The sequence below is a fragment of the Citrobacter sp. wls711 genome (assembly GCF_005281055.1).
In the GTDB taxonomy this organism is placed as follows: domain Bacteria; phylum Pseudomonadota; class Gammaproteobacteria; order Enterobacterales; family Enterobacteriaceae; genus Citrobacter; species Citrobacter gillenii.
In genome coordinates this window covers 57,672-115,342 of sequence record NZ_SZXC01000060.1, presented here as the reverse complement: position 1 = coordinate 115,342, position 57,671 = coordinate 57,672, and the positions used below count along the sequence as shown (strand labels likewise).

Sequence of the window (57,671 nt, the reverse complement as noted above, 5' to 3'; positions counted from 1 at the left end):
TCGGTTAAACATTTACCCTTTTATGAAATTTTTTTGCAGATAAGCAGAACTTTTCTTCAAGGTGTCAGTCATAACTATTGCCACTGCTTTTCTTTGATGTCCCCAATTTGTGGAGCCCATCAACCCCGCCGTTTTGGTTCAAGGTTGATGGGTTTTTTGTTGCCTGAAATTTGCCGCCCTTCCTGGCCCTTCAACCATTTGCATCATGCCGGTTATGGCAACTAGTCACGCCAGCGCGATGACCGCGACGGCGGAATGTCATAGGGGAGCAACCGTCAGCTGATATACAGCATCCCTCACGCCGTATGCCGCTGCGTTATCTTGTGCACTGCCTCCCGCGAACAGAGCGCAATGCCAAAGACAATAACCAGCGCACTCACCAGATGGTACGAATGTAGTGTCACATGCAAAAAGATGACGCTGAATAATCCCCCACTCAGCGGAATCAGATGTGAATAAATTTCCCCACGCGTAGCCCCAATGGAGCCAATTCCTTTATTCCAGAGTAAATACGACAGCCAGGAAGGGAAAATAATAAGGTATACGACGCCGGTCATAACGTCAGAATTCACATAACTGCCCCAATCTGGCATACCATTAAGCATCATTTCCAGGATCAGTACAGGAAGGAGCAGCGTTGCGCCTAGCAGTGCGCTAACGGCGACAAATGCATTGCCCTTTACCTCACGGGGTTTTGTTCGCAGAAAAGCACAGTAGACGGCCCAACTCAGCGCTGACCCCATGGTCCAGAGATCACCCTGATTCAGATGATTAAACCTATCCGGATGCATCAGATCGCCCTGCAACACCAGCCAGATAACGCCAATGGTACTGAGAACAACGCCTGCAATATTGCGAGAAGAGATCTGTTCTTTGAAAAAGAATTTATTGATGAGCAGCACAATCGCTGGCGTCGTTGACATATAAATCGCGGCATTCAGCGATGTCGTATATTGCAGACCAATGTACAATGTCAGTGGAAAAAGTACCTGGCCACATAACGCGAGAAAAGCGATAGTGCCAAACGACGCTTTCATCGCTGGCCACTGATCTCTGACCTGTCGAAAATAAAGCGCTATCAATAACAGTGCGGTTAATATCCAGCGCGCGGCTGATAAAACAATGGGATTAACCTCGGCAACCAATAGGTGGCCAACCACATAATTCCCGCCCCAAAAGCAGGCTGCCAGACTGAGTAAAATATAGGGCATATATACGCCTTCTTGTCACGTTTGCGGTATCGCAACAAGGCTACGGCGGCACGGGAATGAATGCTAATATAACGTTTTCATCCATGTGCATAGATTAAAACTATGAAATTTACGCTAAGGCAACTTGAGTTTTACATCACGATCGCTGAAACATTACAAATTTCCAAAGCAGCGGCGCGTTGTCATATTTCTCAGTCATCAATGACCATAGCCATGCGTAACCTGGAAGAAGCATTAGACGTGCAGCTACTGTTACGATATCCCAAAGGGGTGAAACTGACCGCCGAAGGAGAGCGTTTTCTGGCGCATGCCTGTAACATTATCAACAATAGCCGCGCCGCCGTTGATGATCTGCATGAGAGAACGGATATCCTCACCGGTACGGTGCGTATTGGGATCGCCGAAACACTCTCTGCGTATCTAATCCCCGAGATACTCGGTGACATTGAACGACGTTTCCCTCTGCTGGAGATCGTTTTCCATGAAGCCACCGCGCCAGAATTAGTGCGGGCGCTGCGGCAGAAGAACGTCGATTTTTGTCTGCTGCTGACCTCAAATATCAGTCACGATCCCGACCTGGAAATCGAAACCTTTATTCGCTCGCAGCGGCGTCTGTGGACCTCAATTGGGCACCCGCTACAAAGCCAGTCATCAATCCGCCTTAAAGATGTTGAGAAGCTACCATTTTTACTGCTGGAAACCGACAAATACCCTGACGTCATCACTGATTACTGGCAACAGCGTGGCTACAGACCCAACATCTGTTTTCGCAGTAATTCTTTTGAGGCAATACGTAGTCTGGTCGCCAAAGGAAGAGGTATTACCATTTTGTCCGATCTGGTTTATCGCCCGTGGTCGTTGGATGGACTGCGCGTCATGCGCAGAACCCTTGATGATTTTATTACGTATATGGACGTCGGGATCGTGAAAACAGCCGCCCAACCGCTAACCATTGAAGCCGGGAGAGTTATCGATTTTTTACGTCAGGCGACGATGCGCCTCGACAGACCATTTTGAGCGCCTCACTGCGGCAACACGCCGGCTATGCGCTCAATCATCACCAGGATATCGTCTCGCTGCAGCGGTTTTTTATCGGTCACAAAATGCAGCGTCATTCCTTCAATAAAGGCATCCAGCGCACGGGCCGTAGCGGGGTCAAACCACTGCTCTAAAGTTTGTTGACTGCGTTGCATCCAGTTTTGCATCACCGTTTTCAACGCCGGTTTACGGCTGGCGAACGCGTACAACTGGTACATAATCTCCATGTTATCCGGCGTGGTGACCTGCGAACTGTAAATCATCTCGGTAATGGCATGACAGGCCTGTGGCGCATCCATCACGTCCATAAAAAATGCCTGATATTGCAGCGACATAGTTTCGGTAAAATGACCGAATGCCTCCATCAGAAGCTCATCGATTCCCGAAAAATAATAGGTCATTGAACCCAGCGGCACCTGCGCAATCGTTGCAATCTTACGATGCGTAACTGCATGAATACCATAAGTTATTACCGCTTCCAGAGTAGCCTGAACTATTTTTTCCCGCCGTTGTGGATCGTTCGCGCGTCGCACCGCATTTCCTCTTCTTGCATTTGTGTACAAATGTACACAACCTTGCTAATGTTGTCTCCTTTCCTCATTTCTTTGGCTCAAATTCATGACTGGCATCTCATCACGCAAAGCCTTAAGACGCCGAACCTGGGCGCTATTTATGTTTTTCTTTTTACCAGGATTATTAATGGCCTCCTGGGCAACGCGTACCCCAGCCATCAGAGATATCCTCTCCGTTTCTACCGCTGAAATGGGGGCAGTATTATTTGGACTCTCTATTGGTTCGATGAGTGGCATTCTTTGTTCGGCCTGGCTGGTGAAACGATTTGGCACGCGGAAAGTGATCCGCACCACCATGTCATGTGCGGTTGTTGGGATGGCGATCCTTAGCGTGGCGCTATGGCTGCATTCTGCCTGGCTATTTGCGTTTGGGCTGGGGGTTTTTGGTGCCAGCTTTGGTGCCGCAGAGGTTGCCATTAACGTCGAAGGTGCAGCGGTTGAGCGTGAGATGAACAAAACCGTGCTGCCGATGATGCATGGTTTTTATAGCCTCGGCACCCTGGCAGGTGCAGGCGTCGGGATGGTGCTCACCGCCTTTAGCGTTCCCGCCAATGCGCATATTCTGCTGGCGGCACTGGTGGCTATTGCGCCAATATTTATCGCCATCAAAGCGATTCCTGACGGCACCGGTAAAAATGCCGCTGACGGTTCTCACTCCGCCGAAAAAGGGCTGCCCTTTTACCGCGATATCCAGCTGCTGCTCATCGGCGTCGTGGTACTGGCGATGGCATTTGCCGAAGGTTCCGCCAATGACTGGCTTCCGCTCCTGATGGTAGACGGACACGGATTTAGCCCGACCTCAGGCTCCCTGATTTATGCCGGGTTTACGCTGGGCATGACCGTCGGACGGTTTACCGGCGGCTGGTTTATCGATCGCTACAGCCGCGTTGCGGTCGTACGTGCCAGTGCGTTAATGGGCGCGCTGGGTATTAGCCTGATTATCTTTGTCGACAGTTCGTGGGTCGCAGGTGTGTCCGTTATCCTGTGGGGACTCGGCGCGTCACTGGGCTTCCCGTTGACCATTTCAGCCGCCAGCGATACCGGCCCCGATGCACCAACCCGCGTGAGCGTTGTAGCAACCACCGGTTATCTGGCCTTCCTGGTCGGGCCGCCGCTGCTGGGCTATCTGGGTGAACACTATGGCCTGCGCAGCGCCATGCTGGTGGTGCTGGCGCTGGTGCTGGTTGCGGCCATCGTCGCGAAGGCTGTCGCCAAACCAGACGTTAAAAATACCCCTGTGACGGAGAACAGCTAATGGCTATTAAGTTAATTGCAGTCGACATGGACGGCACCTTTTTAAGTGACCAAAAAACCTACAACCGTGAACGGTTTATGGCGCAGTACCGTCAGATGCAAGCTCAGGGGATCCGCTTTGTGGTCGCCAGCGGTAACCAGTACTACCAACTGATCTCTTTTTTCCCCGAGCTGGCCGATGAAATCTCTTTTGTGGCGGAAAACGGCGGCTGGGTCGTTAGCGAAGGGGAAGATGTGTTTAACGGCGAACTGGCTAAAGACGATTTTCAGACCATCGTGGATCATCTGCTAACGCGCACCGACATTGACATTATTGCCTGCGGAAAAAACAGCGCCTACACCCTGAAGCACTACAGCGACGAGCTAAAATCCGTCGCCGCCATGTACTACCACCGTCTCGAATTTGTTGATAATTTCAGCAACATCAACGATGTATTTTTCAAATTTGGGCTAAATATCTCTGAAAAACAGATCCCGCAGGTTCAGTCTGCACTGCATGACGCGATTGGCGATATTATGGTTCCAGTGCATACCGGCTACGGCAGCATCGATTTAATTATCCCTGGCGTACATAAAGCAAACGGTCTGCGTCTGCTGCAACAGCGCTGGAATATTGGCGATGAGGAAGTGGTGGCGTTTGGTGATGGCGGTAATGATATTGAGATGCTGTGTCAGGCGGGGTTCAGTTTTGCGATGGCTAATGCCAACGATACGGTGGCCCGTGCGGCAAAATATCGTGCGGGGTCGAATAACGAAGAAGGCGTACTGGATATTATCGACCGGGTGCTAAAAAACGACGCACCGTTTACGCAATAACACCTCAGCACAGACGGCAACAAAAGAAGGACATGATCTCTTCATAATCCGCGTCACATTAACCCGCTGGATAATTATCTCCAGTAACTATTTTCAGGTGATCTGATGATGAAGAAAAGTGTACTAATAGCGGCAATATTGCTGGGGTTTGCGGGAACTGCACTGGCGCAAAGCGTCACCGTTGATGTACCAAGCGGTTATAAAGTTGTCGTGGTTCCTTCTTCCGTGAGCGTGCCCCAGGCGGTCAGCGTGACCACCGCGCCACAAACGGTTTATGTTGCTCCGGCTCCTGCGCCGGCGCCCGTTTATCGTGCACATCCTTATGCACGGCATGTCGCCAGCGTCGGCGAAGGGATGGTTATTGAGCATCAGATTGACGATCACCACTAAGTTCGCGTAAAGCCCGGGCAGCCGTCAACGCCTCATCGATTTTCAGCCGGACCAGGGTGTCGCTTCAGCGCTCTGGCTTTCAGCTATATCCGTTTTGCTGTTCAGAGATATTCAAGTAAAAGCGCAGGTAGTCAGGTGTGGGCTGGTCCGGCTGAAAATTGCCGACGTGTTTCCGTAAGGCCGGGAGAGCCAGCATGGATGCTGGCTCAGGGCGCGTTTTGCAGGGACGCTACCTCGCGCCCGGCCCGATAGCCTGGAGGAATAGAGAGAGCATATTCATTACCTCCCCAACACATGTTGATGCTTTCTGAAACCGAGACGTTAACTAAGCGGCATTACGGATAGCCGGGCTTTATCCTTCCCGTGAATCCCCTACCCGCTTATCTTTCAGGAAAATAAACATCAGCGCCAGCCACAGTATCCCGCTGGCCAGATTAAACAGGCTAAACAGGCCGTTACCGCCGAGTAAATAAGCATGTTTGCTCAGCTCAATACCCACGGTAAAAATCAGCATCTGCAGCATGCCCATCGCGGCGGAAACCGTCCCTTTACTCATGTCGCTGGCAAACAGCGTCAGGCGTACCAGCCCGGCATTCGCCACGCCAATCCCAAACGCATAAACACTCAACCCTGCCGTCATCCACAAATAGGCATGGGAAGAAACCACCGTGGCCGCCGCGGCAATAATCAGCCCCACGGCGATTGGCCAACCGCCCATAATAATCAGCGACCGTACCGTGCGTCGTGCGGTCAGGCGCGCCAGCACGAGGTTACCGGCGATCAGCGCACCAAAAATCGGCACCTGTAGCAGACCATATTCATAGCTGCTCAGCTGTTCACCGCTAATAATGATAATCGGGGATTGAGCGATCCACGCCAGCAACGGCAGACTGACAAAGCCCAACGCCAGGGCACCGGCGACAAAACGCACGTTCTTCAGCACCAGCTTGTAGTCTTTGCCCAGCTCTTTAATCGACAGCGTTTCACCCAGTCGGGTCGCGGTTTCAGGCATCGCGCGCTGCAGGCCAACAAAGGCGATGGCGGCCAGTACCGCAAACAGCACAAACATCCCTTCCCACGGCAGCACGTGCACCCAGGCAGCGCCGACCAGCGGGCCCAGCAACGGGGCAATCAGCGCCACGTTCGCCATCAGGGCGGTAATTTTAATGCATACCGCCTCTTCAAAGGATTCCTGAATCGCGGCATAGCCCACCGCGCCAATAAAGCACAGGCTAATGCCCTGCAAAAAGCGCAGGAAAGTGAATTGTTCAATGTTCTGCGCAAACAGCGTCGCAAGGCAGGTAACAATGAACCACACCACACCGGTTAACATCACCGGCCGACGACCAATACGATCCGATAGCGGTCCTAATAGCCACTGCAAAAACATGCCGCCTGCCAGGTACGCAGTCATGGAGGTGGGAACCCAGTCTAATCCGGCCTGATATTGCTCCACCACCGCCAACATACCGGGCTGGATCATATCGTTGCCGATATACGTAGAGAATTCGTAAAGCACCAGACAGAGAGGGAAAAGTAATGCCTGACGCCCCAGTCGGGCGCCTGAAGATAAACGGTTGTGCATGCAGTCTCTTAACCAATGAAAAAACGCGCAAAGTGTAATAAATGCGCCGGACTGGTGATAGTGAATTATGTGATTTGGCCGCAAAATGCGCACATTTTTACACTCAGTTTCACAATGCTCTTTTGCTTTAAGGTTAATTTAAGTTGAACCCGTTATCATGCTCTATAGACGTCATTAATTATCTTAAAAATAGTCATTTAGCTGACAAATAAGACAACACCGCTTTTTATCCCGCTAAAGCGAACTTATGCTCTGCCTGATGGGACTCTTTTAACTACTGTCGTGAATCTGGATGTTATGCTGGAAAATCTGAACAACTCGCTATTTTACCTGATCAACGCCACGCCGGACTCTGCGCAATGGGCGATCGCGTTTGCCATCTTTATTGCTAAAGATCTGATCAGCATCGTGCCGTTGTTAGCTGTAATCCTGTGGCTTTGGGGCCCGCGCGACCACGTGACGACTCAGCGCAAACTGGTGATCAAAATGGCGCTGGCATTAATTGTCAGCCTGGTCATTTCATGGCTGACAGGACATCTGTTCCCACACGATCGCCCGTTTGTTAACCACATCGGCTACAACTTCCTGCACCATGCACCTGATGACTCTTTCCCAAGCGATCACGGCACCGTTATTTTCACCTTTGCACTGGCCTTTATATTCTGGCATCGCCTGTGGTCTGGCGCCCTGTTTATGGCGATTGCCGTGGCGATCGCCTGGTCACGGGTGTTCCTCGGCGTACACTGGCCGCTGGATATGCTGGGTGGGTTCCTGGCAGCGTTAATCGGCTGCCTGAGCGCCCAGATGATCTGGCAACGGTTCGGCACCTCGCTGTATTCCGCGTTGCAAGCCTGCTATCGCACCTGCTTCGCCCTGCCGATCCGTAAAGGCTGGGTGCGTGACTAATCCACGGTAAAAAGAGTAGTATTAAGCGCGCGATATGAAACGCTTATTCTACTCACCAGGGGAACTATGGAAACACGACGCGACGAGCGTATTGGTCAATTGCTGCAGGCGCTGAAACGCAGCGATAAATTACACCTTAAAGAAGCCGCGACGCTACTTGGCGTATCTGAGATGACCATCCGTCGCGACCTGAATAATAACGATGCCCCGGTCGTGTTGCTGGGGGGATATATTGTTCTGGAACCCCGTAGCGCCAGCCATTACTTAATCAGCGACCAAAAGTCCCGGCTGGTGGATGAGAAACGCCGCGCGGCCCAACAAGCTGCGAGCCTCGTTCAAGCGCATCAGACGATCTTTTTTGACTGCGGCACCACCACGCCGTGGATCATTGAAGCTATTGATAACGATCTGCCTTTCACCGCGATTTGCTACTCGCTGAATACCTTTCTGGTACTCCAGGAAAAACAGCTGTGTCGCGTCATCCTGTGTGGCGGTGAATTCCACGCCAGCAACGCTATTTTCAAACCACTCGATTTCCAGGAAACGCTGAATAACCTGTGCCCGGATATCGCGTTTTATTCTGCGGCTGGCGTACACATTGACAAAGGTGCAACCTGTTTTAACCTGGAAGAACTACCGGTGAAGCATTGGGCGATGTCGATGGCGCAGTATCATGTACTGGTGGTGGATCACAGCAAGTTTGGTAAGGTGCGTCCCGCGCGGATGGGTAACCTGAAACGCTTTGATAGCATCATTAGCGATACCCGTCCTGACGATGAGTTTGTTGATTACGCAAAAGCGCAGCACATTAAACTGGTGTACTGAAATGACATTGCCGAACGCACAAACGCCGTCCGGCAATAACGGTGATTAAGAGAACCAGCCACCAAACCACTGGTGGAATTTCATCATCACAAAGTCCCACATTCGGCTAAAGAAACCGCCCTCTTCAACGGCCTCCATCACCATCAGCGGACGCTGTTCAATGGATTTCCCGTTCAGCTGGAAGTCGATCGTCCCGACAACCTGGCCTTTCTTCAGTGGCGCGGTTAATTGCGGTTCGGTCAGCGTAAAGCTGGCTTTCAGATTTTTAAGCTGACCGCGCGGAATAGTCACCGAACCGGCTTCGCCTGCGCCCAGGTTAACTTCACTCTTATCGCCGAACCAGACACGCTGGGTCACAAAGGTGGCATCCGGTTTAATCGGCGTGACCGTTTCAAAGAAGCGGAAGCCCCACGTCAGCAGCTTCTCTGACTCATTGAATCGAATACGGTCGGTTTTCGCTCCCAGCACTACCGAGATCAGGCGCATATCGCCCTGGGTGGCGGAAGCCACCAGGTTATAACCCGCGCCCGTCGTGGTGCCCGTTTTCATCCCGTCCACGTTCAGGTTGGTGCTCCACAGCAGGCGGTTGCGGTTCGGTTGGCGAATTTTATTAAAGGTAAACTCTTTTTCTTTATGAATGGCGTACTCTTCCGGCACATCGTGGATGAGTGCTTTACCGAGCAAGGCCATGTCGCGCGCAGTACTGAACTGCCCCGGCGCATCCAGACCATGCACCGTCTGGAAGGTGGTATTCGTCAGCCCCAGCTTTTGCGCATAGCCGTTCATCAAACCAATAAAGGATTCCTGGCTGCCAGCCACGTAATCTGCCAGCGCGATACATGCATCATTACCCGACTGAATAATAATGCCTTTGTTCAGATCGGAGACCGCTACCTGATCGCCGGGTTTCAGGAACATCACTGAAGACCCACGCAGAGCCGGGTTGCCCGTCGCCCAGGCATCTTTTCCTACGGTAACCATGTCGTTCAGGTTAATTTTCCCGGCCTTCAGCGCCTGGCCAACCACATAGCTGGTCATGATCTTGGTCAGACTGGCTGGATCCAATTTCTCATCAGCATTGCCCTCCGCCAGCACCTTGCCGCTGGCGTAATCCATTAAGATCCACGCGCGCGCATCCACGCTCGGCGGCGCGGTGGGTTGCTCCACCGCCTGTGCGGTCGGTGCCAAAAGGAATAACAGCGTTGAACCTGCGGCGAAACTGCGAAGGGAAGAGAAGTATTGCGTCATAAATGCCACCCGAGTATCCATTCCAAAAAACCACGTCATAACACACCATGTTTACACAAACTGCATCGGCCAAACCCGCGCAGAAGCGGCCTGATGGATGACGTGTAAAATAAGTGCGGTGAGTAATAACGCACTAACGAGCTTAAAGAAACCGTAAGTTGGTAAAGTTTTTAAAGTTTATGCAATAACACTGCGCTGTGCCGCTTTCATCACGATTTTTTTACGTGTTGTTGCGTAAATATTAGGTTTACCCCACCATGTAACGGGTTTAATACCGAATGCAGCCATCAAGCTGCTCAATGATTACGCGGGGTTACTATGATTACACTGTGGGGTCGCAATAACTCGACCAACGTGAAAAAAGTGTTGTGGACGCTCGAAGAACTGGAACTGCCGTATAACCAAATACTGGCGGGCGGGCAGCACGGTATCAACCGAGATGCTGACTACCTGGCGATGAATCCAAACGGTCTGGTCCCCCTGCTACGCGATGATGAAACCGACGTTTTACTGTGGGAATCCAATACCATCGTCCGCTATCTGGCCGCCCAATACGGGCAAAAACGGCTGTGGATCGATGCCCCGGCAAAACGTGCAGAAGGCGAAAAATGGATGGACTGGGCTAACCAGACGCTAAGCCCTGCTCATCGGGTCATCTTATTTGGTCTGGTCAGAACACCGGCAGAACAACGCGACCAGGCGGCCATTGACGCAGGCGCGAAGGTTTGCGACAACCTGTTTGCCATGCTCGACAACGCGCTGGCCGACCAACCGTGGTTCTCCGGGGACGAGTTTGGTACCGGCGATATCGCCATCGCCCCGTTTATCTACAACCTGTTTAACGTTGGCCTGAGCTGGACCGAACGTCCTCACCTTGAGCGTTGGTACCAGCAGCTTACCGAACGTCCAGCGTTCCAAAAAGCGGTGATGATCCCGGTCAGCTGATGCTGTAGTGCTGCGGCTACCGGGGGCTCACCTTCAGTAGTTGCCCGTCGGACTCGTCGGTTAACACATACAAATAACCGTCTGGTCCGACACGCACATCGCGGATCCGCTGTCCCCTTTCGCGTAAAATACGTCCGTCCTCAGTAACCTGATTCCCGTTAACGCTTAAAACGATCACATCCTGATCTTTTAACGCGCCAATAAACACCTTCTGCCGCCACTGCGCAAAGGTATCGCTATTGTAAAAAGCCATCCCGCTGACCGCCGGCGACTTTTCCCAGTAGAAAACAGGCTGTTCCGTACCCTCAACAATTCCACCTTTAGCCTCAGGTATTTTTAAACCGCTGTAGTTCATCCCCCAGGTCGCTAACGGCCAGCCGTAGTTTTTGCCTTTCTCGGGGATATTAATTTCGTCGCCACCGCGCGGGCCATGTTCGTTGAGCCACAGCGTGTCACTCCAGGGATTCATCGCCATCCCCTGTGGATTACGGATGCCATAGGACCAAATCTCAGGTCGAGCACCGGCCTGGTTCACAAATGGATTATCCGGCGGAATGCTGCCCTCATCGGTCAGTCGCACCACCTTACCCTGCAGCTTGTCCAGATCCTGAGCGGTAGCGCGCTGGTTATTTTCACCCAGACCAATAAACAGGTGGCCTTTACCGTCAAACACCATGCGGCCACCAAAATGGTTGCCGGTTGAAAGTTTTGGCATCTGGCGAAAAACCGTCTGGAACGCCTGCAGATGTTTGAGATCGTCGCTCAGTCGTCCATAACCGACTGCCGTACCGGCCTTACCCTCATGGTCGGCTTCAGCAAAGCTGAGCCAAACCCGCCGGGAACGTTCAAAATCCGGGGCGAGCACCACATCGAGTAACCCCCCCTGACCGTGCGCCCAAACCTTTGGTACCCCGGTTAGCGGATCGGAAAGCCCTTCCCCCGCCTGCCATAGTCGCAACTGTCCACCCCGCAGCGTGAGTAATATGCCGCGGTTGTCAGGTAAAAAGGCCAAGGACCAGGGGTGATCAAGTTTGGTTTGCAGCACCTCAACCTTCAGCGCAGACGGTTCGGCACTGGCGTGAGGGGCAAACAGTAACAGTGGGGCCGCACAGAGAAAGAGTCGCCGCATAACACCTCCTTAATGGCTCTGCATAAAGCGTAGCCAGCAAGGGGCAATATCCCGCAACTTTTACACAATCTTAACGAAAAGGGGGAGCGCCCTCCCCCGGATTCAGACATGTTCCAGCGTTGAGTACATTTGCAAACACTGGATACTCAGCGTCAGCGTTGTCAGGCAGTTTTCCAGTTTCTCTGCGTTAACGGCGATAAAGGTCGGACAATCGTGATGTCCGCTCATCAGACAAACAGCCGCGGCGGCTAACGCGCCTTCAGCACGGCGCAGGGCATTCCACTCTTCCTGGTCAAGATGCATACCGTGGAGCTGTGATTGGTCATCATGCAGTTCGCGATTCAGTGCAAAAAAATTATCACGCAGACGATCGCTCTCACTCACTGACATATAGCCTTTCGCTTTCCTCAACAACAGATAAGCGGCGAGATCGATACGGGCGTTTATCAACTTGTTGAGAAGATCGGTTCTCAGTCTGTCAACGACCATACTTTGTTCCTCCTCTTTCCAACCATGGTGCAACTTAATAGTATGGTCGTTTTTTGAACAAATTGATGCTCCACGTCAATAAACCCTAATTGATTAACATTATTTACAATGTTACAACGCACAGAGAAACCGTCTGTTTCTGACGTAGCGATAATTTTTTGCTATACCTGATGGGGTTACTGTCGCGACACGGATGATGAGGGGTCTATGTCAAAAGCAAATGATGCCGAGAAGATACGCACTCTATCAAAGATAGACCTGAATCTGCTCACCATTTTCTGTTTAATTTATAGCGTAGGGAGCATTACCCGCGTCGCCGATATGCTGAATATTTCTCCCTCGGCTGTCAGTCAGTCGTTAAAAAAACTGCGCGAACTGATGGGAGATAATCTTTTTGTCCGCAGCGGCAATGCGTTATTACCAACCGTCTATTCCGACGAGCTTTACGACAATGCAATCCCGATTATTGATAAACTGTCGCTGCTAATGCCACATACTTCCCCGGCATCCAGAAAAAGGCTCACGCTGTATACGGAATCGTTTATTTCACCGATCGTTATTCCCGACGTCACGGAAAAAATAATCAGCAATAACGCGGATATCAGTCTCCTGCATCTTACCGCTGATTTAAATGAGCAGAGTATTATCGAACTGCTCACGATGCGGCAGGCTGATGTTGTTTTTTCTACCTTTTCCGTGGAATCAGGCAGTATTTCCTGTCAAAAAATATGTGATATGCGGCTGGTACTGGCAGCGTCACAAAATAATACGTTGTATGGTCATTCGATCAGTGAGGAAATGTTCAGAAGTGCCAATCTGGTAGGCTACAACACTAAAAACGAGAAAATAATTTATCACCGCAGCATCGTGGATAAAAAATTCAGAACCGGGGATCGCTGCCTGCTAACCTCTTCTTTTACCGCGATACTCACGATTGTCGCGAATACCCAATGTTTAGGGGTGATCCCGGAAAAAGTCTTCGCCACGCATGCGCCACTTTATGGCCTGAAAAAAATCAATACACCGTTCCCGTTACCGCAATTCAGTATTTTTGCTTCATCGCGCAAAGAAACCAATACCCATAAGCTTCTGGCGCCAATTCTCGCCGATTTACAAGCATCCTCCCTGTTCTGAAAACCAGGGAGAATACCCGTTGTGATTAAGGATTAAACATGGATCCTGGTAATACGCCAGATATTATCGGCATATTCCTGTACCGTTCTGTCCGACGAGAAGTACCCCATATTGGCAATATTATGCAGCGTTTTCGTCGTCCACTCACGGGGAGTACGATACAACTCATCCACAGAGTCCTGGCAATCAACATAGCGGCGATAATCCGCTAACACCTGATAATGGTCACCAAAGTTGATCAATGAATCGAGGATGTTGCGATACCGCCCTGGCTCCTGTGGACTAAACAGGCCGGTGCCAATTTGCGTCAGTACCTGATGCAGTTCGGCATCATTCTCAAAAATCGTTCTTGGGTTATAGCCGTCACGTCGTAAGGCGTCGACTTCCTGCGCCGTATTACCAAAGATAAAGATGTTATCTTCGCCGACATATTCCTGCATTTCAATATTCGCCCCGTCCAGCGTGCCAATGGTCAACGCACCATTTAAGCCAAACTTCATATTGCTGGTACCGGAAGCCTCGGTCCCTGCCAGTGAAATTTGCTCGGAAAGGTCAGCCGCCGGAATAATTAGCTGCGCCAGGCTGACGCTGTAATCCGGGATAAACACCACCTTCAGCTTGCCGCCGATTTGTGGATCGTTATTCACCCGCTGTGCCACGTCATTTATTAAGCGAATAATCTGTTTCGCCATGTGGTACGACGAAGCAGCCTTACCGGCAAAGATATTCACACGAGGAACCCAGTTTTCATCCGGTGCAGCTTTAATACGGTTGTAGCGTGTAATCACATGGAGCACGTTCAATAATTGACGCTTGTACTCGTGAATACGCTTCACCTGTACATCAAACAGGGCCGCAGGATCCACCACCACCCCGTACTGGGTGGCAATATGGTGCGCCAGCCGCTGTTTATTTTTGTGCTTCGCGCGATGCACCGCGTCGTTCACGCTTGGATAATCAATATACTGTTTCAGATCAGCAAGCTGCATCAGGTTAGTGCGCCAGTTCTGACCGATATTCTCATCCAGTACGTTTGCCAGCGGCGGGTTCGCCAATGCCAGCCAGCGACGGGCCGTCACGCCATTCGTGACATTAGTAAACCGCATCGGGAAGATACGCGCAAAATCAGCAAACAGTGATTCCGTCATCAATTTTGAATGTAATGCCGACACGCCGTTCACTTTATGACTGACCACGACGGCCAGCCAGGCCATCCGCACCACCCGGCCATGCGATTCATCAATTAACGAGACCCGTTTAAGCAGCTCACTGTCATCATGATATTTATCCGCCACGGATTTCAGGAAGCGATCGTTAATTTCAAAAATAATTTGCAAATGGCGCGGCAGGATCCGGCTCAGCATCTCTACCGGCCATGTTTCCAGCGCTTCACTCATCAAAGTGTGGTTGGTATAGGAGAAAATCTGACAAGTCACGTCAAACGCATCATCCCATGCAAATTGATGATTGTCGATTAACAGACGCATCAATTCCGGGATCGCCAGAACCGGGTGGGTATCATTAAGGTGAATCGCGATTTTATCAGCCAGGTTATGATAGGTCTTGTGCAGTTGATAATGCCGGCTCAATATGTCCTGAATGGTCGCTGAGGCCAAAAAATAAGCCTGGCGTAGGCGCAGCTCGCGCCCGGCGTCGGTGGAGTCATCCGGGTACAGCACCCGCGAGATCTTTTCAAAATGGTATTTGTTTTCCACTTCAACGGTAAAATCATCATTCAGATTTACTTTGCCTGAATTGACTTCACTATTAACCTGCACATTCCACAAGCGCAATGTATTGGTGCTGTCGGTGTTATAACCTGGGACAATCTGGTCATGCGCTACGGCCAGAATATCCTCGGTCTCAATCCAGCGGACTTTGCTGCCTTCCTGCTGAACACGACCGCCAAAGCGCACTTTATAGTGGGTATTATGACGCTTAAATTCCCACGGATTTCCGTATTCCAGCCAGTAGTCCAGCGTCTCCTTCTGCACCCCATTAACGATATTTTGTTTGAACATACCGTAGTTGTAACGGATACCGTAACCGCATCCCGGTAAACCCAACGTGGCCAGCGAGTCAAGGAAACAGGCCGCCAGACGTCCGAGACCACCATTGCCAAGTCCTGGATCGTTTTCTTCGTCAATCAGCTCTTCCAGATCCAGTCCCATGGCTTCGAGCGCGCTGTTCACTTCATCATAAATCCCCAGAGACAGCAGCGCGTTCGACAATGTACGCCCAATCAGAAACTCCATCGACAGGTAATAAACCTGACGGGCATCCTGAGAGAATTGCGCCCGGTTTGAACGATGCCAGCGCTCGACCATGCGATCGCGCACGGCATATAGCGTAGCATTTAACCATTCACGTTTAGTGGCAATGGCCGGATCTTTACCAATGGTAAATAAGAGTTTATTGGCAATATCATCCCTGAGTTTATCAACATCAATTTCGGCGGCTGTAGGAAGTGGGGAAATATACATATCGGCGTGACCTCGCAGAATCGGACAGGGGCAGAAAAATAAAATAAAGCACAAATAAATTTATGAGCGTTGATTCTTTTGCGGGCTCACTTCATGACGAGTAATAGAATGAAGTTCATTCATTAATAAGCGCCAGCTTAAACCGGTGGCGAGCGAAATATAATATAAGCTCACACCATTAGCATACAGGGTTCTCGCCATTTTAAGTTTTGACTGCAAAGCAATGTCTTTCAAATTTAACCTCATGGATAACGCTCGACGAATTAAATTTATAAGACTTCGTCTCTATAGCCAAGAAGTGACACTTAAAGCCGGAATTAGACTCGCTAAACACCTTTCACTTATCGATTCCTCATTTACCGGTATTGCCCCTTTATTGCCCTGACTTCCGATCATCAGAGATAGATGTCACGCGATGGCATCTGTATAATCCCCCGATTACGAGCAATGTACAGTATAAGAAAATGGCAAAAATTGGTTTTATTTCACTAGGTTGTCCGAAAAACCTCGTTGATTCTGAGCGCATCCTGACTGAACTTCGTACCGAAGGTTATGACGTGGTGCCGAATTACGACGACGCGGATATGGTTATCGTTAACACCTGCGGCTTTATCGACAGCGCGGTACAAGAATCACTGGAAGTGATTGGCGAAGCGCTGAACGAGAACGGCAAGGTGATTGTCACCGGCTGTCTGGGCGCGAAAGTCGATCAGATCCGTGAAGTTCACCCGAAGGTGCTGGAAATCACCGGACCGCACAGTTACGAGCAGGTTCTGGAACACGTTCACCATTACGTGCCAAAACCAAAGCATAACCCGTTCCAGAGCCTGGTTCCTGAGCAGGGCGTCAAGCTGACGCCGCGTCATTACGCCTATTTGAAGATCTCTGAAGGGTGCAATCACCGCTGCACGTTCTGCATCATTCCGTCCATGCGCGGCGATCTGGTCAGCCGTCCCATCGGTGAGGTACTCAGCGAAGCCAGGCGCCTGGTTGATGCGGGCGTCAAAGAGATTCTGGTTATCTCCCAGGATACCTCCGCTTACGGCGTGGATGTGAAGCACCGCACCGGCTTCCATAACGGTGAGCCGGTGAAAACCAGCATGGTTGATCTGTGCGAGCAGCTGTCGAAACTGGGTATCTGGACTCGTCTGCACTACGTCTATCCGTACCCGCACGTCGATGATGTCATCCCGCTGATGGCGGAAGGCAAAATCCTGCCGTATCTGGACATCCCGCTGCAGCATGCCAGCCCGCGTATTCTCAAGCTGATGAAGCGCCCAGGTTCGGTAGACCGCCAGTTAGCGCGTATTAAGCAGTGGCGTGAAATCTGCCCTGAACTGACCCTGCGTTCAACGTTCATCGTCGGCTTCCCGGGTGAAACCGAAGAAGACTTCCAGATGCTGCTCGACTTCCTGAAAGAAGCACGCCTGGATCGCGTCGGCTGCTTTAAATACAGCCCGGTAGATGGTGCGGGAGCCAATGAGTTGCCGGATCAAATCCCGGAAGAGGTGAAAGAAGAACGCTGGAACCGCTTTATGCAATTGCAGCAGCAGATCTCTGCTGAACGCTTGCAGGAGAAGGTCGGCCGCGAAATTCTGGTCATCGTCGATGAAGTTGACGAAGAAGGCGCGATTGGTCGCAGCATGGCAGACGCTCCGGAAATCGACGGTGCGGTGTACATGAATGGCGAAACCAACGTGAAGCCTGGCGATATTATCCGCGTCAAAGTTGAAAACGCAGACGAATACGATCTGTGGGGCAGCCGCGTTTAACTCATCGTCACCCAACTGTAGGCCGGACAAGGCATTTACGCCGTCATCCGGCCTACAGTTTATCCTTTAATCTTCGGATCCAGCGCGTCGCGCAGGCCATCACCCAATAAGTTAAATGCCAGCACCGTCAGGAATATTGCCACCGCCGGGAATATCGCCACGTGTGGGGCAATCACCATATCCGCCCGCGCTTCGTTGAGCATCGCGCCCCACTCCGGCGTCGGTGGCTGAGCACCCAATCCCAGGAACGACAAACTCGCGGCGGAGATGATCGACGTCCCGATGCGCATGGTAAAAAAGACCACGATCGACGAGACCGTTCCCGGCAAAATATGGTTGAAGATAATAGTCGTATCGCTGGCACCAATACTGCGCGCCGACTCAATAAACGTCTGCTGTTTGAGCACCAACGTATTTCCACGCACCAGTCGCGCAAAGGCCGGAATGGAGAAAATAGCGACAGCAATAATTACGTTAGCAATGCCGCTGCCGAGTACCGCCACCACCGCTATCGCCAGCAGAATACCCGGAAAAGCGAATAGCACATCGCAGATACGCATAATCAGCCGATCCCACCAGCCTTCGTAATAGCCTGCCAGCAGGCCCAGCACCGTACCTATAGCTGCGCCAATAAATACGGCAAAAACCCCTGCCGCCAGCGAAATTTGCGCGCCAACCAGCACGCGGCTAAAAATATCCCGTCCCAGCGAATCGACGCCAAACCAGTGCAACATCGACGGCCCGTCATTGAGGCGGTCATAATCGAAGTAATTCTCAGCATCAAACGGCGTCAGCCAGCGAGCAAATATCGCCACCAGAATCAAGGCCAGCACGAATAATCCTGCGATCATCGCCACACGCTGGCGACGAAAACGTCGCCAAAACTCGTGCCACGGCGTGCGGATCTGTTCAGGTTTAACGAGCGGCATTGCATTTAAAATCGCCTGTCGGCGCCAGTTAAAAAATCGCATCCTTACTTGTACCTGATAGCCGGATTAATGGCGGCATAGAGCACATCCACCACTAAGTTAATAAGAATAAACTCCAGAGAAAATAACAGCACCTCGGCCTGAATCACCGGGTAGTCTCGCATTTCAACCGAGTCCACCAACAATCGTCCGAGCCCTGGCCAGTTAAAGACTTTCTCAACCACAATGGAGCCACCAAGCAAAAAGCCAAACTGCAGCCCCATCATCGTGACGACCGGGATCATCGCGTTACGCAAACCGTGTTTTAACACCACCCAGGTTTCACTCACCCCTTTTGCCCGCGCGGTGCGCATGTAATCTTCGCTGAGCACATCGACAAACGAGGCACGGGTAAAACGCGCCAATACCGCTGCCACCGCCGCGCCCAGCGTGATAGAGGGCAGGATATAATGCTGCCAGGAATCCGCGCCCACGGTGGGTAACCAGCCGAGCTCCACGGAAAAAATCTGCATTAACAGCATGCCGAGGGCAAACGCCGGGAAGGAGATCCCAGTGACCGCAAGGGTCATACTCAACCTGTCCGGCCAGCGATTTCGCCATACGGCGGCGATGATCCCTGCCGTCATGCCAAACAAGACCGCCCACGTCATGCTGGCAATCGTCAACCAGAATGAGGGCATAAAGCGGCTGGCAATCTCTTCAGCAACCGGACGACGCGACACCATCGAGGTGCCAAAGTCACCTTGCAACACGTTCGTCATGTAATGCCAGAACTGAATATGCAGCGGCTGGTCCAGACCCAACTGCTGGCGCACCAGCTCAATCACCTCAGCGTCGGCCTCCGGTCCGGCAATCAACCGGGCCGGATCGCCAGGCAACAAATGAACAAATAAAAACACCAGCACCGCGACGATAAGTAGCGTTGGAATCAACCCCAGCAGGCGCTTGAAAACATAATTAAGCATCAGACTCCCTTCGGCGGCCCCCGCTGTTCAGGGGCCGAATGAATAGCTTATTGCAAATCCGCATCATCAAAACTAAATCCGGTGTCCGGCATAATCCAGAATCCGGTCAACTTGGTACTGTGCGCAGAGATTAGTTTCTCCACCACCAGCGGGATCCACGGCGACTCTTTCCAGATGATATCCTGTGCATCTTTGTACAATCGCGCTTTTTCGCTCGGATCGTTCGTTTGCAGCGCCGCGGCTAAATCGCTGTCCACCTGCTTGTTACTGTAAAACGCCGTATTAAACAACGTTGGCGGCCAGTTTTGCGAAGCAAATAGCGGTGATAATGCCCAGTCAGCTTCGCCCGTCGACGCCGACCAGCCGGTGTAGAACATCCGTACCCCGCTCTCTTTCTGCGCCTTACCTTCAACTTCTGCCGCCCGCTGTCCGGCATCCATCGCCGTCACCTGCGCCTTCACGCCGACCTGCGCTAACTGCTGCTGGGTAAATTGCAGCACTTTCTGCGCGGTGCTGTGATTATGCGATGACCACAGCGTGGTGGTAAAGCCGTTGGGATAACCCGCCTCTTTCAGCAACTCACGGGCTTTCGCCGGATCGTAAGGCCACGGCGTATAGCTTTGCGCGTAGGCTATCGCGGGCGGCAGCACGCCGGTCGCCGGTGTGGCGTAACCGGCAAATGCCACTTTTACCAACGCCTGGCGGTTAATGGCATAGTTCAGCGCCTCACGCACCTTCGGATTATCAAACGGTTTTTGCGTCACGTTCATGCTGATATAACGCTGCATGATCGACGGACTGGCAACCAGTTCCAGGTTTTTGTTCTTCGCCAGTAATGCGGCCTGCTCGTAAGGGATCGGGAAGGCAAATTGTGCCTCGCCGGTCTGCAACATCGCCGCACGGGTGTTATTGTCGGTCACCGGACGCCAGGTAATCGTATCAAGCTTCGGCAGGCCCTGCTGCCAGTAACCAGCGAACTTTTTCACCTTCACAAAATCGGTCTGATTCCAGGTTTCAAGCTGATAAGGCCCGGTACCCACCGGATGGAAGCCGATATCTTTACCGTATTTCTTCAGCGCCGCCGGCGATATCATTGCCGTTGCCGGGTGCGCCAGGATATTAATAAACGCCGAAAACGGCTGTTTCAGCGTGATCTTCACCGTCGTCGCATCAACGGCCTCGGTGTTAGCGATATTTTTATACAGGTTATAGCGTTTAAGATGATTTTCCGGATTGCTGGCTCGCTCAAGGTTAGCTTTCACCGCCTCGGCATTGAAATCGGTGCCATCCTGAAACTTCACCCCCTGCCGCAGTTTGACGGTATAGGTTAAGCCGTCATCGGAAACGGTATAGCTTTCTGCCAGCACATTTTTCAGCTTCATCTCTTTATCAAGACCGAACAGCCCTTGATAAAACGACTTCGCCACCGCCTGCGACAGCGTGTCATTCGCGTCATAGGGGTCGAGCGTAGTAAAATTAGATCCTACCGCCACCACCACGTCTTTAGCCGACCAGGCAGGGGACGCAGCCAGTGCAGAGGCAACCCCCAGCGCAACCAGCCATTTACGAGCAACAATTTGTCTCATGTTATTCTCCTGAACCCTGCCTGTTATAGACGCGAAAGCGCATTTTCCACCTGCGGACGCGCAACATAATGCCCTGGCCCCACTAACTGGAGTGACACCGGGGAAATCTCTTCTCCGCGTTTGCGGATATTGCTGGGGATATCATCCGACAGCAGCACCCGCTGCGGCCGCTGATGAGAGGGATCGGCAACCGGAACCGCCGCCATTAATTTGCGGGTATACGGATGCTGCGGATTTTCAAACACCGCCCGACGGGGACCAATCTCGACAATCTGCCCCAGGTACATCACCGCCACACGGTGGCTGATACGTTCGACCACCGCCATATCGTGAGAAATAAACAGGTAGGCGATGCCCATTTCCCGCTGGAGATCGAGCAACAAATTAATAATCTGCCCACGAATCGAGACATCCAGCGCCGAAACTGATTCATCGGCAATGATCACTTTTGGATTGAGCGCCAGCGCCCGGGCAATACAGATACGCTGACGTTGGCCACCGGAAAACTCGTGCGGATAGCGCCAGGCGTGTTCGGGGAGTAGCCCCACCCGCTCCAGCAGCCAGGCGACCCGTTTTGCCGCGGCGTCCCCTTGCAGTAGCCCATGCACCCGCAGCGGCTCGAGAATGGAATAACCTACCGTCTGACGCGGGTCGAGCGACGCATAGGGATCCTGGAAAATAAACTGAATATCCCGACGGAGCGGCTGAAGCTTGCTGCTGGCCAGCGTGTCTATCCGCTGACCGTTAAAGGTGATCTCCCCGTGCTGAGACTCCACGAGTCGCAACAACGCCCGTCCGGTAGTAGATTTACCACAGCCGGACTCCCCGACCAGCGAGAGCGTTTCGCCTGGCCACAGATCAAAACTGACGTTTTCCACCGCGTGCACCTCGCGGGTCACGCGATTGAGAATGCCGCTGCGCAGCGGGAAACGCGTCACCAGATTACGCACCTGCAGGATCGGCTCGCCCGCCACCACCGTGTCCTGTTCAGTCTGCGGTTCACGGTGGTCAGGGTCCTGCAGCGAAATCAACGGGAAACGGCGCGGCAGTTCATATCCGCTCATGGCCCCGAGCTGCGGCACGGCAGCCAGCAGCGCTTTGGTATAGGGATGTTGCGGGGCGTGAAAAATCTGTTCCACGCTGCCCGTTTCTACAGCTTCACCCTGATACATCACCAGGACGCGGTCGGCAATATCGGCAACCACGCCCATATCGTGGGTGATAAAAATCACCCCCATGGCCATGTCCTGCTGTAATACTTTAATCAGCTGCAGGATCTGCGCCTGAATGGTGACATCCAGCGCGGTGGTCGGCTCATCGGCAATCAATACCGCCGGACGGCACGACAGCGCCATCGCAATCATGACCCGCTGGCGCATACCGCCAGAAAGCTGATGCGGAAAGCGCGATAAAATGGCCCTCGACTCCGGTATCCGCACCTGGTCGAGCATCCGTTTGGCCTCTTCCATCGCCGCCTCACGGCTAGCCCCCTGATGCAAACGAATCGACTCGGCTATCTGCTCGCCGACGGTGAACACCGGATTGAGCGACGTCATCGGCTCCTGGAAGATCATCGCGATATCCGCCCCGCGCACATGACGCATCTGCGACGCGCTCTGTTCGCCCAGTTCAATCACCTGCCGGTTGCGTCGCCGAAGCAACATCTCATCGCAGCTCACCTCTCCGCCCGCCTGTTCAATCAGGCGCATCAGTGACAGCGCGGTGACCGACTTTCCTGAACCGGACTCGCCAACAATCGCCAACGTTTCCCCACGCTTGAGGCGAAATGACAAATTGCGTACCGCACTGACCCGCTTCTGCTCCTGCGCAAACGCAATGTTCAGATTGCTAACCGCCAGTACATCGTTGGCGTCAAGCTCATCACTGTGTGGCAACGGTATCTCCTTTCTCCCGGTAAATACCGGTGGTTGGCGTATCGCCAGCGTATCCCCAGGCACGGTACATGCCTTCACTGTTAAACGGTAAGGCCACGTTACCTTCATGATCGACGGCAATAAGCCCGCCGCTACCGCCGAGCGCCGGTAATTTTTCCATGACTACGCGTTCGCAGGCCTCTGACAAGCTCAGCCCGCCATAATCCATCAGCGCGGCAATGTCATATGCTGCCAGCGCGCGTATAAACACTTCCCCGGTTCCGGTACACGAGACCGCCACGCTGGCATTATTGGCATAACAACCGGCACCCACTAACGGGCTATCCCCGACGCGCCCCGGCAGTTTGTTGGTCATGCCACCGGTCGAGGTCGCCGCCGCCAGATTACCGTACTTATCCAGCGCCACCGCGCCAACGGTGCCCATTTTGCTGCCCTCATCCAGCGGCGTACCGCCGTGATCGAGCACCGTTTCCCCCGCTGTACGTGCGGCCAGTAGCTGAGCATACCGCTCTGGCGTCGAGAAAATATCCGCACTCACGCGATCCATGCCCTGCGCATGGGCAAAATTCTCTGCCCCTTCGCCTATCATCATAACGTGCGGGCTTTTTTCCAGCACCAGACGGGCCGCGAGGATCGGGTTACGCAGGTGGCTGACGCCAGCAACGGCGCCCGCCTGCAGCGTATTTCCGTCCATCACACAGGCATCCAGCTCATGGGTTTCATCACGGGTAAATACGGCGCCGATTCCGGCATTAAACAGAGGACACTCTTCCAGTAAGCGTACGGCTTCAGTCACCACATCCAGCGCGGTTTGGCCCGCCTCCAGCATTCGTTGCCCTACTTCAACGATATCTGACAATGCCTGTATATAACGCAATTCCTGCTCCTGACTCAGCTGCGCGCGGGTGATTGCGCCAGCGCCGCCGTGAATTGCAATGACTGCTTTGCCCATTTTTATCGTCCATTTAGGTGGCAGGAAACGTGGTTATAAATAGCAGAATTTCGGTGAGTTATTGATTCGATTTTCGAATATAGAAAGATGCAGACGTCATGTAAAGATAAAGGCCTGCACCTAAGACTGAGGTGGCATACTGTCTGCGTCTGTTTTCTGACATAATGACCGGATTCGATTTTGCCTCGCAGGAGTCTTCTCATGGAATTTACCGCCGGACTGATGCCGCTCGAAACGGCACTCTCACAAATGCTGTCGTCGATTACCCCACTCACCGCCGTTGAAACACTGCCACTGGTGGAATGCTTTGGTCGCGTGCTGGCAACCGACGTCGTCTCACCGATTGATGTGCCGGGATTCGATAACTCGGCAATGGACGGCTACGCGGTGCGTTTAGCGGATTTGCAATCCGGTCTGCCGCTTGCTGTCGCAGGTAAAGCCTTTGCCGGTCAGCCTTTTCATGGGGAATGGCCTGCGGGAACCTGCATCCGCATTATGACCGGCGCACCGGTGCCCGCCGGCTGCGAAGCCGTGGTGATGCAGGAACAAACAGAACACACTGATGACGGTATTCGTTTTACCGCAGAAGTTCGCGCCGGACAAAATATTCGTCTGTGCGGTGAAGATATTGCTCACGGCGCGGTGGTGTTTGCCGCAGGAACGCGTCTGACAACCGCTGAGCTCCCGGTGCTGGCCTCGCTCGGCGTTGCCGATGTGCAGGTTGTGCGTAAAGTACGCGTGGCGCTGTTTTCCACCGGTGATGAGCTACAGCTGCCAGGCCAACCGCTGAGTGACGGTCAGATTTATGACACCAACCGACTGGCTGTTCACCTGATGTTGCAACAACTGGGCTGTGAGGTCATCAACTTAGGTATTATCCGCGACGATCCTCACGCCCTGCGCGCGGCGTTTATCGAAGCCGACAGTCAGGCCGATGTGGTGATAAGCTCCGGCGGCGTGTCGGTTGGGGAAGCGGACTACACCAAAACCATTCTCGAAGAACTCGGCGAAATTGCCTTCTGGAAACTGGCGATTAAACCAGGTAAACCGTTCGCTTTCGGTAAACTGAACAACAGCTGGTTTTGTGGCCTGCCGGGTAACCCGGTCTCTGCGGCCCTCACCTTCTATCAGCTGGTGCAACCGTTGCTGGCAAAACTAAGCGGCAACACCGCCAGCGGGTTACCCCCGCGCCAGCGCGTACGGACCGCATCACGGCTGAAGAAAACGCCAGGCCGTCTGGATTTCCAGCGCGGCATATTACAGCGTACAGCAAACGGCGAACTGGAGGTCACTACCACCGGTCATCAGGGCTCGCATATTTTCAGCTCTTTTAGCCTTGGCAACTGCTTTATCGTTCTGGAACGCGATCGCGGCAACGTTGAAGCCGGAGAATGGGTAGACGTCGAGCCCTTTAACGCGCTGTTTGGAGGCCTGTAATGGCAGAACTCAGCGACCAGGAGATGCTGCGTTATAACCGGCAAATCATCCTGCGCGGCTTCGACTTTGACGGTCAGGAAGCGTTAAAAGAAGCGCGGGTGCTGGTCGTAGGACTCGGAGGACTTGGCTGCGCCGCCACTCAGTATCTGGCGGGCGCAGGCATCGGGCATTTAACCCTGCTCGACTTTGATACCGTGTCGGTTTCCAATCTTCAGCGCCAGACGTTGCATAGCGACGCGACCGTCGGGCAGCCAAAAGTGGAATCGGCACGCGATGCGCTGGCGCGGATTAATCCACATATCACCCTCACACCGGTGAATGCGCTGCTTGACGATGCTGCGATGCATGCGTTGGTTGTAGAGCATGACCTGGTGCTGGATTGCACCGATAACGTCGCCGTGCGCAATCAGCTGAACGCCGCCTGCTTTACGGCAAAAGTGCCACTGGTGTCCGGTGCGGCCATTCGTATGGAAGGACAAATCACCGTCTTTACGTATCAGGAGGGTGAAGCCTGCTACCGCTGTTTGAGCCGCCTGTTCGGTGAAAACGCCTTAACCTGCGTGGAGGCCGGCGTGATGTCACCGCTGATTGGCGTGATCGGGTCGCTGCAAGCGATGGAAGCTATCAAGTTACTGGCAAACTTCGGTAAACCGGCAAGCGGTAAAATCGTGATGTACGATGCGATGACCTGCCAGTTCCGGGAGATGAAGCTGATGCGCAACCCGGGGTGTGAGGTTTGTAGTCGGTAAAAAAGTCGGGTGGCAGCTTCGCCTTACCCGACCTACAACGGCTCGAACGTAGGCCGGGTAAGCGTTAGCGCCACCCGGCAACAGCATCAGATCGACGTACGTCCAAATGCACTCTGCCAGTCGTGCGCAAATTTCGCCATGGCGGCATCCACGGCCGGGGAGCTAATTAGCTGTTGCGCCACATCCAACGGCAGCGTAATGGCTTCACAGCCAGCTAACAGGCAGTCCAGCGCCTGACGAGGGGTTTTAAAACTGGCAGCCAGTACTTTGGCGTGCGGCGCGTGCATTTTCAGTAAGTTCTGTAAATCAACCACAGTCTGAATACCATCCCCGCCCTGCGCATCCACACGGTTAACATACGGCGCAATGTATTCGGCCCCTGCCAGCGCTGCTAACAGCCCCTGTGCTGCACTGTAAACCGCGGTGCCCAGCGTTGGGATCCCCTCTTTCTTCAGCAGCTTAATCGCCGCCAGCCCTTCTGCGGTCACCGGTACCTTCACCACGATATCGGGAATCATTGCCCGCAGTTTATGCGCGTCGCTGACCATGCCCTCAGCGGTCGTTGCCATCACCTGAGCAAACAAACGCCCCTGCCCGCCAGTCGCGTCATGCAATTCCGGGAGTAATACCTCCAGCGCCTTTTTACCTGCCGCCACAATACTCGGGTTTGTGGTGACACCTGCCAGCGGAAAAATACGCGCCAGGGTTTTCACCGCATCCACATCAGACGTATCTAAATAGAGTTCCATAACCGTTCCTCAAAACTGATCGTTAGCATGAATCAACGGTAGCACGACGAAACCGCGCGGTTAGTTGACCCACGTCAATATAACTTTCATTCGAAAGTAATTTAATCTTTATACGAAAGAAGAGAGGCCGCTTATGATTTTCAATATCCAGCGCTATTCCACCCACGATGGTCCCGGTATCCGCACGGTAGTCTTCCTTAAGGGATGCTCTCTGGGTTGTCGCTGGTGTCAGAACCCGGAGAGTCGTGCCCGTACGCAGGATCTGCTGTATGACGCGCGTCTGTGTCTGGAGGGCTGTGACCTGTGTGTTCAGGCTGCGCCTGACGTCATTCAGCGCGCCCTCAACGGCCTGCTTATTCATCGTGAAAAATTGACCGATAAGTCGCTCACCGCACTGACCCACTGCTGCCCGACCCAGGCGCTTACCGTCTGCGGTGAAGTAAAAAGCGTAGAGGAGATAATGTCCACCGTGCTGCGAGATAAACCCTTCTACGATCGCAGCGGTGGTGGGGTAACGCTCTCCGGCGGTGAGCCATTTATGCAGCCGGAGCTGGCTGCGGCGTTGTTCAAAGCCAGCCATGAGGCGGGTATTCATACTGCGGTCGAAACCTGCCTGCACGTACCGTGGAAGTACATTGAACCTTCATTAGCGTACATCGATCTGTTTCTTGCCGATTTAAAACACATCGCCGATGCGCCGTTTAAGCAGTGGACTGACGGCAACGCCGCTCGCGTGCTGGAGAATCTGAAAAAACTGGCCGCTGCCGGAAAAAAAATGATTATTCGCGTGCCGCTGATTCAGGGCTTCAATGCCAACGAAGAAGCCATTAAAGCCATTACCGATTTTGCCGCCGATGAACTTCACGTCGGTGAGATTCATTTTTTGCCCTACCACACTTTGGGCATCAACAAATACCACTTACTCAGCCAACCCTACAACGCCCCGGACAAACCGCTGGATGCGCCTGCACTGCTCGAATTTGCCCAGCAGTATGCCAGCCATAAAGGTTTAACCGCGACCCTACGAGGATAATCGCCATGACCACACTGAAACTGGATACACTCAGCGACCGCATCAACGCACACAAAACAGCCCTGATCCACATTGTGAAGCCGCCGGTGTGTACCGAGCGCGCCCAGCACTATACCGAGATGTATCAGCAGCATCTGGACAAACCGATCCCGGTACGCCGCGCGCTGGCGCTGGCGCATCATCTGGCGGAACGGACTATCTGGATCAAACATGACGAGTTGATTATCGGTAATCAGGCAAGCGAAGTCCGCGCCGCACCAATCTTCCCGGAATACACCGTATCGTGGATTGAAAAAGAGATCGACGATTTGGCCGACCGACCAGGAGCCGGCTTTGCGGTCAGCGAAGAGAACAAGCGCGTACTGCATGAAATCTGCCCGTGGTGGCGCGGTCAGACCGTACAGGATCGCTGCTACGGCATGTTTACCGACGAACAAAAAGGCCTGCTGGAAACCGGCATCATCAAAGCCGAAGGCAACATGACTTCCGGCGATGCGCACCTGGCGGTGAACTTCCCGCTACTGCTGGAAAAAGGCCTTGATGGTCTGCGTCATAAAGTCGACGAGCGTCGTTCGCGCATTAACCTGACCTGCCTGGACGATCTCCATGGCGATCAGTTCCTGAAAGCCATTGATATCGTACTGGATGCCGTCAGCCTGCATATCGAACGTTTCGCCAGCCTGGCACGTAAAATGGCAGCAACTGAAACCCGTGAAAGCCGTCGCGATGAGCTGCTGGCAATGGCAGAAAACTGCGATGTCATCGCCCACGAACCGCCAAAAACCTTCTGGCAGGCACTGCAACTGTGCTATTTCATCCAGCTTATCCTGCAAATCGAATCGAACGGTCACTCGGTGTCGTTTGGCCGCATGGACCAGTATCTCTACCCGTTCTATCGTCGCGACGTGGAGCTGAACCAGACGCTGGACCGCGAGCACGCCATTGAGCTGCTGCACAGCTGCTGGTTGAAGCTGCTGGAAGTGAACAAAATCCGCTCCGGCTCCCACTCGAAGGCATCCGCGGGCAGCCCGCTGTATCAAAACGTCACTATCGGTGGTCAGAATCTGGTCAACGGCCAGCCAATGGATGCGGTCAATCCGCTCTCCTATGCCATTCTGGAGTCCTGCGGTCGTCTGCGTTCAACCCAGCCGAACCTCAGCGTGCGTTATCACGCCGGGATGAGTAACGATTTCCTTGATGCCTGCGTGCAGGTCATCCGCTGCGGCTTTGGCATGCCGGCGTTTAACAACGATGAAATTGTTATCCCGGAATTCATTAAGCTGGGTATTGAGCCGCAGGATGCCTACGACTATGCAGCCATTGGCTGCATCGAAACCGCCGTGGGCGGGAAATGGGGTTACCGCTGCACCGGCATGAGCTTTATTAACTTTGCCCGTGTGATGCTGGCCGCGCTGGAAGGTGGTCGCGATGCCACCAGCGGTAAGGTGTTCCTGCCGCAGGAAAAGGCGCTCTCTGCGGGTAACTTCCACAACTTCGACGAGGTGATGACCGCCTGGGATACTCAGATCCGCTACTACACGCGTAAATCCATCGAGATTGAGTATGTGGTTGATACCATGCTGGAAGAAAACGTCCACGACATCCTGTGCTCTGCGCTGGTGGATGATTGCATTGAGCGGGCGAAGAGCATTAAACAGGGCGGCGCAAAATATGACTGGGTATCCGGTTTGCAGGTCGGGATTGCTAACCTTGGCAACAGTCTGGCTGCCGTGAAAAAGCTGGTCTTCGATCAGGGTGTTATCGGTCAGCAGCAGCTGGCGGCAGCCCTGGCAGATGACTTTGCAGGCCTCACGCATGAACAATTACGCCAGCGTCTGATCAACGGCGCACCGAAGTACGGTAACGATGATGACAGCGTCGACACCCTGCTGGCCCGCGCTTACCAGACCTATATCGACGAACTGAAGCAATATCATAATCCGCGTTACGGTCGCGGTCCGATCGGTGGTAACTATTACGCCGGAACCTCCTCCATCTCGGCAAACGTACCGTTTGGCGCGGCAACAATGGCAACGCCGGATGGCCGTAAAGCGCATACCCCACTGGCAGAAGGCGCCAGCCCGGCCTCCGGAACCGACCATCTCGGTCCAACGGCGGTGATTGGCTCAGTGGGCAAGTTGCCGACCGGCGCGATCCTCGGCGGGGTGCTGTTAAACCAGAAGCTGAATCCGGCTACACTGGAAAATGAGTCCGATAAGCAGAAGTTAATGATCCTGCTGCGTACCTTCTTTGAAGAGCACAAAGGCTGGCATATTCAGTACAACATCGTCTCTCGTGAAACGCTGCTGGAAGCGAAAAAACACCCAGATCAGTACCGTGACCTGGTGGTGCGTGTAGCTGGCTACTCCGCCTTCTTCACTGCCCTGTCTCCGGATGCGCAGGACGATATCATCGCCCGTACAGAGCATATGCTGTAATTTCCCGTAGGCCGGATAAGACGTTTTCGCGTCGCTATCCGGCAGCGATACCGCCTCAATGCCGGATGGCGCTGACGCTTATCCGGCCTACAACTGTGCTGTAATAGACGATGGGGAAACTTTCATTCGAAATTAAATTTGTGCTACAGGTCACATTGTTATTAGAATGTTTCTGGTTGCAGTGAAAGCCAGGAGCATATATGACCATCAACGTTATCGTCACCGACATGGACGGCACTTTTCTCGACGATGCCAAGCAGTACGATCGCCAGCGATTTATGGCGCAGTATCAGCAATTGAAAAAACGAGATATTGAATTTGTCGTGGCCAGCGGCAACCAGTATTACCAGTTGATCTCCTTTTTCCCTGAACTCAAAGACGAAATCTCTTTTGTCGCAGAGAACGGCGCGCTGGTGTATGAACACGGCAAACAACTTTTTCATGGTGAGCTTACCCGCCAGGAATCCCGTATTGTCATCGGCGAGTTATTGAAGGATAAGCAGCTGAATTTTGTCGCCTGCGGACTGCAAAGCGCCTACATCAGCGAAAATGCCCCGGAGGCGTTTGTGGCGCTGATGTCAAAACACTACCATCGCCTGAAACCGGTTAAGGATTTTCAGGACATCGAGGATGTGCTGTTCAAGTTCTCACTGAATTTACCTGATGGGCAAATCCCGTTGGTTATTGACCATTTGCATACAGCCCTCGACGGTATCATGAAGCCGGTGACCAGCGGATTTGGCTTTATCGATCTGATAATCCCAGGTTTACATAAAGCCAACGGTATCAGCCGCCTGCTTAAACGCTGGAACCTGTCACCGCAGAATGTAGTTGCCATTGGTGATAGCGGCAACGATGCGGAAATGCTGAAAATGGCACACTATTCCTTTGCCATGGCTAATGCCGCCGACAGCATTAAAGCAATTGCCCGCTACCAGACCGATGACAACAATCATCAGGGCGCACTGAACGTGATTCAGGCCGTACTCGACAACACCTCACCGTTTAACGGCTGACATAAACCCGGAGTCCGTACTCCGGGTTTTACATCCCCATCAGAAATCCTCCAGCTCAGCGCGAGCGTGGGCAGAAACAATGTATTGCCCGATAAGCGTCAGCAGCGCTTGCGCATCCAGCTTAACCTTTCCATTTTCCTGCTGGCGTAACACATCGCCGGCCACCACGATTGCAACCGCATGTTTTTTCGGGTTAAAGCGAATAACCTGCATAAATCGTTTGGTGGTGAGAGTCGGTTGATAATCATCGTCCATGAAGAATTCAATCGTCATCGAACTGGAAATAATCGTCAGGTTATAGTCGGCAATATTTTTTAGCGGTAGCGGCTGAGGCAACCACGGGCTGGCGATCGCGTCCTGCGTCAGCACCAGCAGCGGCTGTCGCGTTCGTCGTAAGGTGATAATGCCCAACAGCCCAAAGGCAATTCCGCCGAAAGGAATCAACCCGCACCAAGGGCTGACCGTTTTGAACAGCAGCAAAGCTCCACCGCCCAACAGCATTACCAGGCCCGCAATTATCATATACCATGCCACTTTCGCACTCATCCACAGCGCCACCGAGCCTGTTGCCAGCCCGGCTTCGGCTTCAAGTGTCTGGCGATAGACCTTACGTTGCGCGGTGATTTTTGTCGACAGGGTGCGTGAAAGCGATAGGCTCAACACATCCGCATCGGCGAATAGACCACCGAAAAAAGCGTTATCACCTGCGGCAACCGGGCGTAAAGCCCGCGCCAGAAGTTCACTATCGAGCGGTACTGTCAGTGCCGCAATACGTTCACGCGTCGTCGGATGGCTATCCATTGGATGCGCTATTTCATTATCGAGACTGTTCTGCAGCGCAAACGGTCCGATTTTCTGTAACGCGACCAGCAGATCGACAAGCCAGTTGGTGCTGGTCACACGCCCATGCAAAAGCTCCCCCAGAAATCGGGAAACCGGAACATCCAGCACCGATATCCGCAGTAACGCCGACGCGAACGCCGCAGGAGAAGAAGCCTTTGCACCTGTCTCATCCGCCGCATATTCGCGGATCCTGGCCCAGTCACTGACCGCTTCATGGAAGGTCTGCAAAAACCATAGGCCCATATCCAGCGACGGGCGCAGTACGATGCGGTCAAGCCAGGAAAACCCCTGTGAGCTGTTCGCCATCTGTTCAAGACTGTTTTGCATCCCGGCATACAGAGGAACAAAACGCAGGCTGTATTGCGTATCCTCGCCGGTAAAATGTCCCAGCTCATGGCCAATCACCGCTGCCGCTTCCGCGTCATCCAGCAATGCCATATAGGTTAGCGGCAAGTAGAGCGTATTCCCCGTGAGTCGTTTGCCCTCTTCAATTTGTACGGTATTGGCGGTGACAAAGAAGCCGTCAAAAAATCCGACCACGATATTGTCGGGCACCGTCAACTCTGCACGCCGGGTGACGTCACGTATCCATTGCCAGAGCGCCGGGTTATTCGCGACGGTGACATTCACCCCGTAAATCTCAGTATCGTCAGGTTGAAAGAGAGCGAAACAGCGTCTGATGGAAGTCAGACTTTTTAATAGCATCCAGAGGATCGCGCCGACGGCGACCAGGATTACCGCCGCCAGTTTGAACCCACCTGCCCCGCCAAAATGCGACATCAGCCAGGTAACTTCCGATAACGCCAGACAAATCACCGCCAGTCCGCAGGTCACAATTTCAGCGGCCATCATAAAAGGCAACAGGCGACGGCAACGCGTAAATGTGCGAATCAAGGTGCTCTGAGAATGGCACGAAGCGCGGGCGCTGGTTGTACATAGCCCCACTGCCGCCCCCACAACAAGCAAAGCCGCACCACCAAGCGCTATCGCCAACATCGCCAGCGTCTGTCGGAGCAGCCCCTCAGCATCGCCTTCGAGAACATCAGCTACCCGCCAGTACTGCCATAGCGCACAACTAAGAATGCAGACTGGAACAGTGAAGAGATGAAGCGTGCCTTTTCTTTCCATTGAAAAATATCCTTTTATCAACCTGCACCGCCCTCTTAGTGCTGGCCTTTAGCGGGCAAAATCTCCCAGAGCAAAGAAGTATAGATAGTCCCACTTGTTGCCGGTTAACGTTTTTATCCACCAGCCCCCATTTTATCGATAGGTCAGCCCAACGCTCACTTACCCATCCGAGCGCCTTACTGATTTTTAAACTTGCATTAACTTACTTTTAACTTATATTATCATTTGCAAGTTAAATTAGTTTCGAATGAAAGTTCATGCGAGGTGGTTATGGCTCTTACTTTTACCAGCGACACGTTGCCTGCCGATCACAAAGCAGCAATCCGTCAGATGAAGCGGGAACTGCGGGCGCAGCTTGGCGACGTCCAGCAGATCTTCAGCCAGCTTAGCGAGACCATTGCCACTCGCGTGGCGGAGATCAACGCGCTTAAAGCCCAGAGTGACGCGGTCTGGCCGGTACTGCCATACGCCGATATTCAGGCGGGCATCGTCACCGCTGCGCAGCGAGAACAGATTAAACGTCGTGGATGTGCGGTCATTAAGGGCCATTTCCCCCGCGAGCAGGCGCTGGGTTGGGATCGCTCAATGCTCGATTATCTCGACCGCAATCGCTTTGACGAGGTCTACAAAGGACCGGGGGACAATTTTTTCGGCACCCTGAGTGCATCGCGTCCTGAAATCTTTCCGATCTACTGGTCACAGGCACAAATGCAGGCCCGCCAGAGTGAAGAGATGGCTAACGCACAGTCGTTTCTTAATCGCCTGTGGACTTTTGAAAACGAAGGTAAGCAGTGGTTTAACCCGGACGTCAGCGTGATCTATCCTGACCGTATTCGTCGCCGCCCGCCGGGAACCACCTCCAAAGGGCTCGGCGCACATACAGATTCCGGCGCACTGGAGCGCTGGTTGCTTCCGGCATATCAGCGCGTTTTTGCTTCTGTTTTTAACGGCAATCTGGACGATTACGATCCGTGGCAGGCGGCGCATCGCACTGACGTCGAAGAGTATACGGTCGATAACACCACCAAATGTTCGGTGTTTCGCACCTTCCAGGGCTGGACGGCGCTTTCCGATATGTTACCGGGCCAGGGGTTGCTACATGTGGTTCCCATTCCTGAAGCGATGGCCTATGTGCTGTTACGCCCACTGCTGGATGATGTTCCGGAAGATGAACTGTGCGGCGTCGCGCCAGGAAGAGTGCTGCCGGTTTCAGCGCAATGGCATCCCTTACTCATCGAGGCGTTAACCAGCATTCCGCAACTGGAAGCCGGCGATTCCGTATGGTGGCATTGTGATGTGATCCACGCCGTTGCGCCGGTGGAGAACCAACAAGGCTGGGGCAACGTGATGTATATTCCCGCCGCACCAATGTGCGAAAAAAATCTCGCCTATGCCCACAAGGTGAAGGCCGCGCTGGAGAAAGGTGCCTCGCCGGGGGATTTCCCGCGTGAAGACTATGAAACAAACTGGGAAGGACGCTTTACGCTGGAGGATTTGAATATCCACGGTAAGCGCGCGCTGGGGATGGAATAATCCTTCCCCTTTCAACGCCTTTAAAACAGTCCGGTTTTCTTCATTACGTGATAAAAACCGGATATTTTTTTATTCTACTGATACTGCCACCAGTTTCCATTTATCATTTTCTTTGAGCATAGTAACGTTAATCTCGCCGGATTCTCCATTTTTAAACACAACGCTTCCAGACAAAGAACCAACATCATTTTCTACGTTGAAACTATCAAAACTGTATTCACTAATATCATTAAAATGAATAGACTCGGTTAAAAGCTTAAAATCCTCACTGTCCATTTGTCTTTGCAGAGAAGAAGAGCTTGCCTGATAAGCCTGAGCATATTGTCCATCACGGAGCAAGTCTATCTCTGATCGCGCAGCATCCTTCAATTCACCCATCGAAGAAAAGAGGAAAGTCCCCAAGCCAATAAAAATAATCAGTGCGGCAATCACCGCTCCCGCAATAACAAATTTTCTTTTTTTCTTGTCTGCTAACAGACCACGAACCTGCCATCCCGCGTCACGAGCCATATCAAAAATAGGGTCGGTAATTTCCGTTGATGCAAATTTATAGCTGTCAATTTTACCGAAGCTACCGTCTTCTTTTTTACCCCAGGATCCCCCAGCAGAAAACTCTAGACGTTTCCCGATTTGGACAGATTTGCTCAATCTGAACCCACCCAAATCTGCATCCCACTCAACATCGGTAGTTTTTTCCCGATAGCTAATCTGATTTTTACTTTCATTGAAAAACAGTCTTAGCTCATATTGTTTTTGCAATCCGTATTGACTGAAATAATCTTTCCACTCAGCATCTACGATATTCCAGGATGCAACGATATCATCGCCATCTTCACATAAAATGAAAGGATGCTCGTTGTTGTTTAAACTCAGTAATTTTAATTTAAGATTGGTTAAAGAAAGCGGTTCCATCTGACTCATTTCCTTTCCTTGTGTAGGTAGTTATGGAAAGTATCTTAGCCACAATGGTGGCTAAGATTAATCAGCAGAACTTTTTTTCAGAAAAGTGCGGGGGTGGAATTATAAGTAAGTGACCGGGGTGAACAGGTGCAGCCAACACACCTGTAACACGAAAGACGACGGAAAAATTATTCGACGCCTTTGCTACGCAGATAGTCTTCGTAGTTACCGGTGAAGTCGATCACGCGTTCCGGCGTAATCTCAATCACGCGAGTGGCCAGCGAGCTGACGAATTCGCGGTCGTGAGAAACGAAGATCAGCGTGCCCTGATACATTTCCAGCGCCATGTTCAGCGATTCGATAGATTCCATATCCAGGTGGTTGGTAGGTTCATCCATCACCAGAATATTCGGTTTCTGCATCATCAGCTTACCGAACAGCATGCGCCCTTTTTCACCACCGGACAGCACTTTAGCAGGCTTTTTGATATCGTCCTGGCTGAACAGCAGACGACCAAGGAAGCTGCGAACAACTTGCTCGTCATCGCCTTCTTGTTTCCACTGGCTCATCCATTCGAAAACGGTCATATCGTTTTCGAACTCATATTCGTGATCCTGCGCGTAGTAGCCGATTTGCGCATTCTCAGACCACTTAACGGTGCCATTATCCGGCGCCATGTCGCCGACCAGCACTTTCAGCATGGTCGATTTACCCACGCCGTTAGCCCCGATGATGGCAACCTTCTCGCCCACTTCCAACAGCAGATTGAAGTGTTTAAACAGCGGGCCGTTATCAAAACCTTTGGTCAGTGCTTCGACTTCCAGCGCGTTACGGAACAGTTTCTTATCCTGTTCGAAACGGATAAACGGGTTCTGACGGCTGGACGCTTTCACTTCATCGAGCTTGATTTTATCAATCTGACGCGCACGAGAAGTCGCCTGACGAGATTTCGAGGCGTTGGCGCTAAAGCGGCTGACGAAGGATTGCAGATCGGCAATTTGCGCTTTTTTCTTGGCGTTATCGGCCAACAGACGCTCACGTGCCTGGGTTGCTGCCGTCATGTATTCATCATAGTTACCCGGATAAACACGCAGCTCGCCGTAGTCCAGATCCGCCATATGCGTACAGACCATGTTCAGGAAGTGACGGTCGTGCGAAATGATGATCATGGTGCTGTCACGCTCGTTCAGCGTCTGCTCCAGCCAACGAATGGTATCAATGTCCAGGTTGTTGGTCGGTTCATCGAGCAGCAGGATGTCCGGGTTAGAGAACAGCGCCTGCGCCAGCAGCACACGCAGCTTCCAGCCTGGTGCCACTTCGCTCATCGGGCCGTAATGTTGTTCTACCGGAATACCGACGCCCAGCAGCAGTTCACCGGCGCGAGACTCCGCCGAATAGCCGTCCATCTCGCCGTATTTAACTTCAAGATCGGCAACTTTGTAGCCGTCTTCTTCGCTCATTTCCGGCAGCGCATAGATACGGTCACGTTCCTGTTTCACTTCCCACAGTTCAGCGTGACCCATAATAACGGTGTCCAGAACGGTGAACTCTTCAAAAGCGAACTGATCCTGACGCAGCTTACCAATGCGTTCGTTCGGATCGAGGGAAACGTTACCCAGCGTCGGTTCGAGGTCGCCGCCGAGAATTTTCATAAAAGTGGATTTACCGCTACCGTTGGCGCCAATCAGGCCGTAACGGTTGCCGCCGCCAAATTTGACGGAAATATTTTCAAACAGCGGCTTACTGCCGAACTGCATGGTGACGTTGCTGGAAACTAACACTGGCGTATCCTGAAAGAAGAAATATGTGACGAACCGCTTATTATGCCATAAGTCTGGAATAAGATCGCGCCTCTCGTGCGTGAGGGTTAAAGTGAAAGCAAAGGGAAAAAAATGTGATTTAGTACACATCCGAATTCCTTGTTGCTCCGAATGCACATATAATGCGTGCCCAACACTACATAAATCTCAACCCACTAGCCTGCCTGGCACTGAATCTCGCATACATGAAGATGAATATGAAATTGACAACGCTTTTCGCGGCGGCACTCGCGGTAGTTGGTTTTTGCAACACTGCCTCAGCCGTCACGTATCCGCTGCCTACCGATGGTAGCCGTTTGATTGGCCAAAACCAGGTCATCACCATTCCTGAAGGCAATACCCAACCGCTGGAGTACTATGCGGCTGAATACCAGATGGGTCTGTCCAACATGCTGGAAGCCAACCCGGGCGTGGATACCTTCCTGCCGAAGGGCGGCACCGTGCTGAACATTCCTCAGCAGCTGATCCTGCCGGATACCGTGCATGAAGGTATTGTTATCAACAGTGCTGAAATGCGTCTGTACTACTACCCGAAAGGCACCAACACCGTGATCGTTTTACCGATTGGTATCGGCCAGTTAGGTAAAGACACGCCGGTTAACTGGACCACCAAAGTTGAGCGTAAGAAAGCCGGTCCGACCTGGACGCCAACCGCCAAGATGCACGCAGAATACCGCGCTGCGGGCGAACCGCTGCCAGCCGTTGTTCCGGCCGGTCCGGATAACCCGATGGGTCTGTACGCACTGTATATCGGTCGCCTGTATGCCATCCACGGGACCAACGCGAACTTCGGCGTCGGCTTACGCGTCAGCCACGGCTGCGTGCGTCTGCGTAATGAAGATATCAAGTTCCTGTTTGAAAACGTTCCAGTCGGCACGCGCGTCCAGTTTATCGATGAACCGGTAAAAGCGACGACCGAACCAGACGGCAGTCGCTACATTGAGGTGCATAACCCACTGTCTACTACCGAGGAACAGTTCGAAGGCGGGGAAATCGTACCGATTACTCTGAGCAAGAGCATTAAGAGCATCACCGCTCAGCCGGACGTCGACCAGGCGGTCGTTGAGCAGGCCGTCCAGAACCGTTCTGGTATGCCGGTTCGTCTGAACTAATCTGCTATACATGCCCGATGGCGCTACGCTTATCGGGCCTACCAACGCAGTAGGCCGGATCAGGCGCCAGCCGCCATCCGGCACACCACATCAATTACTACATCATCTGCAGCAAACCATATCCCACCAGCGCCGCCCAGATCAGCATCGGCACCGAATACCAATGAAAACGCCACCAGATACGGCGGTCGTTTGCCATGCGTAAGGCAATAAGGTTCGCCAGCGATCCCGGTAATAGTCCAAAACCACCAATATTGACCGCCCAAGCCAGCAATACCGTTGGCGGGACGTAGTTCAGCAGCAAAATAGTGCTGGGCACATTACTGATAAATTGCGACAGGCCGATTGCCGTCAACCATAGACCGGGTTGCGAAAGCGTACCAACGTGGCCCGAAATGCCCTCGAGTACAGGTAACTGTGTCAACAGATGCACATCGATAAACATCGCCATAAACACCAGCAGCAGCGTCCAGTCCACACTTAAAATCACACGGCGAGCCAGCACCATAAAGCCCGCAGCAACAATCCCCAGCCCCCAAAGCTCAAGCTTGAGTTCCAGCGCCGTTAAAAAGACCAGATACAATGCCAGGCAACTCCACACCAGTCGGGGTTGCCAGTCAGGTGCAGACGTGCCGGTATGATAGTGCAACGCTTTACGCGGAAAACTAAACCAGCACAGCGCCACCAGCGTTAGCATCATCGCACCGGCTAGCGGCGCCATTTGCCAGGTAAACGCGGTAAATGACAGCCCAGATCGCCCCCACATCAGGATGTTCTGCGGATTACCAATCGGCGTCAGCAGCGATCCAGCGTTGACCGCCAGTGCCTCAAAAATAATCAGACGATTCACCGGGATCGCGCACAGTTTTTTCAGGGTGATGGTGAGCGGAACCACAATAAACAGGGCAACATCGTTGGTCAGAAACGTCGACAGTAACGCCGCCGCCAGCACCATAAATATCGCCAGCTGACGTTCTGTTTTAAAGCGGCGGGTCATCTTGCGGCCTAGCACATCAAAATAACCGCTTAGCTCCACACCTTTGGTCAGAAGCATCAGCCCTGCGAGCGTAATAATCGTGTGCCAGTCAATGGCCCCCGGCCAGTTCCGGGGCGCAAACGGCGCGAACAGACTCAGTACACACCCGGTAATAATGAGTAGCTGGAAAAAACGATCGCGCTGCAATGCGCGTAATAAAGGAAAACTCATTCAGAGTCGGTGCCTTGCTGTTGGGTAAACCGGCTAAACGCCTCCAGCGTTTCCTTGCTCACGTGGTGTTCCATCCCTTCCGCATCGCGGCGGGCAATTTCCGGGCTGATGCCTAACATTAGCAAGAAATTTTCGACGATCTGATGACGTTCGCGACTCTCCTGCGCCAGCTTCTCGCCTTCAGCAGTTAAGAACACCCCGCGCCATGGGATCATTTCAATCAACCCCACAGAAGCAAGACGCTTGAGCATCTTAGCGACGGTGGGCTGGGAAACGCCAAGCCGGGCGGCCATATCCACCTGACGCGCTTCTCCCACCTCAATAATGAGATCGGAAATCAGCTCCACGTAATCATCGATCAGTTCACGTCGGTGTGCCTCCCTGACCTGACGAAACCCTTCAACATGTTCCTCAACATTCACCAATTGCGTCACTTTTTTTGTTGTTGGCATACCTGCGCGACGACTCATTCTGCTTCCTCGTTCCTGTGACGCGTTAACAGCATCTGATTAGAGAGCACTCATTGTAAACCAGAGTTGCGCAGGCACAAAAATTTAACGTTTTAGCAATAGCTATATAATATAGCCTGTGCTATATCTGTATATAATAAAGACATCCCTCAAGGACTGATGGGAATGTGAAGTCAGGAGGTTCATATGAATGAATTCAAGAGGTGTATGCGCGTGTTTAGTCACTCTCCCTTTAAAGTACGGTTAATGCTGATCGCGATGCTGTGCGACATGATCAACGGCAAACCGGAGCAGGATAAACCTTCCGGAAAATAATGCGGCGTCGCGGTACGCCGCTTCATTTTCCTGCCGTCTCGTCGATACGGTAGTCAGTTTATCCCCCAATAACCCTTCTTTTTGTCCGTTTTGCCATCCCCTTCGCAAAACATTTTCTTTGTAGTAGTTGACCTTCTCCCGTACACACTCTATCTTTTCGCAGCCCTGCGTATATTGCGGCTCGCAGATGCGGACCTCATCCCTCTTCTCGCTCTCTCAGGCAGGCAATGACCCTTTGCGCCAGGGTAAGCACATGGCGTTTTTGCAACAGTGGCATATGAATTTAACCCTCAAAGATTCGCTTATTGCTCGTAGCCGGGTGCTAAGCCCGTGGACTGGCTTTTATTTCTTACAGTCTCTGCTGATCAACCTCGCACTGGGCTATCCGCTTAGCCTGCTTTATAGCGTCGCCTTTACCTGCATACTGCTGTTGTTGTGGCAATATGCACCGCGCACGCAAAAAACGCTGATCGGCATTTGTTCACTGATTGCAGCAATGTATTTTCCATTTGGTCAGGCTTACGGCTCGCCCAACTTCAATACCCTGCTGGCGCTGCACTCGACCAACATGGAAGAGTCCACCGAAATCCTGACCATCTTCCCCTGGTACAACTACCTGGTTGGCGTGTTTATCTTTGCCCTCGGCGTGCTCGCCGTACGGCGTAAAAAAGTCGCGACGCAACGCCGCTGGAATAAATTCGACAGTCTGTGTTTGCTGGTCAGCATCGTGGCGTTTTTTGTGACGCCAGTGCAAAACCTCGCCTGGGGCGGAGTCTTCAAATTAAAAGATACCGGCTATCCGGTGTTTCGCTTTGCCAAGGACGTTATCGTCAATAATTACGAGGTTCTTGATGAACAAGTCCGCATGGCGAAGCTGGCGAGCGTGAAAGACACCTGGACGGTGACGGCGGTGAAACCTAAGTACCACACCTATGTCGTGGTGATTGGTGAAAGCGCCCGTCGTGATGCGCTAGGCGCGTTCGGCGGCCACTGGGACAACACGCCGTTTGCCAGCAGCGTTAACGGCTATATTTTTGCAGATTACATCGCGGCCAGCGGATCAACGCAGAAATCACTTGGCTTAACGCTGAATCGGGTGGTCGATGATAAGCCGCAGTTCCAGGATAACTTTGTCACCCTCGCCAACCGCGCCGGATTCCAGACGTGGTGGTTCTCTAACCAGGGACAGATCGGTGAATACGATACGGCAATCGCCAGTATCGCCAAACGCGCTGACGAAGTTCATTTCCTGAAAAACGGTGACTTCGAAGCCGATAAGAACACCCGCGATGAAGCGCTGTTGAAGATGACTGCTCAGGTGTTAGAAACAGAGCGAACTCAACCCCAGCTCATCGTGCTGCACTTGATGGGTTCGCACCCGCAGGCCTGCGATCGTACCCAGGGAAAATACGAGACCTTCGTTCAGTCGAAAGAGACGTCGTGTTATCTGTACACCATGAAGCAGACCGATGACCTGCTGCGCCAGCTCTACGATCAGCTGCGTAACAGCGGCGACAGCTTCTCAATGGTTTACTTCTCCGATCATGGTCTCGCCTTTAAAGAACGCGGGAAAGAGGTGCAGTACCTGGCGCACGACGATCGGTTCCAGCAGAATTTCCAGGTGCCGTTTTTGGTGCTATCCAGCGACGATAAAGCACACCGGGTCATTAAAGCCCGTCGTTCCGCGAATGACTTCCTGAGCTTTTTCTCACAGTGGACCGGGATCAGCGCGAAAGAAATTACCAACCGCTACCGCTTTATCTCGGAGAAAAAAGCCGGACCGGTGTATATCACCAACTTTAAATTACAGAAGGTGGACTACAACCATCTTGGTACCGATATCTTCGAGACTAAATCACGCTAACCGTGCAAATCACAGACAAAAAAAATCCGCCCCTCGAGGCGGATTTTTCATATCACCGAAGTGATTAGAAGCGGTAACCCACGCCAGCAATCCAGGTGCCAACGTCAACGCTACGAATACGGCTCTGCTCGTAAGAGAAGTCCAGAGCAACGTTTTCGATCGGGTTGAACTGCAGGCCCGCACCGTAAGAGAAACCGTAGTCGCTGGTGCTGTGGTTGTCAGCAGGAGATGCTGCGTTCTGGAATTTACCGTAGCCAACACCAACAACGCCGTAGATGCTTGCCCAGTCGTTCAGACGGTAAGCAGGACCTGCAGTGATGCCGTAGTATTGGGTTTTGTTGTAGTCGCCAGAAGCATCGGTACGATCTTTTTCAGTGTAAGTGAAAGAACCGATTACGCCCAGCGGGTTGTTGTCCTGCTCGTAGCGATACTTCAGGTTAAAACCGTTCATTTTGTTCGCAGCGCCCTGAGCATCGCTCTGAGCATAACCACCGGTCACGGTAGAAGTAGACGCAACAGCGGAACCTGCGGAGAAAGCCAGAACAGCGGCCAGTGCTGAAAGACATGCAATTTTTTTCATAACCACCTCAAATGTGCTTCAAGTAAATCTTAAGTTTTAAATATACCAAAAATTGATGGGAAACTCTTTGCGATTAGCGATGTCTAACGGGAATTTTCATGTAACAGAACATTTCAAACACCCGCTATCTCTTTCAATTAACATCACTTTTATAACTAATAATGCCATTATTGCGCGCACAATACGGCACATTCATCCGGAAAATTCCTAATCACGCAGATTATTAATCCATCACTTTCAGGCCATTGTACGGATCTGTGCAGTTTTTTTTTCAACGAATACTCAACCACCTGCGTGTATTTCCAGTACACTCGCTCTTTTACTTAAATTGACAGGAGAAAGGATGCTGGGGTCGTCACGTAAAACGCCAGTCTGGTTACCTATTTTGGTTCTGCTGATTGCAATGTCCTCTATACAAAGCGGAGCATCACTGGCGAAGTCGCTATTCCCTGTTGTCGGCGCACCAGGCGTAACCGCGCTACGTCTGGCACTGGGAACGCTAATCCTCATCGCATTCTTTAAACCCTGGCGGTTACGCTTTGCCAAAGAGCAGCGTCTTCCTCTGCTGTTTTATGGCCTGTCGCTGGGTGGGATGAACTATCTCTTCTACCTGTCGATTCAGACCGTCCCGCTCGGTATTGCCGTGGCACTGGAGTTCACCGGACCGCTGGCAGTCGCGCTGTTCTCTTCCCGACGCCCTGTGGATTTCATTTGGGTCGCACTGGCCGTACTCGGGCTCTGGTTCCTGCTGCCGTTGGGTCAGGACGTGTCGCACGTTGACTTAACCGGTGCCGCGTTGGCGCTGGGCGCAGGTGCCTGCTGGGCAGTCTATATTCTTACCGGCCAGCGTGCTGGTGAAGAGCACGGCCCGGCAACCGTGGCGGTAGGGTCGCTGATTGCAGCGATCATTTTCGTGCCGCTGGGCGCGATTCAGGCCGGAGATGCGCTGTGGCACTGGTCGATTCTGCCATTAGGCTTAGCGGTCGCCGTCCTCTCTACGGCGCTGCCCTATTCGCTGGAAATGATCGCCTTAACGCGCCTGCCTACGCGCACTTTTGGCACGCTGATGAGCATGGAGCCTGCGCTGGCGGCTGTTTCCGGCATGATCTTCCTCGGAGAAACGCTGACCATGGTACAAATGCTGGCGCTGGGAGCCATTATTGCCGCGTCAATGGGCTCTACGCTCACCATCCGTAAAGAGCCGCAAATTAAGCAACTTGACGTGAATTAACCTGTCGTTATTCTGCATGGTTTGCATAATCATGCAGAATAGCCTTTTGTTTATCTCAGTGATTATTATTCTTATACCGCCATTGTTTCTCAATTCCTATTTCCTACGAATATAAACATCCAGAAAAAATAACTGACAACAAATTACATTATCTCTTATCAAACTGATCTAATTGAATATTTATATTTCACAACGCTGCTCACTATTAAAGTGATAGGTAAGTCCAGAAAAATAAAGCTGCATTTAGGTCTATACTTACTCTCGTTGAATGACCTGGAACATAGATATCAAGAGGATATGAGATTATGAGTACCGCAAAACTGGTAAAAACAAAAGCGTCCCCCCTTCTTTATACCCGTAACGATGTATCCGACAGTGATAAGAAAGCGACCGTGGAGCTGTTGAATCAGCAGGTGATCCAGTTCATCGACCTGTCACTCATCACCAAACAAGCGCACTGGAACATGCGCGGCGCTAATTTTATTGCCGTACATGAAATGCTGGATGGCTTTCGTACCGCGTTAACCGACCACCTCGACACCATGGCCGAGCGCGCCGTGCAGTTAGGTGGCGTAGCGCTGGGGACAACGCAGGTTATTAACAGCAAAACGTCGCTGAAAAGCTACCCGCTGGATATTCACAGCGTGCAGGACCACTTAAAAGAGCTGGCTGAACGCTATGCCGTGGTCGCTAACAGCGTGCGTAAAGCTATTAGCGAAGCCAAAGATGAAGATACCGCCGATATTTTCACCGCTGCGTCGCGCGATCTCGACAAATTCTTGTGGTTTATCGAAGCCAACATCGAATAACGGTCATGATAAGAAATTCCTATATAACCCTCGCCCCGGCGGGGGTTATGCACTTTTTTAGTGCATAACATTGATCGATTATCACTGTAAAGTAAAATATTTGTAATAATCACCTCACACAATCGTTAACGAAAGATTGTTTTATCAACAATTTTTACGCTAAATAGTCATACCGTTTGTGCCGCCCCCTTCACGCACCAAATGAGTGCCCCGAAACGGTGCAGGCAGCCCACTTTGCCCTACTTATTGTGCAGCAAAACGTAACACCTTCTTGTTAAAACAATAAGTTGCAAAATTGGCACGATTATTTCATTAAGACATATGTTCTCGCAGGGGATCGCCCCGTGGATATAAAAGGAAATCCTATGAAGTCTGTATTAAAAGTTTCACTGGCTGCACTTACCCTGGCTTTTGCGGTGTCTTCTCATGCCGCGGATAAGAAACTCGTTGTCGCAACTGACACCGCTTTTGTTCCGTTTGAATTCAAGCAGGGTGACAAATACGTCGGTTTTGATGTGGATCTGTGGGCTGCCGTGGCCAAAGAGCTGAAGCTGGATTATGAACTGAAACCGATGGATTTCAGCGGCATCATCCCGGCGCTGCAAACCAAAAATATCGATTTGGCGCTGGCAGGTATCACCATCACCGAAGAACGTAAAAAAGCGATCGACTTCTCTGACGGCTACTACAAAAGCGGCCTGTTAGTGATGGTTAAAGCCAACAATAACGACGTGAAAAGCGTGAAAGATCTGGATGGCAAAGTGGTTGCGGTTAAAGGCGGAACCGGTTCTGTCGATTACGCGAAAGCAAACATCAAAACCAAAGATCTGCGTCAGTTCCCGAACATCGATAACGCGTATATGGAACTGGGCACTAACCGCGCAGATGCCGTCCTGCACGACACACCAAACATTCTTTACTTCATCAAAACTGCGGGCAACGGCCAGTTCAAAGCCGTAGGCGATTCTCTGGAAGCCCAACAGTACGGTATTGCCTTCCCGAAAGGCAGCGACGAACTGCGTGAGAAAGTGAACGGCGCGCTGAAAACGCTGAAAGAGAACGGCACATACAACGAAATCTACAAAAAATGGTTCGGTACTGAACCTAAATAATAACTCGCGATGTTGCCCGGTAGCGCGAAGCTTACCGGGCCTACACCAGCAGATTTGAGACCTGTAGGCCGGATAAGCCTGGCGCATCCGGCAAAACAGGCATTTGAATATTTACACCACGGTAACAGGAACGACATATGCAGTTTGACTGGAGTGCCATTTGGCCCGCCATTCCGCTCTTGATTGAAGGCGCCAAAATGACCCTGTGGATTTCGGTCCTCGGTCTGGCTGGCGGCCTGGTCATCGGGCTGGCAGCAGGTTTTGCACGTACCTTCGGCGGTTGGATAGCCAACCACGTTGCGCTGGTATTTATCGAAGTCATCCGCGGCACCCCCATTGTTGTGCAGGTGATGTTTATTTACTTCGCCCTGCCGATGGCGTTTAACGACTTACGCATTGATCCTTTCAGCGCCGCCGTCGTCACCATCATGATTAACTCCGGTGCCTACATCGCGGAAATCACCCGTGGCGCAGTGCTCTCAATTCATAAAGGTTTCAGCGAAGCCGGGCTGGCGCTGGGTCTCTCACGCACAGAGACTATTCGTCACGTCATTTTACCGCTCGCGCTGCGTCGTATGCTGCCACCGCTGGGTAACCAGTGGATCATCAGCATTAAAGATACCTCACTGTTTATTGTCATTGGCGTCGCTGAACTGACCCGTCAGGGTCAGGAAATCATTGCCGGTAACTTCCGCGCACTGGAAATCTGGAGCGCCGTTGCGGTGTTCTATCTAATTATTACGCTGGTGCTGAGCTTCGTTCTGCGTCGTCTGGAAAGAAGGATGAAAATCCTGTGATTGAATTTAAAAACGTCTCCAAGCATTTTGGTCCTACCCAGGTGCTGCATAACATCGATCTGAATATTGGTCAGGGCGAAGTCGTGGTGATTATCGGGCCTTCCGGCTCCGGTAAGTCGACCCTGCTGCGCTGCATTAACAAGCTGGAAGAGATAACCTCCGGCGAACTGATTGTCGATGGTCTGAAGGTCAACGATCCGAAGGTCGACGAGCGGTTAATTCGCCAGGAAGCCGGGATGGTATTCCAGCAGTTCTATCTGTTCCCACACCTGACCGCGCTGGAAAATGTCATGTTTGGGCCGCTGCGCGTGCGCGGGGCGAAGAAAGAGCAGGCTGAGAAACAGGCCAAAGAGTTACTGGCTAAAGTGGGCCTCGCCGAGCGTGCGCATCACTACCCTTCTGAGCTTTCAGGCGGCCAGCAACAGCGTGTGGCGATCGCCCGTGCGCTGGCGGTGAAGCCAAAAATGATGCTGTTTGATGAGCCGACCTCAGCCCTTGACCCGGAGCTGCGTCACGAAGTGCTGAAAGTCATGCAGGATCTGGCGGAAGAAGGTATGACGATGGTGATTGTGACCCACGAAATCGGCTTTGCCGAAAAAGTGGCCTCACGCCTGATCTTCATTGATAAGGGCCGTATTGCCGAAGACGGTAATCCGCAAACCTTGATTGAAAATCCGCCCAGTCAGCGTCTGCAGGAATTTTTACAGCACGTTTCCTGATGCTGACACCTCCCTTCTCCCCGAAGGGAGGTTCTCCCCAGAATGTTCTGATTTCATGACCCTCCCGTCCGGGCATCTATACTTATCCTTTTGTGTTTATTTCTCATGGGAGGAGTCATGCGGTGGATCTTATTCATCTGTTTTTTTCTACTGAGCGTCCCCGCTCAGGCGGTCACGATACCCGGCGTAACGTCCACCGCCTCCGCCAGCCCGCCAGCGGAGCCCGCTGCTGAACCTGACGTTGAGCAGAAAAAAGCCGCCTACGGTGCCCTGGCAGACGTGCTGGAGAATAATGCCTCACGCCAGGAGTTGATAGGTCAACTGCGTAAAGTAGCGGCAACGCCGCCTCCTGAACCGGTCCCCACTATCGTCCCTCCCACGCTGACGGAAGAAAAAACGGTACTCGAGAACGTGACCGATATCAGTCGCCACTACGGCGAAGCTCTCTCCAGCCGATTCGCCCAGCTTTATCGCAATATCACCGACGCTCCACACAAAACCTTTAATCCGCAATCGTTCACCAATGCCCTGACTCACTTTTTTATGCTGGCGGTATCCGTGTTCGGGTTTTACTGGCTGGTACGCTTATGTGCGCTGCCGCTATATCGCAAAATGGGGCAATGGGCGCGGCAAAAAAATCGTGACCGCAGCAACTGGTTACAGCTTCCCGCCATGATTATTGGCGCGTTCATCATCGATTTATTACTGCTGGCCCTGACACTGTTTGTTGGGCAGATCTTAAGCGATCGCATGAACGCCGGCAGCCGCACCATCGCTTTCCAGCAAAGTTTGTTTCTTAATGCCTTCGCGTTGATTGAGTTCTTTAAGGCCATTTTACGCCTGATATTTTGCCCGACGGTGGCCGAGTTGCGTCCGTTCAACATTCAGACTGCAGGCGCCCGCTACTGGAATCGTCGCCTGAGCTCACTCAGCAGCCTGATTGGCTACGGGCTGATCGTGGTGGTGCCCATCGTCTCGAATCAGGTCAATGTACAGGTTGGCGCCATGGCTAACGTCATCATCATGCTGTGCATTACGCTGTGGGCGCTGTATCTGATCTTCAGGAACAAGAAAGAGATCAGCGAGCATTTGCAGAGTCTGGCAGAAAGGTCGCTGGCTTTTTTCAGCCTGTTTATCCGCGCCTTTGCGCTGGTTTGGCACTGGCTGGCCAGCGCCTATTTCATCGTGCTGTTTTTCTTCTCGCTGTTTGATCCGGGCAACAGCCTGAAGTTTATGATGGGGGCAACGCTGCGCAGCCTGGTGATTATCGGCATCGCCGCCTTTATTTCTGGCATGTTTTCCCGCTGGATCGCCAAAACCATTACGCTTTCACCACACACCCAGCGCAGTTATCCGGAATTGCAAAAACGCCTGAATGGTTGGCTGTCGACGGCGTTAAGCATCGCGCGGATCCTGACGGTCTGCGTCGCCATCATGTTGCTGCTCAACGCCTGGGGGCTGTTCGACTTCTGGAACTGGCTGCATTACGGCGCGGGAGAAAAAACGGTGGATATTCTGATCCGTATCGCGCTGATTTTATTCTTCTCCGCTATCGGCTGGACCCTGCTCGCCAGCCTGATTGAAAACCGTCTGACCTCGGATATCCACGGCCGGCCCCTGCCCAGCGCACGTACCCGTACACTGTTGACGCTGTTTCGCAACGCGCTGGCGGTGATTATCAGCACCATCACTATCATGATCGTGTTGTCGGAAATTGGGGTCAATATTGCCCCGTTACTGGCAGGCGCGGGCGCGCTGGGGCTGGCTATCTCCTTCGGCTCGCAGACGCTGGTAAAAGATATTATTACCGGGATCTTTATCCAGTTTGAAAATGGCATGAACACCGGTGATTTGGTCACCATCGGTCCGCTAACCGGCACGGTTGAACGCATGTCGATTCGCTCAGTCGGTGTGCGCCAGGACACCGGGGCGTACCATATTATCCCGTGGTCATCGATAACCACCTTCGCCAACTTTGTACGGGGTATTGGATCGGTGGTCGCCAATTACGACGTGGACCGCCATGAGGATGCCGATAAAGCCAATCAGGCGTTGAAGGATGCCGTTACGGCGGTGATGGAACGTGAAGATATTCGCGGATTCATTATTGGCGAGCCGTCATTCGCGGGCATTGTCGGGTTAACCAATACGGCGTTTACGCTGCGGGTGTCGTTCACCACCTTACCGCTGAAGCAGTGGGCGGTACGCTTTGCGCTCGACAGTCAGGTGAAAAAATACTTTGATTTGGCCAACGTGCGCGCGCCGGTACAGACCTACCAGGTTTTGCCCGCACCGGTGAATGGCCCCACGGCAGCAGCCGATCCGCTGCCGCCGACAGAACCGACGATTTAGCGCTGACGCGCCATAAAACGGCGACGCTGATCGTTATCCATAAAGGTCCAGGCAATAAAGCGGCTGTGCTTTTGCCCCTGGGCCATTTCTTTTTTGACCACTTTCACCGCACCCACATCCGTCAGGGCGTGGTACAGCGGTGGCAGATTTTCACCGCGTGAAACCAGCGTGGTGAACCACATCACCTGGCGACCAAAGGCCTGGCTTTCGGCGATCATTTTTTTGATAAACGCCACTTCGCCACCTTCACACCAGAGCTCCTCCTGTTTCCCACCAAAGTTCAGCGCATCGTCTTTGTCCTGTCCCAGGTTACGACGTTTACGCTCACTTCCGGCGCGGGCAGAAGCCGCTGAATCATGGAACGGCGGATTGCACAGTGTCGCTTCGAACTGTTCATTCTTATGAATAATTCCGTTGAAGATAGACGACAAATCTTTCTGACGGCGCAGGCGAATAGCACGGGTTAACCCCGGATTGCCGTTAACGATCGCCAGTGCGCTGCTCAATGCTTCCTGGCTGGTCTCACTGCCGGTAAACCGCCAGCCATATTCGTGCACGCCAATCAGCGGATAAATACAGTTTGCCCCAACGCCGACGTCCAGCACGCTCGCATTCGCCGGGATAGTTCCCGTCGTTTCGCCCAACAGATCGGCCAGATGATGAATGTAATCCGCCCGACCCGGTACCGGTGGGCACAGGTAACCTTGCGGAATATCCCAATTAGCCACCGCATAGTAATGCGCCAGCAGGGCTTTATTCAGCGCCTTCACAGCCAATGGGTTAGCAAAATCAACGCTCTGCTCGCCGCCTGGCGTAATAGTGAGGAATTGCGTCAATTCGGGCGTAACCTGGCATAACGTGGCAAGATCGTAACGGCCATTGTGGCGGTTGCGTGGGTGTAATCCCGGTTTCTGGGGGGGCATAACATTCTCCTATTAACAGCGGCGTAAGATACCCGCATAACGCCACGCGGTAAACACGCACGGCACGGAAAATCGATAATTTGTGCCGGATTTCCACAAAACAAATCGTTCAAAAAACACTCAGTTGTCCATCAATTTTTTGCGGTAAACGTCCGGCAATGACGTCCTAAACTTATCAGGCACTACCCGTTGTTTCTCAGAGGATATCATTATGAAGAAATGCCTCACACTCCTTGCCGCTACCGTACTTACCGGCATGACATTTGCGTCTTTTGCTGCACCGCCTAACACCAGTCCTGCCACCGGTCCGCTACAGGCTTCCGGAACCGTGTCGGCTACCGGCGCATCAAGCCTGACCGATCTTGAAGACAAGCTGGCGGAAAAAGCGAAAGAGCAAGGCGCAAAAGGCTTTGTGGTTAATGCTGCTGGCGGTAAAAATCAGATGTACGGTACCGCAACTATCTACAAGTAATTTCCCTCAGCCTAACTGCATTCGTCCTGAATGCAGTTTTCTTTTTTGCTCTCCGTACTCCCTGCACAATTTGTAACCATCATGTTGGAATTTTGAATCCAATGTAAATAAATGTATTTATTTTTGAATTAATGAATGCTAAAAAGTCGCACTGATTAATAATGCTTATCAAAATCATTATCAATTACGCATTTCATTACGGCGAGACCTGCAGGCGTAACATCCAAAGAGATGTCCCTTCGCACGAGTGAAACCTTCTACTCAAAAAATAATAAGCTACTCATTAACATGGATAAAAATCGCAACCTGCCGTCCAGTAGTTTCCATTCACTCACCTTTTTTGCCGGTCTGTGCATCGGCCTGACTCCGGTCGCTCAGGCAGTCGCCGCAGGCGATCAGGATAAGAAACAAGAAGATACGCTGGTCGTAGAAGCCGCCAAACCGTCGCTGTACGCCCCCACCCACTCTGCCGATCCGAAATTCTCCCGTCCTGTTGCTGATACGACGCGCACCATGACGGTGATTTCTGAGCAGGTCATTAAGGATCAAGGGGCAACAAATCTGACCGATGCGCTAAAGAACGTGCCGGGCGTAGGCGCATTTTTCGCCGGTGAAAACGGCAACTCCACCACCGGTGACGCGATTTATATGCGTGGGGCCGATACGTCGAACAGCATTTACATCGACGGCGTTCGCGATATTGGCAGCGTGACGCGCGATACCTTCAATACCGAACAAGTTGAAGTGATTAAAGGTCCTTCCGGTACTGATTATGGTCGCAGCGCGCCGACCGGCTCCATCAACATGATCAGCAAGCAACCGCGCACTGACTCGGGCATTGATGCCTCTGCCAGCGTCGGCAGCGCCTGGTTCCGCCGCGGTACGCTGGACATCAATCAGGTCATTGGCGACACCACCGCCGCACGATTAAACCTGATGGGCGAAAAGACGCACGATGCCGGACGCGATAACGTTAAAAATGAACGTTACGGCGTGGCCCCGTCCATCGCCTTTGGTTTAGGCACCGAAAATCGTCTGTATCTGAACTACTTGCACGTCACCCAGCACAACACGCCGGACGGCGGTGTTCCCACCATCGGCCTGCCGGGGTACTCTGCACCTTCTGCGGGGACTTCTGCCCTGAATCATTCAGGGAAAGTGGATACGCATAATTTCTATGGCACCGATTCGGATTACGACGACTCGACGACCGACACCGCGACGATGCGCTTTGAGCATGATCTGAGCGACAGCACCACCGTGCGCAATACCACGCGCTGGTCACGAGTCAAACAAGATTACCTGATGACGGCGGTGATGGGCGGCGCGTCAAATATCACGCAGCCAACCAGCAGCGTAGACACCTGGACCTGGTCGCGTCTGGCCAATACCAAAGATGTCAGCAACAAAATCCTCACCAACCAGACCAACCTGACCTCAAAATTTTATACCGGCGCCATTGGCCATGACATCAGCACCGGCGTAGAGTTTACGCGTGAAACGCAGACCAACTACGGCGTAGTACCGATCACGCCACCGCCAGTGAATATCTACCATCCTAACAGCAACGTCAGCGTGGGGGGATTAAACCGTAACGGTGCCAACGCCAACGGCCAGACCGACACCTTCGGCATTTATGCATTCGACACCTTGCAAATTACCCGTGAGTTTGAGCTGAACGGCGGCATTCGTCTCGATAACTATCGCACCGAGTATGACAGCGCCACTGCATGCGGTGCATCCGGGCGCGGTGCTGTCGCCTGCCCGGCAGGCGTAGCCAAAGGATCGCCGGTCACCACCGTCGATGCCGCTAAGTCTGGTAATCTGGTGAACTGGAAAGCGGGCGCGCTTTATCATCTGACAGATAACGGCAACATTTACATTAACTATGCGGTCTCTCAGCAGCCGCCGGGTGGCAGCAATTTTGCCCTCGCCCAGAGCGGTACCGGCAACAGCGCCAACCGTACTGATTTTAAACCGCAAAAAGCAAAGACCAGCGAAATTGGCACCAAATGGGAAGTACTGGATAAGCGCCTGCTGTTAACCGCCGCGATTTTCCGCACCGACATTGAGAACGAGGTCGAGCAAAACGACGACGGTACATATTCCCAGTATGGGGAGAAACGCGTTGAAGGGTACGAACTGTCGGTTGCCGGCAACATCACCCCGGCATGGCAGGTGATTGGCGGATACACCCAGCAGCGCGCCACGGTCCATAACGGTAAAGATGTCGCCCAGGATGGTTCATCCTCTCTGCCGTATACCCCGGAACACGCGTTCACCCTGTGGAGTCAGTATCAGGCCACGGATGATATCTCCGTTGGCGCAGGCGCACGCTACGTGGGCAGTATGCATCGCGGCGCTGACGGCGCGGTGGGCACGCCATCCTTTACTGAAAGCTACTGGGTCGCGGATGCCAAACTGGGATATCGCGTAAACCGCAACCTCGATTTCCAGCTTAACGTCTATAACCTGTTTGACACCGATTATGTCTCCTCGATCAACAAGAGCGGATACCGTTACCATCCAGGTGAGCCGAGAACCTTCCTGCTCACCGCCAATATGCATTTCTGATTCATTGGGTGGGGCGCAAGCCCCACTTTAAGGAGAAACACTGATGATGTACCACATTCCTGGCGTCTTATCGCCGCAGGACGTTGCCTGGTTTCGCGAACAGTTGGACGCCGCCGAGTGGATAGATGGCCGCGCCACCACCGGCGCTCAGGGCGCCCAGGTCAAACATAACCAGCAGATTGATACGCATAGCGAACGCTATGCAGTTTTACAGAAAGAGGTGCTAGCCGCCGTGAACAGCAGCGCGCTGTTCTTTGCCGCAGCATTACCAAAAATGCTTTCCGAGCCGTTGTTCAATCGTTATCAGAACCATGAGACCTACGGTTTTCACGTCGATGGCGCGGTACGAAGCCACCCGGAAAGCGGCTGGATGCGTACCGACCTTTCCGCCACATTATTCTTAAGCGATCCCGACAGCTACGAGGGCGGGGAGTTACGAGTCAATGATACTTACGGTCAACATGCGGTCAAACTCCCGGCGGGTGATCTGGTGCTCTACCCTTCCAGCAGCCTGCATTGCGTTTCACCGGTGACGCGCGGCGTTCGTATAGCGTCGTTTATGTGGATCCAGTCGATGATCCGCGACGATAAAAAACGCGCCATGCTCTTTGAATTGGATAAGAACATCCAGTCCCTGAAGGCCCGCCACGGTGAAAGCGCCGAGATCCCATCGCTGCTCAATCTCTACCATAATCTGCTGCGCGAATGGTCTGAAATCTGACGGTCCGCTTGTGCATTCGTTTTCCATCCATATCATTCACTATAATTATTATACAAACTGAATGTACGGAGGGGCTATGGCATCCGGATGGGCAAATGACGACGCAGTGAACGAACAGATCAACAATACTATTGAAGATGCTGTCGCCCGCGCCCGTGGCGAATTACCCACGGGTGAAAGTCTGTATGAATGCGAAGAATGTGGAATTTCTATCCCTCAGGCACGGCGAGAGGCGGTACCCGGGGTGCGTTTATGTATCACCTGCCAGCAGGATAAAGATTCAAATAGCAACGCATATCCAGGATATAATCGCAGAGGTTCGAAAGACAGCCAGCTACGCTGACCCTTCTTTACCTAAAGTTTCAGCGCATACAGTTTCCTTTACGAGCACGGTTTTTCGCAACGGGTGTAGCAAAATGTGCCGTTGTCGCGGGCTCCGTAAAGCGCAATGACAAGAACTGTAAATCCGCCTTGCGAATTTATTAATATTCAATAAGTTATTTGTCATTCAGTTTTTTTGATTGATGCCGTCAATTCTATTCGATTTTCTCTCACATAAAAAAACGTGATACTTCTCACATCGACAAAACAACGTCTACCGAACAAAACACTGACTAACAGAATAACCTGCGAGAGATTAATCATGAAAAATATCAAATATGCTGTTGCTGCCATCGCCCTGTCTACCCTGTCATTTGGCGCTTTCGCTGCCGAGCCCGTTACCTCCACTCAGGCACAAAGCATGAATAAAGTGGGTGTGGTATCCGCTGATGGTGCCAGCACGCTGGATGGCCTGGAAGCCAAACTGGCTGAAAAAGCTGCCGCTGCAGGTGCAAGTGGCTACAGCATTACCTCCGCTGTCGGCAAAGACAAAATGAGCGGCACTGCGGTTATCTACAAATAACCGACGAATTACCTGCAAGACCCAATGCTCCAACCCTCATTGACCCTGTTTGTTACCCTTTGTTTGCCCGTCCACTGGACGGGCTTTTTTTTGCTTACTGTTCCAACCGATGACGGAATTCTTGCAACACCGTCTCCGGCATCCCCACGTACTGCGCCGCCTCACAAATTGCCTGCCAGCTTCCTACATCCAGAGGGATGCCCTGCGCCAGTCGCGCCTCACGCGTATTCACTTCCCACTCACCCGGTAGCAGAACCGGGGCGTCCTCGCCATGCGGCGACGCTTTGACCCATTTCGCAAATGCGGCGACCTGATGGTCACAATCCGGCGCGCCAAATAATTCCGGGTTTAGAATGATCGTCGTCATGCAGTTAATGATGGCGTCAGCGCTGTCCTGCAAACTGTCTTCGTGCGTAGTTTTCCCCCCGGAAAGCGCACCGCCCAGAATTTCGCACATTGCCGCCAGCGCATAGCCTTTATGCTGAGCGAAGGTAAGCAGCGAGCCCAGCGGAGACACCTGCATCACGGCGGGATCGGTAGTCGGAACGCCGTCAGCATCAATCAGACATCCTGGCGCCACTGGCTCACCCTTATGCCACGCAACGCGCGTTTTGCCAAAAGCAATGGCGCTGGTCGCATAGTCCAGCAGCAGGGGGAAATCATTCTTACGCGGAAACACGGCGCAGAAAGGGTTAGTGCCAAACCGGCTGTCACGCCCCTGAAAAGGCGCAACCATCGGGATGCCGACCACATTCACAAAGTGAACGGATACAAAGCCTGCGGCTGCACATTGCTCTGCCCAATAGCCAATGCGTCCAATGTGATGGGAATTGTGTAGTGCCACCGCGGCAATACCGAACTGACGGGCTTTCTCGATTCCCAGCGTGATAGCTTCATGTGCCGCAACCTGACCAAACGCACTGTCGCCGTCAAGCGTTACCACCGCCCCCGCGTCTTTCACCACTTTCGCGTGGCGGTTTAGCTGCAAATGTCCCTGCGAAAAGGAACGAACATAGCTTGGGATCATGCCAATGCCGTGAGAATCGTGCCCGGCAAGGTTCGCGGCGATCAGATGATCGGCAACTAAGCGCGCTTCCTGCTCTTCGCTGCCCATCTGACGAAAAACGGCCTGAATAAAGGCGTGCAGCGTAGGCGCATGAAAGCGGTGTCCACTGTTCATGGTTATCTCCTGTTATGTTGCGTGTTTGTTGTGTTTCTTATTTTTCAACAAACTATGCTGCGCCACGACGCTCAGGAGGTCAATAAACGTGCAGAAATTTCACATTGCAGAAATAGCAGGAATAGCAGAAAAGGCGGGAACGGGCGGACCTGTAAATCAGGCCCGCCGGGGAGATGAGTACATCAGAAGCACTGGTCGACGCGGGTAAATCCTTCAGCCAGCGTAGCGACTTCGCCGGTTGCCACCAGGCAGCAGGCCATCTGAATCCTCAACGAGGCCGGTACCGGCTCACTTCCGGCCAGACAACGCTCTATCCAGCGCGCGGTGGTTTCCGGATCTTTTGCCACCGGCAGCGGCACTGGCTCGTCAGGCATCTCGCTCTGGCGGTCCTGCAGCACTCGTACACCAGAATGGTCTATCAGGCTGATCTGCGGGCAACGCTGTGGGTTGGCGTACACCTCCCCTTCCGTGCCGTGTATCAGCAGGCCGCGCCCACCGATATCACCAAAGAATTTTGCCACCCGCGACACGTACTCCGGGTGCGAAACGCTGGCAAGAC

General features: G+C 52.6%; 52 protein-coding genes (2 of these 52 cut by a window edge). 30 read left to right on the top strand and 22 right to left on the bottom strand.

Going from position 1 to position 57,671, the window contains the following annotated elements:
• A protein-coding gene (locus tag FDW98_RS18530; protein WP_096757714.1) for an aspartate:alanine antiporter crosses the window boundary here: on the top strand, window positions 1-8 show its 3' portion. 1,678 nt of this gene lie to the left of the window's left edge; 8 of the gene's 1,686 nt are visible here — the last part of the coding sequence; its start codon lies beyond the left edge, outside the window; the stop codon is at window positions 6-8.
• 288 nt (window positions 9-296) lie between these two features.
• On the opposite strand, the gene FDW98_RS18525 is transcribed toward FDW98_RS18530, so the two are convergent.
• A complete protein-coding gene (locus FDW98_RS18525) occupies window positions 297-1,211 on the bottom strand; it encodes a DMT family transporter (RefSeq protein WP_096757715.1) in 915 nt (304 codons plus the stop codon).
• A 102-nt stretch (window positions 1,212-1,313) separates the two neighbouring features.
• On the opposite strand from FDW98_RS18525, the gene FDW98_RS18520 reads away from it, so the two are divergent.
• Complete coding sequence (locus FDW98_RS18520; protein WP_096757716.1) at window positions 1,314-2,228, top strand: LysR family transcriptional regulator; 915 nt, start codon at window positions 1,314-1,316, stop codon at window positions 2,226-2,228.
• A gap of 5 nt (window positions 2,229-2,233) precedes the next feature.
• Here FDW98_RS18520 and FDW98_RS18515 read toward each other — a convergent pair whose 3' ends face one another.
• Window positions 2,234-2,782: a TetR/AcrR family transcriptional regulator gene (locus tag FDW98_RS18515; RefSeq protein ID WP_096757717.1), complete on the bottom strand. Its 549-nt coding sequence runs from the start codon at window positions 2,780-2,782 to the stop codon at window positions 2,234-2,236.
• 85 nt (window positions 2,783-2,867) lie between these two features.
• On the opposite strand from FDW98_RS18515, the gene FDW98_RS18510 reads away from it, so the two are divergent.
• The 3 genes from FDW98_RS18510 to FDW98_RS18500 all read left to right on the top strand — a co-directional run bounded on the left by FDW98_RS18510 (window position 2,868) and on the right by FDW98_RS18500 (window position 5,281).
• On the top strand, window positions 2,868-4,076 hold the full coding sequence (locus FDW98_RS18510; protein WP_096757718.1) for an MFS transporter: 1,209 nt from the start codon (window positions 2,868-2,870) through the stop codon (window positions 4,074-4,076).
• Window positions 4,076-4,891: a Cof-type HAD-IIB family hydrolase gene (locus tag FDW98_RS18505; protein ID WP_096757719.1), complete on the top strand. Its 816-nt coding sequence runs from the start codon at window positions 4,076-4,078 to the stop codon at window positions 4,889-4,891. Before FDW98_RS18510 ends, FDW98_RS18505 begins: the two co-directional genes overlap by 1 nt.
• Window positions 4,892-4,999: 108 nt before the next feature.
• On the top strand, window positions 5,000-5,281 hold the full coding sequence (locus FDW98_RS18500) for a hypothetical protein (protein WP_371683388.1): 282 nt from the start codon (window positions 5,000-5,002) through the stop codon (window positions 5,279-5,281).
• Between the two features lie 352 nt (window positions 5,282-5,633).
• On the opposite strand, the gene FDW98_RS18490 is transcribed toward FDW98_RS18500, so the two are convergent.
• The gene (locus tag FDW98_RS18490; RefSeq protein ID WP_096757721.1) at window positions 5,634-6,866 is read right to left on the bottom strand and encodes an MFS transporter; all 1,233 of its coding nucleotides are present in this window, start codon (window positions 6,864-6,866) and stop codon (window positions 5,634-5,636) included.
• A gap of 297 nt (window positions 6,867-7,163) precedes the next feature.
• Here FDW98_RS18490 and ybjG point away from each other — a divergent pair, with 297 nt between their 5' ends.
• Window positions 7,164-7,772 carry an undecaprenyl-diphosphate phosphatase gene (gene ybjG, locus FDW98_RS18485; RefSeq protein ID WP_096757722.1) on the top strand — a complete coding sequence of 203 codons (609 nt, stop codon included), beginning with the start codon at window positions 7,164-7,166 and terminating at the stop codon, window positions 7,770-7,772.
• A gap of 66 nt (window positions 7,773-7,838) precedes the next feature.
• Window positions 7,839-8,597 carry a DNA-binding transcriptional repressor DeoR gene (gene deoR / locus FDW98_RS18480; protein ID WP_096757723.1) on the top strand — a complete coding sequence of 253 codons (759 nt, stop codon included), beginning with the start codon at window positions 7,839-7,841 and terminating at the stop codon, window positions 8,595-8,597.
• 45 nt (window positions 8,598-8,642) lie between these two features.
• Here the strand turns inward: deoR and dacC are convergent, their stop codons facing one another.
• Window positions 8,643-9,845, bottom strand: a complete 1,203-nt coding sequence (gene dacC, locus FDW98_RS18475) for a serine-type D-Ala-D-Ala carboxypeptidase (RefSeq protein ID WP_096759441.1) — start codon at window positions 9,843-9,845, stop codon at window positions 8,643-8,645.
• A gap of 318 nt (window positions 9,846-10,163) precedes the next feature.
• Between dacC and FDW98_RS18470 the strand changes: the two genes are divergently transcribed.
• Window positions 10,164-10,790, top strand: a complete 627-nt coding sequence (locus tag FDW98_RS18470; RefSeq protein WP_096757724.1) for a glutathione S-transferase family protein — start codon at window positions 10,164-10,166, stop codon at window positions 10,788-10,790.
• 16 nt (window positions 10,791-10,806) lie between these two features.
• Here the strand turns inward: FDW98_RS18470 and FDW98_RS18465 are convergent, their stop codons facing one another.
• Both FDW98_RS18465 and bssR read right to left on the bottom strand, forming a co-directional pair.
• On the bottom strand, window positions 10,807-11,919 hold the full coding sequence (locus FDW98_RS18465; RefSeq protein WP_096757725.1) for a PQQ-dependent sugar dehydrogenase: 1,113 nt from the start codon (window positions 11,917-11,919) through the stop codon (window positions 10,807-10,809).
• Window positions 11,920-12,021: 102 nt separating this feature from the next.
• The gene (gene bssR / locus FDW98_RS18460; RefSeq protein ID WP_096757726.1) at window positions 12,022-12,408 is read right to left on the bottom strand and encodes a biofilm formation regulator BssR; all 387 of its coding nucleotides are present in this window, start codon (window positions 12,406-12,408) and stop codon (window positions 12,022-12,024) included.
• A 207-nt stretch (window positions 12,409-12,615) separates the two neighbouring features.
• On the opposite strand from bssR, the gene FDW98_RS18455 reads away from it, so the two are divergent.
• Complete coding sequence (locus FDW98_RS18455) at window positions 12,616-13,542, top strand: LysR family transcriptional regulator (RefSeq protein WP_096757727.1); 927 nt, start codon at window positions 12,616-12,618, stop codon at window positions 13,540-13,542.
• 32 nt (window positions 13,543-13,574) lie between these two features.
• On the opposite strand, the gene glgP is transcribed toward FDW98_RS18455, so the two are convergent.
• A complete protein-coding gene (glgP, locus tag FDW98_RS18450) occupies window positions 13,575-16,025 on the bottom strand; it encodes a glycogen phosphorylase (RefSeq protein ID WP_096757728.1) in 2,451 nt (816 codons plus the stop codon).
• A 464-nt stretch (window positions 16,026-16,489) separates the two neighbouring features.
• Between glgP and rimO the strand changes: the two genes are divergently transcribed.
• Window positions 16,490-17,797, top strand: coding sequence for a 30S ribosomal protein S12 methylthiotransferase RimO (gene rimO / locus FDW98_RS18440; RefSeq protein ID WP_096757730.1), 1,308 nt, complete (start codon window positions 16,490-16,492; stop codon window positions 17,795-17,797).
• 59 nt (window positions 17,798-17,856) lie between these two features.
• Here the strand turns inward: rimO and gsiD are convergent, their stop codons facing one another.
• The 5 genes from gsiD to iaaA are packed head-to-tail and all read right to left on the bottom strand — an operon-like array spanning window position 17,857 to window position 24,124.
• Window positions 17,857-18,768 (bottom strand): glutathione ABC transporter permease GsiD, encoded by a 912-nt coding sequence (gsiD, locus tag FDW98_RS18435; RefSeq protein WP_096757731.1) that lies wholly within the window; start codon window positions 18,766-18,768, stop codon window positions 17,857-17,859.
• Between the two features lie 2 nt (window positions 18,769-18,770).
• Window positions 18,771-19,691: a glutathione ABC transporter permease GsiC gene (gsiC, locus tag FDW98_RS18430; protein ID WP_096757732.1), complete on the bottom strand. Its 921-nt coding sequence runs from the start codon at window positions 19,689-19,691 to the stop codon at window positions 18,771-18,773.
• Window positions 19,692-19,738: 47 nt separating this feature from the next.
• Window positions 19,739-21,277 (bottom strand): glutathione ABC transporter substrate-binding protein GsiB, encoded by a 1,539-nt coding sequence (gene gsiB / locus FDW98_RS18425; protein ID WP_096757733.1) that lies wholly within the window; start codon window positions 21,275-21,277, stop codon window positions 19,739-19,741.
• 23 nt (window positions 21,278-21,300) lie between these two features.
• Complete coding sequence (gene gsiA / locus FDW98_RS18420; protein ID WP_096757734.1) at window positions 21,301-23,172, bottom strand: glutathione ABC transporter ATP-binding protein GsiA; 1,872 nt, start codon at window positions 23,170-23,172, stop codon at window positions 21,301-21,303.
• On the bottom strand, window positions 23,159-24,124 hold the full coding sequence (iaaA, locus tag FDW98_RS18415) for a beta-aspartyl-peptidase (protein WP_096757735.1): 966 nt from the start codon (window positions 24,122-24,124) through the stop codon (window positions 23,159-23,161). The genes gsiA and iaaA overlap by 14 nt, the downstream gene beginning before the upstream one ends.
• A gap of 201 nt (window positions 24,125-24,325) precedes the next feature.
• Between iaaA and moeA the strand changes: the two genes are divergently transcribed.
• Both moeA and moeB read left to right on the top strand, forming a co-directional pair.
• Window positions 24,326-25,561: a molybdopterin molybdotransferase MoeA gene (gene moeA / locus FDW98_RS18410; protein WP_096757737.1), complete on the top strand. Its 1,236-nt coding sequence runs from the start codon at window positions 24,326-24,328 to the stop codon at window positions 25,559-25,561.
• Complete coding sequence (gene moeB, locus FDW98_RS18405) at window positions 25,561-26,310, top strand: molybdopterin-synthase adenylyltransferase MoeB (protein ID WP_096757738.1); 750 nt, start codon at window positions 25,561-25,563, stop codon at window positions 26,308-26,310. Before moeA ends, moeB begins: the two co-directional genes overlap by 1 nt.
• 86 nt (window positions 26,311-26,396) lie before the next feature.
• Here the strand turns inward: moeB and fsa are convergent, their stop codons facing one another.
• Window positions 26,397-27,059 carry a fructose-6-phosphate aldolase gene (fsa, locus tag FDW98_RS18400; protein ID WP_096757739.1) on the bottom strand — a complete coding sequence of 221 codons (663 nt, stop codon included), beginning with the start codon at window positions 27,057-27,059 and terminating at the stop codon, window positions 26,397-26,399.
• A gap of 133 nt (window positions 27,060-27,192) precedes the next feature.
• Between fsa and FDW98_RS18395 the strand changes: the two genes are divergently transcribed.
• The 3 genes from FDW98_RS18395 to FDW98_RS18385 all read left to right on the top strand — a co-directional run bounded on the left by FDW98_RS18395 (window position 27,193) and on the right by FDW98_RS18385 (window position 31,546).
• Window positions 27,193-28,092: a glycyl-radical enzyme activating protein gene (locus FDW98_RS18395; RefSeq protein ID WP_096757740.1), complete on the top strand. Its 900-nt coding sequence runs from the start codon at window positions 27,193-27,195 to the stop codon at window positions 28,090-28,092.
• 5 nt (window positions 28,093-28,097) lie between these two features.
• Complete coding sequence (locus tag FDW98_RS18390) at window positions 28,098-30,530, top strand: formate C-acetyltransferase/glycerol dehydratase family glycyl radical enzyme (protein ID WP_115258980.1); 2,433 nt, start codon at window positions 28,098-28,100, stop codon at window positions 30,528-30,530.
• Window positions 30,531-30,730: 200 nt separating this feature from the next.
• Complete coding sequence (locus tag FDW98_RS18385) at window positions 30,731-31,546, top strand: Cof-type HAD-IIB family hydrolase (RefSeq protein ID WP_096757742.1); 816 nt, start codon at window positions 30,731-30,733, stop codon at window positions 31,544-31,546.
• Window positions 31,547-31,585: 39 nt separating this feature from the next.
• Here FDW98_RS18385 and FDW98_RS18380 read toward each other — a convergent pair whose 3' ends face one another.
• Complete coding sequence (locus FDW98_RS18380; RefSeq protein ID WP_096757743.1) at window positions 31,586-33,517, bottom strand: M48 family metalloprotease; 1,932 nt, start codon at window positions 33,515-33,517, stop codon at window positions 31,586-31,588.
• Between the two features lie 270 nt (window positions 33,518-33,787).
• On the opposite strand from FDW98_RS18380, the gene FDW98_RS18375 reads away from it, so the two are divergent.
• The gene (locus FDW98_RS18375) at window positions 33,788-35,050 is read left to right on the top strand and encodes a DUF1479 domain-containing protein (protein ID WP_096757744.1); all 1,263 of its coding nucleotides are present in this window, start codon (window positions 33,788-33,790) and stop codon (window positions 35,048-35,050) included.
• 69 nt (window positions 35,051-35,119) lie between these two features.
• Here the strand turns inward: FDW98_RS18375 and FDW98_RS18370 are convergent, their stop codons facing one another.
• Both FDW98_RS18370 and FDW98_RS18365 read right to left on the bottom strand, forming a co-directional pair.
• Entirely contained in the window at window positions 35,120-35,971 is an 852-nt protein-coding gene (locus FDW98_RS18370; protein ID WP_226794579.1) for a hypothetical protein, read from the bottom strand.
• A 167-nt stretch (window positions 35,972-36,138) separates the two neighbouring features.
• Window positions 36,139-37,731 (bottom strand): ABC-F family ATPase, encoded by a 1,593-nt coding sequence (locus FDW98_RS18365; protein ID WP_096757745.1) that lies wholly within the window; start codon window positions 37,729-37,731, stop codon window positions 36,139-36,141.
• A gap of 230 nt (window positions 37,732-37,961) precedes the next feature.
• Between FDW98_RS18365 and ldtB the strand changes: the two genes are divergently transcribed.
• Window positions 37,962-38,882 carry a L,D-transpeptidase gene (gene ldtB, locus FDW98_RS18360; protein WP_096759443.1) on the top strand — a complete coding sequence of 307 codons (921 nt, stop codon included), beginning with the start codon at window positions 37,962-37,964 and terminating at the stop codon, window positions 38,880-38,882.
• 97 nt (window positions 38,883-38,979) lie between these two features.
• Here ldtB and FDW98_RS18355 read toward each other — a convergent pair whose 3' ends face one another.
• Window positions 38,980-40,089 carry an anion transporter gene (locus tag FDW98_RS18355; protein WP_096757746.1) on the bottom strand — a complete coding sequence of 370 codons (1,110 nt, stop codon included), beginning with the start codon at window positions 40,087-40,089 and terminating at the stop codon, window positions 38,980-38,982.
• Window positions 40,086-40,559, bottom strand: a complete 474-nt coding sequence (mntR, locus tag FDW98_RS18350) for a manganese-binding transcriptional regulator MntR (protein WP_096757747.1) — start codon at window positions 40,557-40,559, stop codon at window positions 40,086-40,088. The genes FDW98_RS18355 and mntR overlap by 4 nt, the downstream gene beginning before the upstream one ends.
• A gap of 186 nt (window positions 40,560-40,745) precedes the next feature.
• Between mntR and mntS the strand changes: the two genes are divergently transcribed.
• Window positions 40,746-40,874, top strand: coding sequence for a manganase accumulation protein MntS (mntS, locus tag FDW98_RS18345; protein WP_096757748.1), 129 nt, complete (start codon window positions 40,746-40,748; stop codon window positions 40,872-40,874).
• Window positions 40,875-41,151: 277 nt separating this feature from the next.
• The gene (locus FDW98_RS18340) at window positions 41,152-42,738 is read left to right on the top strand and encodes a phosphoethanolamine transferase (protein ID WP_096759444.1); all 1,587 of its coding nucleotides are present in this window, start codon (window positions 41,152-41,154) and stop codon (window positions 42,736-42,738) included.
• Window positions 42,739-42,802: 64 nt separating this feature from the next.
• Here the strand turns inward: FDW98_RS18340 and ompX are convergent, their stop codons facing one another.
• Complete coding sequence (gene ompX, locus FDW98_RS18335; RefSeq protein WP_096757749.1) at window positions 42,803-43,318, bottom strand: outer membrane protein OmpX; 516 nt, start codon at window positions 43,316-43,318, stop codon at window positions 42,803-42,805.
• Window positions 43,319-43,661: 343 nt separating this feature from the next.
• Between ompX and rhtA the strand changes: the two genes are divergently transcribed.
• From rhtA to ybiO, 6 genes are all read left to right on the top strand, one after another.
• Complete coding sequence (rhtA, locus tag FDW98_RS18330; RefSeq protein WP_096757750.1) at window positions 43,662-44,549, top strand: threonine/homoserine exporter RhtA; 888 nt, start codon at window positions 43,662-43,664, stop codon at window positions 44,547-44,549.
• A 305-nt stretch (window positions 44,550-44,854) separates the two neighbouring features.
• Entirely contained in the window at window positions 44,855-45,358 is a 504-nt protein-coding gene (gene dps, locus FDW98_RS18325; RefSeq protein ID WP_096757751.1) for a DNA starvation/stationary phase protection protein Dps, read from the top strand.
• 365 nt (window positions 45,359-45,723) lie between these two features.
• Window positions 45,724-46,470 (top strand): glutamine ABC transporter substrate-binding protein GlnH, encoded by a 747-nt coding sequence (gene glnH / locus FDW98_RS18320; protein WP_096757752.1) that lies wholly within the window; start codon window positions 45,724-45,726, stop codon window positions 46,468-46,470.
• 137 nt (window positions 46,471-46,607) lie between these two features.
• The gene (gene glnP, locus FDW98_RS18315) at window positions 46,608-47,267 is read left to right on the top strand and encodes a glutamine ABC transporter permease GlnP (protein WP_096757753.1); all 660 of its coding nucleotides are present in this window, start codon (window positions 46,608-46,610) and stop codon (window positions 47,265-47,267) included.
• Window positions 47,264-47,986 carry a glutamine ABC transporter ATP-binding protein GlnQ gene (glnQ, locus tag FDW98_RS18310; protein WP_096757754.1) on the top strand — a complete coding sequence of 241 codons (723 nt, stop codon included), beginning with the start codon at window positions 47,264-47,266 and terminating at the stop codon, window positions 47,984-47,986. The genes glnP and glnQ overlap by 4 nt, the downstream gene beginning before the upstream one ends.
• A gap of 117 nt (window positions 47,987-48,103) precedes the next feature.
• Window positions 48,104-50,338, top strand: a complete 2,235-nt coding sequence (gene ybiO / locus FDW98_RS18305) for a mechanosensitive channel protein (RefSeq protein WP_096757755.1) — start codon at window positions 48,104-48,106, stop codon at window positions 50,336-50,338.
• On the opposite strand, the gene rlmF is transcribed toward ybiO, so the two are convergent.
• A complete protein-coding gene (gene rlmF / locus FDW98_RS18300; RefSeq protein ID WP_096757756.1) occupies window positions 50,335-51,261 on the bottom strand; it encodes a 23S rRNA (adenine(1618)-N(6))-methyltransferase RlmF in 927 nt (308 codons plus the stop codon). The genes ybiO and rlmF overlap by 4 nt on opposite strands.
• 211 nt (window positions 51,262-51,472) lie before the next feature.
• Here rlmF and mcbA point away from each other — a divergent pair, with 211 nt between their 5' ends.
• The 5 genes from mcbA to ybiJ all read left to right on the top strand — a co-directional run bounded on the left by mcbA (window position 51,473) and on the right by ybiJ (window position 55,932).
• Window positions 51,473-51,733 (top strand): DUF1471 family periplasmic protein McbA, encoded by a 261-nt coding sequence (gene mcbA, locus FDW98_RS18295; protein ID WP_096757757.1) that lies wholly within the window; start codon window positions 51,473-51,475, stop codon window positions 51,731-51,733.
• Window positions 51,734-52,021: 288 nt separating this feature from the next.
• The gene (locus FDW98_RS18290; protein WP_096759445.1) at window positions 52,022-54,307 is read left to right on the top strand and encodes a catecholate siderophore receptor Fiu; all 2,286 of its coding nucleotides are present in this window, start codon (window positions 52,022-52,024) and stop codon (window positions 54,305-54,307) included.
• A 43-nt stretch (window positions 54,308-54,350) separates the two neighbouring features.
• Window positions 54,351-55,028, top strand: coding sequence for a PKHD-type hydroxylase YbiX (gene ybiX / locus FDW98_RS18285; protein WP_096757758.1), 678 nt, complete (start codon window positions 54,351-54,353; stop codon window positions 55,026-55,028).
• A gap of 76 nt (window positions 55,029-55,104) precedes the next feature.
• Entirely contained in the window at window positions 55,105-55,371 is a 267-nt protein-coding gene (locus FDW98_RS18280; RefSeq protein WP_096757759.1) for a DksA/TraR family C4-type zinc finger protein, read from the top strand.
• Between the two features lie 300 nt (window positions 55,372-55,671).
• Window positions 55,672-55,932, top strand: a complete 261-nt coding sequence (gene ybiJ / locus FDW98_RS18275) for a DUF1471 family protein YbiJ (RefSeq protein ID WP_096757760.1) — start codon at window positions 55,672-55,674, stop codon at window positions 55,930-55,932.
• 94 nt (window positions 55,933-56,026) lie between these two features.
• On the opposite strand, the gene FDW98_RS18270 is transcribed toward ybiJ, so the two are convergent.
• Together FDW98_RS18270 and ybiB are read right to left on the bottom strand one after the other, a co-directional pair.
• The gene (locus tag FDW98_RS18270) at window positions 56,027-57,112 is read right to left on the bottom strand and encodes a malate/lactate/ureidoglycolate dehydrogenase (RefSeq protein ID WP_096757761.1); all 1,086 of its coding nucleotides are present in this window, start codon (window positions 57,110-57,112) and stop codon (window positions 56,027-56,029) included.
• 182 nt (window positions 57,113-57,294) lie between these two features.
• Window positions 57,295-57,671, bottom strand: partial view of a DNA-binding protein YbiB gene (gene ybiB / locus FDW98_RS18265; protein ID WP_137398898.1) — the final stretch only. Its footprint extends 592 nt past the window's final position; the window shows 377 of its 969 coding nt (coding positions 593-969); the start codon falls outside the window, past its right edge; the stop codon is at window positions 57,295-57,297.

Bases quoted from the DNA above. Each gene is read 5' to 3' on its own strand.
- FDW98_RS18525 (WP_096757715.1), bottom strand. From the start codon at position 1,211: ATGCCCTATATTTTACTCAGTCTGGCAGCCTGCTTTTGGGGCGGGAAT.
- FDW98_RS18520 (WP_096757716.1), top strand. From the start codon at position 1,314: ATGAAATTTACGCTAAGGCAACTTGAGTTTTACATCACGATCGCTGAA.
- FDW98_RS18510 (WP_096757718.1), top strand. From the start codon at position 2,868: ATGACTGGCATCTCATCACGCAAAGCCTTAAGACGCCGAACCTGGGCG.
- FDW98_RS18505 (WP_096757719.1), top strand. From the start codon at position 4,076: ATGGCTATTAAGTTAATTGCAGTCGACATGGACGGCACCTTTTTAAGT.
- FDW98_RS18500 (WP_371683388.1), top strand. From the start codon at position 5,000: ATGAAGAAAAGTGTACTAATAGCGGCAATATTGCTGGGGTTTGCGGGA.
- FDW98_RS18490 (WP_096757721.1), bottom strand. From the start codon at position 6,866: ATGCACAACCGTTTATCTTCAGGCGCCCGACTGGGGCGTCAGGCATTA.
- ybjG (WP_096757722.1), top strand. From the start codon at position 7,164: ATGCTGGAAAATCTGAACAACTCGCTATTTTACCTGATCAACGCCACG.
- deoR (WP_096757723.1), top strand. From the start codon at position 7,839: ATGGAAACACGACGCGACGAGCGTATTGGTCAATTGCTGCAGGCGCTG.
- dacC (WP_096759441.1), bottom strand. From the start codon at position 9,845: ATGACGCAATACTTCTCTTCCCTTCGCAGTTTCGCCGCAGGTTCAACG.
- FDW98_RS18470 (WP_096757724.1), top strand. From the start codon at position 10,164: ATGATTACACTGTGGGGTCGCAATAACTCGACCAACGTGAAAAAAGTG.
- FDW98_RS18465 (WP_096757725.1), bottom strand. From the start codon at position 11,919: ATGCGGCGACTCTTTCTCTGTGCGGCCCCACTGTTACTGTTTGCCCCT.
- bssR (WP_096757726.1), bottom strand. From the start codon at position 12,408: ATGGTCGTTGACAGACTGAGAACCGATCTTCTCAACAAGTTGATAAAC.
- FDW98_RS18455 (WP_096757727.1), top strand. From the start codon at position 12,616: ATGTCAAAAGCAAATGATGCCGAGAAGATACGCACTCTATCAAAGATA.
- glgP (WP_096757728.1), bottom strand. From the start codon at position 16,025: ATGTATATTTCCCCACTTCCTACAGCCGCCGAAATTGATGTTGATAAA.
- rimO (WP_096757730.1), top strand. From the start codon at position 16,490: ATGGCAAAAATTGGTTTTATTTCACTAGGTTGTCCGAAAAACCTCGTT.
- gsiD (WP_096757731.1), bottom strand. From the start codon at position 18,768: ATGCGATTTTTTAACTGGCGCCGACAGGCGATTTTAAATGCAATGCCG.
- gsiC (WP_096757732.1), bottom strand. From the start codon at position 19,691: ATGCTTAATTATGTTTTCAAGCGCCTGCTGGGGTTGATTCCAACGCTA.
- gsiB (WP_096757733.1), bottom strand. From the start codon at position 21,277: ATGAGACAAATTGTTGCTCGTAAATGGCTGGTTGCGCTGGGGGTTGCC.
- iaaA (WP_096757735.1), bottom strand. From the start codon at position 24,124: ATGGGCAAAGCAGTCATTGCAATTCACGGCGGCGCTGGCGCAATCACC.
- moeA (WP_096757737.1), top strand. From the start codon at position 24,326: ATGGAATTTACCGCCGGACTGATGCCGCTCGAAACGGCACTCTCACAA.
- moeB (WP_096757738.1), top strand. From the start codon at position 25,561: ATGGCAGAACTCAGCGACCAGGAGATGCTGCGTTATAACCGGCAAATC.
- fsa (WP_096757739.1), bottom strand. From the start codon at position 27,059: ATGGAACTCTATTTAGATACGTCTGATGTGGATGCGGTGAAAACCCTG.
- FDW98_RS18395 (WP_096757740.1), top strand. From the start codon at position 27,193: ATGATTTTCAATATCCAGCGCTATTCCACCCACGATGGTCCCGGTATC.
- FDW98_RS18390 (WP_115258980.1), top strand. From the start codon at position 28,098: ATGACCACACTGAAACTGGATACACTCAGCGACCGCATCAACGCACAC.
- FDW98_RS18385 (WP_096757742.1), top strand. From the start codon at position 30,731: ATGACCATCAACGTTATCGTCACCGACATGGACGGCACTTTTCTCGAC.
- FDW98_RS18380 (WP_096757743.1), bottom strand. From the start codon at position 33,517: ATGGAAAGAAAAGGCACGCTTCATCTCTTCACTGTTCCAGTCTGCATT.
- FDW98_RS18375 (WP_096757744.1), top strand. From the start codon at position 33,788: ATGGCTCTTACTTTTACCAGCGACACGTTGCCTGCCGATCACAAAGCA.
- FDW98_RS18370 (WP_226794579.1), bottom strand. From the start codon at position 35,971: ATGAGTCAGATGGAACCGCTTTCTTTAACCAATCTTAAATTAAAATTA.
- ldtB (WP_096759443.1), top strand. From the start codon at position 37,962: ATGAATATGAAATTGACAACGCTTTTCGCGGCGGCACTCGCGGTAGTT.
- FDW98_RS18355 (WP_096757746.1), bottom strand. From the start codon at position 40,089: ATGAGTTTTCCTTTATTACGCGCATTGCAGCGCGATCGTTTTTTCCAG.
- mntR (WP_096757747.1), bottom strand. From the start codon at position 40,559: ATGAGTCGTCGCGCAGGTATGCCAACAACAAAAAAAGTGACGCAATTG.
- mntS (WP_096757748.1), top strand. From the start codon at position 40,746: ATGAATGAATTCAAGAGGTGTATGCGCGTGTTTAGTCACTCTCCCTTT.
- FDW98_RS18340 (WP_096759444.1), top strand. From the start codon at position 41,152: ATGAATTTAACCCTCAAAGATTCGCTTATTGCTCGTAGCCGGGTGCTA.
- ompX (WP_096757749.1), bottom strand. From the start codon at position 43,318: ATGAAAAAAATTGCATGTCTTTCAGCACTGGCCGCTGTTCTGGCTTTC.
- rhtA (WP_096757750.1), top strand. From the start codon at position 43,662: ATGCTGGGGTCGTCACGTAAAACGCCAGTCTGGTTACCTATTTTGGTT.
- dps (WP_096757751.1), top strand. From the start codon at position 44,855: ATGAGTACCGCAAAACTGGTAAAAACAAAAGCGTCCCCCCTTCTTTAT.
- glnH (WP_096757752.1), top strand. From the start codon at position 45,724: ATGAAGTCTGTATTAAAAGTTTCACTGGCTGCACTTACCCTGGCTTTT.
- glnP (WP_096757753.1), top strand. From the start codon at position 46,608: ATGCAGTTTGACTGGAGTGCCATTTGGCCCGCCATTCCGCTCTTGATT.
- ybiO (WP_096757755.1), top strand. From the start codon at position 48,104: ATGCGGTGGATCTTATTCATCTGTTTTTTTCTACTGAGCGTCCCCGCT.
- rlmF (WP_096757756.1), bottom strand. From the start codon at position 51,261: ATGCCCCCCCAGAAACCGGGATTACACCCACGCAACCGCCACAATGGC.
- mcbA (WP_096757757.1), top strand. From the start codon at position 51,473: ATGAAGAAATGCCTCACACTCCTTGCCGCTACCGTACTTACCGGCATG.
- FDW98_RS18290 (WP_096759445.1), top strand. From the start codon at position 52,022: ATGGATAAAAATCGCAACCTGCCGTCCAGTAGTTTCCATTCACTCACC.
- ybiX (WP_096757758.1), top strand. From the start codon at position 54,351: ATGATGTACCACATTCCTGGCGTCTTATCGCCGCAGGACGTTGCCTGG.
- FDW98_RS18280 (WP_096757759.1), top strand. From the start codon at position 55,105: ATGGCATCCGGATGGGCAAATGACGACGCAGTGAACGAACAGATCAAC.
- ybiJ (WP_096757760.1), top strand. From the start codon at position 55,672: ATGAAAAATATCAAATATGCTGTTGCTGCCATCGCCCTGTCTACCCTG.
- FDW98_RS18270 (WP_096757761.1), bottom strand. From the start codon at position 57,112: ATGAACAGTGGACACCGCTTTCATGCGCCTACGCTGCACGCCTTTATT.